The 57671-nt window shown below is 73.0% G+C and carries 46 protein-coding genes, 1 tRNA gene and 2 pseudogenes (2 of these 49 only partly in view); 11 read left to right on the top strand and 38 right to left on the bottom strand.

Annotation, left to right across the window (positions count from 1 at the left end; all coding sequences use genetic code 11):
* The 6 genes from ACIBPC_RS10365 to ACIBPC_RS10340 all read right to left on the bottom strand — a co-directional run.
* Positions 1–222, bottom strand: partial view of a DUF397 domain-containing protein gene (locus ACIBPC_RS10365; RefSeq protein ID WP_362961075.1) — the 5' portion only. Its footprint begins 12 nt before the window's first position; the window shows 222 of its 234 coding nt (coding positions 1–222); its start codon is at positions 220–222; the stop codon falls past the left edge of the window.
* Positions 223–469: 247 nt separating this feature from the next.
* On the bottom strand, positions 470–1339 hold the full coding sequence (locus tag ACIBPC_RS10360; RefSeq protein ID WP_398842681.1) for an anchored repeat-type ABC transporter permease subunit: 870 nt from the start codon (positions 1337–1339) through the stop codon (positions 470–472).
* On the bottom strand, positions 1339–2091 hold the full coding sequence (locus ACIBPC_RS10355; RefSeq protein ID WP_398842678.1) for an anchored repeat-type ABC transporter ATP-binding subunit: 753 nt from the start codon (positions 2089–2091) through the stop codon (positions 1339–1341). Before ACIBPC_RS10355 ends, ACIBPC_RS10360 begins: the two co-directional genes overlap by 1 nt.
* Positions 2088–3029 carry a choice-of-anchor M domain-containing protein gene (locus tag ACIBPC_RS10350; protein ID WP_398842677.1) on the bottom strand — a complete coding sequence of 314 codons (942 nt, stop codon included), beginning with the start codon at positions 3027–3029 and terminating at the stop codon, positions 2088–2090. Before ACIBPC_RS10350 ends, ACIBPC_RS10355 begins: the two co-directional genes overlap by 4 nt.
* A gap of 50 nt (positions 3030–3079) precedes the next feature.
* Positions 3080–4663, bottom strand: a complete 1584-nt coding sequence (locus ACIBPC_RS10345; RefSeq protein ID WP_398842674.1) for an anchored repeat ABC transporter, substrate-binding protein — start codon at positions 4661–4663, stop codon at positions 3080–3082.
* 94 nt (positions 4664–4757) lie between these two features.
* The gene (locus ACIBPC_RS10340; protein WP_398842672.1) at positions 4758–6965 is read right to left on the bottom strand and encodes a choice-of-anchor M domain-containing protein; all 2208 of its coding nucleotides are present in this window, start codon (positions 6963–6965) and stop codon (positions 4758–4760) included.
* Positions 6966–7167: 202 nt separating this feature from the next.
* Between ACIBPC_RS10340 and ACIBPC_RS10335 the strand changes: the two genes are divergently transcribed.
* On the top strand, positions 7168–7812 hold the full coding sequence (locus ACIBPC_RS10335; RefSeq protein ID WP_398842669.1) for a choice-of-anchor M domain-containing protein: 645 nt from the start codon (positions 7168–7170) through the stop codon (positions 7810–7812).
* A 115-nt stretch (positions 7813–7927) separates the two neighbouring features.
* Positions 7928–9457 (top strand): PLP-dependent aminotransferase family protein, encoded by a 1530-nt coding sequence (locus tag ACIBPC_RS10330; protein WP_398842666.1) that lies wholly within the window; start codon positions 7928–7930, stop codon positions 9455–9457.
* Here ACIBPC_RS10330 and ACIBPC_RS10325 read toward each other — a convergent pair.
* The 10 genes from ACIBPC_RS10325 to ACIBPC_RS10280 all read right to left on the bottom strand — a co-directional run bounded on the left by ACIBPC_RS10325 (position 9423) and on the right by ACIBPC_RS10280 (position 19450).
* Positions 9423–10868, bottom strand: a complete 1446-nt coding sequence (locus ACIBPC_RS10325) for a UbiD family decarboxylase domain-containing protein (protein WP_398842664.1) — start codon at positions 10866–10868, stop codon at positions 9423–9425. The genes ACIBPC_RS10330 and ACIBPC_RS10325 overlap by 35 nt on opposite strands.
* On the bottom strand, positions 10865–11230 hold the full coding sequence (locus tag ACIBPC_RS10320) for a chorismate mutase (RefSeq protein ID WP_398842661.1): 366 nt from the start codon (positions 11228–11230) through the stop codon (positions 10865–10867). The genes ACIBPC_RS10325 and ACIBPC_RS10320 overlap by 4 nt, the downstream gene beginning before the upstream one ends.
* Complete coding sequence (locus ACIBPC_RS10315) at positions 11227–11607, bottom strand: cupin domain-containing protein (RefSeq protein WP_398842657.1); 381 nt, start codon at positions 11605–11607, stop codon at positions 11227–11229. Before ACIBPC_RS10315 ends, ACIBPC_RS10320 begins: the two co-directional genes overlap by 4 nt.
* A 141-nt stretch (positions 11608–11748) precedes the next feature.
* Complete coding sequence (locus ACIBPC_RS10310) at positions 11749–12417, bottom strand: flavodoxin family protein (protein WP_362961105.1); 669 nt, start codon at positions 12415–12417, stop codon at positions 11749–11751.
* A gap of 64 nt (positions 12418–12481) precedes the next feature.
* Positions 12482–13786: a TrpB-like pyridoxal phosphate-dependent enzyme gene (locus ACIBPC_RS10305; RefSeq protein ID WP_362961108.1), complete on the bottom strand. Its 1305-nt coding sequence runs from the start codon at positions 13784–13786 to the stop codon at positions 12482–12484.
* A gap of 62 nt (positions 13787–13848) precedes the next feature.
* On the bottom strand, positions 13849–15120 hold the full coding sequence (locus ACIBPC_RS10300) for an MFS transporter (RefSeq protein ID WP_398842654.1): 1272 nt from the start codon (positions 15118–15120) through the stop codon (positions 13849–13851).
* Between the two features lies 1 nt (position 15121).
* A complete protein-coding gene (locus ACIBPC_RS10295; RefSeq protein WP_398842651.1) occupies positions 15122–16339 on the bottom strand; it encodes an ATP-grasp domain-containing protein in 1218 nt (405 codons plus the stop codon).
* 40 nt (positions 16340–16379) lie between these two features.
* The gene (locus ACIBPC_RS10290; RefSeq protein WP_362961115.1) at positions 16380–17126 is read right to left on the bottom strand and encodes a phenylalanine--tRNA ligase beta subunit-related protein; all 747 of its coding nucleotides are present in this window, start codon (positions 17124–17126) and stop codon (positions 16380–16382) included.
* A gap of 198 nt (positions 17127–17324) precedes the next feature.
* Positions 17325–17927, bottom strand: a complete 603-nt coding sequence (locus ACIBPC_RS10285; RefSeq protein ID WP_398842647.1) for an anthranilate synthase component II — start codon at positions 17925–17927, stop codon at positions 17325–17327.
* Positions 17924–19450 (bottom strand): anthranilate synthase component I family protein, encoded by a 1527-nt coding sequence (locus tag ACIBPC_RS10280; RefSeq protein WP_398842644.1) that lies wholly within the window; start codon positions 19448–19450, stop codon positions 17924–17926. The genes ACIBPC_RS10285 and ACIBPC_RS10280 overlap by 4 nt, the downstream gene beginning before the upstream one ends.
* Before the next feature lie 288 nt (positions 19451–19738).
* Between ACIBPC_RS10280 and ACIBPC_RS10275 the strand changes: the two genes are divergently transcribed.
* Positions 19739–21154, top strand: a complete 1416-nt coding sequence (locus tag ACIBPC_RS10275; protein ID WP_398842642.1) for a PLP-dependent aminotransferase family protein — start codon at positions 19739–19741, stop codon at positions 21152–21154.
* A 514-nt stretch (positions 21155–21668) separates the two neighbouring features.
* Here the strand turns inward: ACIBPC_RS10275 and ACIBPC_RS10270 are convergent.
* Positions 21669–21887 carry a hypothetical protein gene (locus ACIBPC_RS10270; protein ID WP_398842639.1) on the bottom strand — a complete coding sequence of 73 codons (219 nt, stop codon included), beginning with the start codon at positions 21885–21887 and terminating at the stop codon, positions 21669–21671.
* A 1213-nt stretch (positions 21888–23100) separates the two neighbouring features.
* Here ACIBPC_RS10270 and ACIBPC_RS10265 point away from each other — a divergent pair.
* From ACIBPC_RS10265 to ACIBPC_RS10250, 4 genes are all read left to right on the top strand, one after another.
* A complete protein-coding gene (locus ACIBPC_RS10265; RefSeq protein WP_398842636.1) occupies positions 23101–23745 on the top strand; it encodes a hypothetical protein in 645 nt (214 codons plus the stop codon).
* A 59-nt stretch (positions 23746–23804) separates the two neighbouring features.
* Positions 23805–25235 carry a transcriptional regulator gene (locus tag ACIBPC_RS10260; protein WP_398842633.1) on the top strand — a complete coding sequence of 477 codons (1431 nt, stop codon included), beginning with the start codon at positions 23805–23807 and terminating at the stop codon, positions 25233–25235.
* Between the two features lie 88 nt (positions 25236–25323).
* Positions 25324–27048, top strand: a complete 1725-nt coding sequence (locus tag ACIBPC_RS10255; protein ID WP_398843038.1) for a DEAD/DEAH box helicase — start codon at positions 25324–25326, stop codon at positions 27046–27048.
* A gap of 242 nt (positions 27049–27290) precedes the next feature.
* Positions 27291–28244, top strand: coding sequence for a NaeI family type II restriction endonuclease (locus ACIBPC_RS10250; RefSeq protein ID WP_398842630.1), 954 nt, complete (start codon positions 27291–27293; stop codon positions 28242–28244).
* Between the two features lie 233 nt (positions 28245–28477).
* Here ACIBPC_RS10250 and ACIBPC_RS10245 read toward each other — a convergent pair whose 3' ends face one another.
* The 12 genes and pseudogenes from ACIBPC_RS10245 to ACIBPC_RS10190 all read right to left on the bottom strand — a co-directional run bounded on the left by ACIBPC_RS10245 (position 28478) and on the right by ACIBPC_RS10190 (position 45165).
* Entirely contained in the window at positions 28478–29770 is a 1293-nt protein-coding gene (locus tag ACIBPC_RS10245) for a DNA cytosine methyltransferase (RefSeq protein ID WP_398842628.1), read from the bottom strand.
* Positions 29771–30714: 944 nt separating this feature from the next.
* Positions 30715–30788 (bottom strand) — tRNA-Thr (locus tag ACIBPC_RS10240).
* A gap of 40 nt (positions 30789–30828) precedes the next feature.
* Entirely contained in the window at positions 30829–31035 is a 207-nt protein-coding gene (locus tag ACIBPC_RS10235; RefSeq protein WP_362964963.1) for a zf-HC2 domain-containing protein, read from the bottom strand.
* Positions 31036–31053: 18 nt separating this feature from the next.
* Positions 31054–32655, bottom strand: a complete 1602-nt coding sequence (locus ACIBPC_RS10230; protein WP_362964965.1) for an alpha/beta hydrolase — start codon at positions 32653–32655, stop codon at positions 31054–31056.
* A 91-nt stretch (positions 32656–32746) separates the two neighbouring features.
* Complete coding sequence (locus ACIBPC_RS10225; protein WP_398842624.1) at positions 32747–33949, bottom strand: DNA polymerase III subunit delta'; 1203 nt, start codon at positions 33947–33949, stop codon at positions 32747–32749.
* Between the two features lie 964 nt (positions 33950–34913).
* On the bottom strand, positions 34914–37859 hold the full coding sequence (gene tmk, locus ACIBPC_RS10220) for a dTMP kinase (RefSeq protein ID WP_398842622.1): 2946 nt from the start codon (positions 37857–37859) through the stop codon (positions 34914–34916).
* 115 nt (positions 37860–37974) lie between these two features.
* Positions 37975–40782, bottom strand: coding sequence for a type I DNA topoisomerase (topA, locus tag ACIBPC_RS10215; RefSeq protein ID WP_398842619.1), 2808 nt, complete (start codon positions 40780–40782; stop codon positions 37975–37977).
* 218 nt (positions 40783–41000) lie between these two features.
* Positions 41001–42524, bottom strand: coding sequence for a methyltransferase (locus ACIBPC_RS10210; RefSeq protein WP_398842617.1), 1524 nt, complete (start codon positions 42522–42524; stop codon positions 41001–41003).
* Between the two features lie 28 nt (positions 42525–42552).
* Positions 42553–43188, bottom strand: a complete 636-nt coding sequence (locus ACIBPC_RS10205; protein ID WP_398842614.1) for a small secreted protein — start codon at positions 43186–43188, stop codon at positions 42553–42555.
* A 289-nt stretch (positions 43189–43477) separates the two neighbouring features.
* Positions 43478–44246: pseudogene (locus ACIBPC_RS10200) on the bottom strand (HNH endonuclease).
* A 76-nt stretch (positions 44247–44322) separates the two neighbouring features.
* Entirely contained in the window at positions 44323–44742 is a 420-nt protein-coding gene (locus ACIBPC_RS10195; protein ID WP_398842612.1) for an ATP-binding protein, read from the bottom strand.
* Between the two features lie 81 nt (positions 44743–44823).
* On the bottom strand, positions 44824–45165 hold the full coding sequence (locus ACIBPC_RS10190) for an STAS domain-containing protein (protein ID WP_052847650.1): 342 nt from the start codon (positions 45163–45165) through the stop codon (positions 44824–44826).
* Between the two features lie 139 nt (positions 45166–45304).
* Here ACIBPC_RS10190 and ACIBPC_RS10185 point away from each other — a divergent pair, with 139 nt between their 5' ends.
* Positions 45305–47674, top strand: coding sequence for a DEAD/DEAH box helicase (locus ACIBPC_RS10185; RefSeq protein WP_398842609.1), 2370 nt, complete (start codon positions 45305–45307; stop codon positions 47672–47674).
* 126 nt (positions 47675–47800) lie between these two features.
* On the opposite strand, the pseudogene ACIBPC_RS10180 reads toward ACIBPC_RS10185, so the two are convergent.
* The 7 genes and pseudogenes from ACIBPC_RS10180 to ssd all read right to left on the bottom strand — a co-directional run.
* Positions 47801–48085 (bottom strand): annotated as a pseudogene (locus ACIBPC_RS10180) (Rv3654c family TadE-like protein); the annotation flags it as partial.
* Positions 48069–48359 carry a TadE family type IV pilus minor pilin gene (locus ACIBPC_RS10175; protein ID WP_398842605.1) on the bottom strand — a complete coding sequence of 97 codons (291 nt, stop codon included), beginning with the start codon at positions 48357–48359 and terminating at the stop codon, positions 48069–48071. The gene ACIBPC_RS10175 and the pseudogene ACIBPC_RS10180, both read right to left, overlap by 17 nt.
* A gap of 34 nt (positions 48360–48393) precedes the next feature.
* A complete protein-coding gene (locus tag ACIBPC_RS10170) occupies positions 48394–48693 on the bottom strand; it encodes a DUF4244 domain-containing protein (RefSeq protein WP_398842603.1) in 300 nt (99 codons plus the stop codon).
* 2 nt (positions 48694–48695) lie between these two features.
* Positions 48696–49313, bottom strand: a complete 618-nt coding sequence (locus ACIBPC_RS10165; RefSeq protein ID WP_398842600.1) for a type II secretion system F family protein — start codon at positions 49311–49313, stop codon at positions 48696–48698.
* Positions 49310–50164, bottom strand: a complete 855-nt coding sequence (locus ACIBPC_RS10160) for a type II secretion system F family protein (RefSeq protein WP_398842597.1) — start codon at positions 50162–50164, stop codon at positions 49310–49312. The genes ACIBPC_RS10165 and ACIBPC_RS10160 overlap by 4 nt, the downstream gene beginning before the upstream one ends.
* Positions 50161–51390 carry a TadA family conjugal transfer-associated ATPase gene (locus ACIBPC_RS10155; protein ID WP_398842595.1) on the bottom strand — a complete coding sequence of 410 codons (1230 nt, stop codon included), beginning with the start codon at positions 51388–51390 and terminating at the stop codon, positions 50161–50163. The genes ACIBPC_RS10160 and ACIBPC_RS10155 overlap by 4 nt, the downstream gene beginning before the upstream one ends.
* A complete protein-coding gene (gene ssd / locus ACIBPC_RS10150) occupies positions 51387–52457 on the bottom strand; it encodes a septum site-determining protein Ssd (RefSeq protein WP_398842592.1) in 1071 nt (356 codons plus the stop codon). The genes ACIBPC_RS10155 and ssd overlap by 4 nt, the downstream gene beginning before the upstream one ends.
* Before the next feature lie 565 nt (positions 52458–53022).
* Here ssd and ACIBPC_RS10145 point away from each other — a divergent pair.
* Complete coding sequence (locus ACIBPC_RS10145) at positions 53023–53844, top strand: HAD family hydrolase (RefSeq protein WP_362965134.1); 822 nt, start codon at positions 53023–53025, stop codon at positions 53842–53844.
* Between the two features lie 28 nt (positions 53845–53872).
* On the opposite strand, the gene ACIBPC_RS10140 is transcribed toward ACIBPC_RS10145, so the two are convergent.
* Positions 53873–54730 (bottom strand): oxidoreductase, encoded by an 858-nt coding sequence (locus ACIBPC_RS10140; protein ID WP_398842590.1) that lies wholly within the window; start codon positions 54728–54730, stop codon positions 53873–53875.
* A gap of 103 nt (positions 54731–54833) precedes the next feature.
* Between ACIBPC_RS10140 and ACIBPC_RS10135 the strand changes: the two genes are divergently transcribed.
* On the top strand, positions 54834–55835 hold the full coding sequence (locus ACIBPC_RS10135; RefSeq protein ID WP_362964997.1) for an ATP-binding protein: 1002 nt from the start codon (positions 54834–54836) through the stop codon (positions 55833–55835).
* Positions 55836–55849: 14 nt separating this feature from the next.
* Here ACIBPC_RS10135 and ACIBPC_RS10130 read toward each other — a convergent pair whose 3' ends face one another.
* Positions 55850–57100 carry a hypothetical protein gene (locus ACIBPC_RS10130; RefSeq protein ID WP_398842587.1) on the bottom strand — a complete coding sequence of 417 codons (1251 nt, stop codon included), beginning with the start codon at positions 57098–57100 and terminating at the stop codon, positions 55850–55852.
* A gap of 227 nt (positions 57101–57327) precedes the next feature.
* Here ACIBPC_RS10130 and ACIBPC_RS10125 point away from each other — a divergent pair, with 227 nt between their 5' ends.
* Positions 57328–57671 carry the start of a bifunctional SulP family inorganic anion transporter/carbonic anhydrase gene (locus ACIBPC_RS10125; protein WP_398842584.1) on the top strand. Its footprint extends 2071 nt past the window's final position, so only the first 344 of its 2415 coding nucleotides appear in the window; the start codon lies at positions 57328–57330; its stop codon lies beyond the right edge, outside the window.

Genomic DNA, 57671 nt, shown 5'->3' with positions numbered 1-57671 from the left:
GAAATCGAATTCACCCGACTTGGCACCGGTGACGAAGGCGGCGACTTCCTCCCGCGTGTAGACGAGGGCGGGGCCGTCGGGAAAACGGGAGTTGCGCACCGCGACCGCGCCGCCGGGAAGTGCCGTGAGTTCCACGCAGTTGCCCTCTCCGATGCTGGCGCTGCTCTTGACCCACTCGGCCCCGGTGATTCCGTCCGCGGGCGTGCCGTTCTCGAACGTCATGGCGATCCGTTCCTTTCGTGTGCGCGTCGAGGGCGTACGGGGATCGTGCCGGCGCTCGCGCGTTCCGGGGTCCCCAGGCCCGAATGCAAGAACATCTGCAATTTCACGGACCCGTCACCGGAGAACATGTCCCGTCCACGCCCCGCTAATGTCCCCCGTACGAGGGGCATTCGGGGCATGCGCCGAACGCCGTGCACCACCGCGCGCACTTCATGCGCCCCGCGCATGCTCTCCCGACGGGCGCCCCTCAGCGCGCCGCGTCCCGCCGCAGCCACAACCGCGCCAGCAGCCCGTGCCGCGGCGCCGCCGTCCAGACGACGAGGAACACCGCCGTCGCCACCAGCACGACCGTGCCCCCCGCCGGGAGGTCGGCGCTCCACGACAGGTAGATCCCGGTGAGCGCCGCGAACCCGCCGATGACCGGCGCGAGCAGCATCATCACGCCGAGCCGGTCCGTGAGCAGCCGCGCCGTCGCGGCGGGCGTGATCAGCAGGGCGAGCACCAGCACGTTCCCGATCGTCTGCACGGAGATCACGACCGCCACCGCGACCATGACGCACAGCGCCAGGTCGAGCCAGAACACCGGCAGCCCCACCCCCTGCGCCGACTCCCGGTCGAGCGCGACGGCGACGAACTCCTTGTGCAGCAGGAACGCCGCCCCCAGCAGCCCGACCGCCGCCAGCGCCACCACGTACAGGTCCCCGTCCGGTATCCCGGTGATCGACCCGAAGAGGAACGCCTGCAACGACCCCGAGTACCCCGGCGCCCGCGAGATGATCACGATCCCCAGCGCGAACGCCCCCACGAACAGCACCCCGATGACGCTGTCCTCCTTCAACCGCCCGCCCTGCGAGAACACCGCCACCGCCACCGCCGTCAGCACCCCCGCCACCGCGCCGCCCAGCACCAGGTTCCCCTGCACGACGAACGCCACCGCGAGCCCGGGGAACACGGCGTGCGACACCGCGTCCCCGATGAACGCCATCCCCCGCAGCACCACATGGCAGCCCACGACCCCGCACACCGCCGAGGACACGAGCGCGACGAACAGCGCCTTCGGCAGGAACGCCAGCGCCGGGTTGAACAGGTCCCCCACGAACTCCGCCGGTGACAGCATCACGCCACCCCCAGCCCGAGCCCCGCCAGCAGCGGACTGCCGGGCCCCACCCCGAACGCGGCCCGCCACGGCGCCGCGTCCCGCAGCAGCTCCTCCGGCGTGCCGTCCGCGACGACCGTCCGGTTCACCAGGCACAGCCGCGTGCAGGTGTGCAGGGCGCCCACCAGGTCGTGCGTCGTCATCAGCACCGCCCTGCCCTCCCCCGCCAGGTCGCTGAACAGCGTGGTCAGCTGCTCCTGCGTCGGCATGTCGAGCCCGGTGAACGGCTCGTCCAGCAGCAGGACCGACGGCTCGGCCGCCAGGGCGCGCGCCACCAGCACGCGCTGCCGCTGCCCGCCCGACAGCTCCCCCACCGGCCGCCGCCGCAGCGCCCCCATGCCGACGCGCGCGAGCGCCGCCTCCACCGCCCGGTGGTCCGCGAGCCCCGGCCGCCGCCCCCAGCCGACGCGCCGCACCCGCCCGTACAGCACCGCGTCCCGCACGCTCACCGGGAAGTCCCAGGCGAACTCGTGCCGTTGCGGCACATAGCCGACCAGGTGCCGTACGCGCGGCACGGGCGCGCCCGCCACCTCCACCCGCCCCGCGGCGGGCCGCACCAGGCCGAGGACGGACCGCAGCAGCGTCGTCTTGCCCGCGCCGTTCGGCCCGACGAGGCCGACGAACTCGCCCGCCGCGACGTCGAGGCCGACGTCGTGCAGCACGGTGCGCCCGCCGAGCCGTACGCGCAGGCCGCTCACCGACAGCGTGGTCACGAGGCGGCCTCCCGTTCGGCGAGCAGCCGGGCGCGCCGCCCGCGCAGCAGGGTGGTCACGGTGGCGGCCAGGAGCAGCAGGGCCGCGCCGCCCGCGCCGAGCAGGACGCCGGGCGAGAGGCCGCCGCCGTCCGTGCCCGTGCCCGTGTCTCCGGCGGTCTCCCGCGAGGGTGACGGGGAGGGTGACGGCGCGGGCGTCTCCTCGGGGGCGGCGGCGAACGCGTCGGCCGGGTCCGTCGCGTCGCCGACCGCGAAGCGCAGCGCGGCGCGGTCCGACACCCGTTCGCCGCCGACGAGTTCGGCCGACACCGACACGTCGAGCAGGTACACGCCCGGCTCGGTGAAGACCCAGTTGGCGTGCGTGTGCGTGTTCACATCGACCCAGATGTCCTGCGTGCCGGACTCGTCGCCGTCCCACAGGACGTCGGGCGCGCCCAGGTCGCCGTTCTGGAGGAAGACGGAGAAGTGGCCCGGGCCTTCGACGCCGTGGAGCGTCAGGGTGACACCCCGGGTGACGCGGTCCATCACCTCGGGGTCCTGCGTGTTCCAGCCGAGCCAGACGACGTCCGGCTGCTGGGTCTGCGGGATGACGTGCACGTCGCTGCCGGGTTCGGCGTCGAGGAAGGCGAAGTCGTCGCGGTCGGGCGCCTGTTGGACGGCGGCGTCGGCGACGCGCACCACGATGTCGTCCGGCGTGCGCCACACGGGCGGGTTCCGCGAGTCGTCGCGGCCGGTGACGCGCCATGTGCCGTCCACGAAGCGGGGGCCGATGTCCACGTGGCCGGTGTCGAGGACGGCCTGCCCCTCGGCGACCTCCTCGTCCGGCGCGAGGGTCTGGTCGAGGTCGTCGTCGGCGCGGGCGGCGTGGGCGGGCAGCAGCGCGCAGGCCACCGCGAGCAGCGCGGCCAACGGCAGCCGTACGGCGGGGCGTTCGGGCATGGCGGAGGTACCTCTCTCGGGATCGAGGATCGGGGAACGGGAGTCGGGGGTCAGCCGAGGCAGTCGCGGAGCGAGCGGGCGTTGGCGCGCATCATCTGGATGTAGCTGTCCACGTGTGCGTCGAACGCGTCGCCGTACAGCGGGCAGACGCGCACGCCCTGCTCCTCCGCGATGCGGACGAGCGTGCTGGAGCGCGCGGCGAGGTTCGGTTCGAGGAAGACGGCGGGCACGCGCAGCCGCGCGATCGTCTCGGAGAGCCTGCGCCGTTCGGCCAGGCTCGGTTCGGTGGCCGGGCCCGGGGTGACGAAGCCGGCGATCGTCAGCCCGTACGCCGCGCCCAGGTAGCCGAACGCGTCGTGTGTGGTGACGAGTTGGCGGTGCGACTCCGGGATCTCCCCGATCGTCGCGGTCATTTCGGCGTCCAGGTCGGCGAGTTCGCCGAGGTAGCGCTCGGCGTTGTCGCGGTACGCGCGGGCGTGCGCCGGATCGACGGCGGTCAGCGTGTCGCGGATGATCTTGACGTACGCCATCGCGTTGCGCGCGTCGTGCCACAGGTGCGGGTCGATCTCGCCGTGCACATGTCGGCCGAGCACGGCCTGCGGCAGCTGGTACACGTCGTCGCCCGCCCGGCCGAGGAACCGGAAGCGCGGGTCGCCCGGCACCTCCGTCAGCGCCCTGCCGGGCACATCCACCACCGTGCGGTCCAGCGCCAGCACCTCGGGCTCCCCGTGGACATGCCCGTCACGCGCCGGTTCGGGGTCGGCCCGCAGCACCAGCCGGCCGTCGCCCTCCGGCGCGTCCAGGTCCACGGTGACGTCCGCGTGCCCCTCGTCCAGCACCTCCGCGCCCGCCATGCCCGGCACCGAGTGCGGGTCCACGCCCACCGCGAACGTGACCGTCCCGCCGCCGAGCGGCACCGGCCGTTCGCGCGGCCCGACGGCCAACTCGGCCTCCAGGTCGAGCCGGTAGACCCCCGGCTCGGTGAACGCCCAGCTCATGTGCGTGTGCGCGTCCGGCGGCAGCGGCGCCGCGTCCCCGGCGTAGCCGTCGCCCGCGTCGAAGCCGTCGCCCGAGTCGAAGAACACGGACGGTTCGCCGAACGTCTCCGTCAGGTAACCCACGAGGTCGCCGGGACCGTCGAGGCCCACCGCCTTCAGCCGCACCTCGGACGTGCGGTCGGCGCCCAGCGCGGCGCCCGTACCGGCCACGCGCAGGCCGAGCCAGACGGTGTCGAGCGCCGCGTTCTCGACCAGCGGGATGATCTCCGCGCCGTAGGCCGCGCCGCGCTCGGCGAGCGCGACGTTGGGCACGCCGTCCGGCAGGTTGGCGTCGATGGCGCGGATGAGGTTCTGCTCCTCCAGCATCAGGTAGTTGGTGAACGCGGCGTCGGCGTAGACGATGTCGCGCACGTCACGCAGCGACGGCTCGTACGTGTGGGGGTCGCCGCCCTCGGGGACGAGCGCGTGCACGTCGGCGTGGCCGCCCGCGACGTTCCGCGCCAGGTCGGCGAGGATGCCGGTGGTCGTGACGACCTCGACGCGGCCGCCGTCGTCCCCGGCGCCCTCCGGCGCGCGGCAGCCGGTGAGCGCCAGGGCGAACGCCGCCCCGAGGGCGAGGGCGCCGCGTGTGCGCATGGGAGTCTCCTCGGTCAACGGGTTCCGTCAAGTGGTCCGGAGCGCACGCCCCGGCGCGGGTGGTCGGTCCGCGCCGGCGCGCACGCCGTCCGGGTTACGCGCGCCCGGCCCGCCGGCGCCGCGCGTACAGCACGCCGCCCGCGCCGGTGACGAGCAGCGCCACGGCGGCCGCGAGCGCGAGCGGCGGCAGGTCGCTGCCGGTCCCGGCGAGGGAGCCCCCGCCCCCGCCCGCGATCTGCTCGTCCGACAGGTCGCACGGCTCGCCGTCCGCCGTCCGGCCGACGGTGCTCGTCTGCTGTGCCACCGCGCCCGACGTCCTGACGTCGGCGCCGTCGGGCAACTCGCCCACCGCGAAGGTGTACTCGGCCGCGCGGCTGGTCAGCGAGCGCCCCGAAGCCGGGTCGGTCGCCACCGCACGGACGGTCAGCGTGTACTCCCCCTCCTCCGTGAACGTCCACTGCGCGTGCGTGTGCGCGGGCGTCTCCTCGCGCAGCGAGCCCGGCAGCTGGTAGCCGCCGCCCTCAAGCAGCGGCGCTGCGCCGCCGAAGGAGGTCGTCGAGTAGAGGTACACGTCGCCGGGACCGTTCACGCCGGTGATCTCGATCGTCACGTCCGTGTAGTCGCTGCCCGCCGTGCCGTTGGTGTCCCAGCCGGGCCACAGCAGGTCCGCGTCCTGGGTGAGCGGCAGCAGCCAGCCGGACGGGGCGCCGGGGTAGGACGCCGGGATGTCCTCGGTGTAGGCGTCCTGCTTGACGTGCAGGAGGACGTCCTCCGGTTCATGCGCGACATGCGAACCGGTCACGTCCTCGGTGAGCTGGAGGTCCAGCTCACCGGCGTCCACCCCGACGGCGAAGGCGTCCACATGGCCGTGGTCCAGCACCACGCGTTCCCCGGCGGGGGCCGAGGTCCCGGGCTCCCCCGACGGTTCCTCGACGGGATAGCAGGCGGGCGCGGGGTCCGGGTCCTGGCCGGAGGGGCCGGGCGGGGTGGGCGGCGCGCCCGGGTCGTCCGGCGTGCCGGGCGGGTCGGTGGGCGGGGTGGGCGTCTGCGGGTCTCCGCCGCCGGGCGGGGGCTCCTCGTCGGCGCGCACGCGTACGGTCACCGCCGCCGACTCCGCGATCCGTTCACCGGCCGTGTCGTACAGCCCGACCACGACCCGGCGCCCGTCCAGCGCCTCGGTGGCCTCGAACGCGTACGCCGTGCCCTCCGCGCCCGCCTCCCACTCGCCGCCCGGGTCGCGGACGGACCAGCGGAGGTCCCCCTCCCCGCCCGGCGGGTCCTGCGCGGCGGTCAACTCGACGGTCTGGCCCGGCCGGTAGCTCTCCACGAGCCCGCCAATCGTGAGCCGTACGGACGGCTGCCCGCCGTCGTCGTCCTCCACGTGGACCGTCACCGGCTGGGACTCGGCGGCCACCTCGCCGTCGCCGTCGAGCAGTACGGCCCTGACCTGCTCCCCGTCCGTACGCGCGGTCCCCCGGTACGCGGCGCCGTCCTCGTCGCCGCTCTCCGTCCACGGGTCGGACGCGGACGCGCGGGTGTACCAGCGGTAGTCGTCCAGGTCCGTCGCGCCGTCCGGCACGGCGGTCAGTTCGACGGGGTCGCCCGGCCGGTAGCTGTCGGCGAGGCCGGTCACCGACAGGCCCACCGGCTCGGCGGGCGCGTCCCCGACCTCGAAGTGGTAGGTCTCCTCGCCGCTCGTGAGAACGGCGCCCGTCGCCGGGTCGGTCGCGCGGGCGCGTACGGTCAGCCGGTAGTCACCCGCCTCGGGGAACACCCACTGCGCGTGGGTGTGCGTGGGCCGCGACTCCCGTATCCGGCCGGGCAGTTCGTATCCGCCGCCGACGAGGAGGGACTGGGGCTCGCCGAAGACGGACAGCGTGTGGAGGCTGACCGTGCCCGGACCCTCGACGTCGGTGATGTCGAGGGTCACGTCCGTGTACCCGCTCGCCGCCGTGGCGTTGGTGTCCCAGCCCGGCCATATGAGGGCGGGGTCCTGCGTGAGCGGCAGGACGTACGCGGCCGGTGCCCCCGGATAGCCCGCGGGTATCTCGCCCCAGGCCTGTTCCTTGACCTTGAGCACGACGTCCTCCGGATCGTGGCGCACGCCCCGGCCGGTCACATCCTCGGTCAGGTCGAGCAGCAACTCGTCCCCGGAGACGGACACATGGAACGCGTCGATGTGCCCGTGGTCGAGGACGAGCGGCTCGGCCGCGCGGGCGGCGCCCACACCGCCGGCCGCCAGCAGGGCGGTCAGCGTGCCCGCGACGGCTGCGCGCCATCGCGAGCGCTTTCCGTGGTTCATGACGGTGGATCTCCCCTCAGCCGCACAGGCTCGCGCCCCGCAGGCTATATGAAACGACAATCATTATCGACACCTTGGCCGACTCCGGCGCACGCCGACCCACGAGGTGACGTCCGACAGTTGAATATGATTGTCGTTTTATCTAAGGTGAGCCACGCGTTTCCAGCGCACCACCCGCTCTCCCGTCGAACCGGAGGTCTCCATGTCCACCCGTCTGACCCGCGCCGTCCTGTGCTCCGGCGCCGCAACTGCCGCGCTCACGCTGGCAGTCGGCACCGCGTCCGCCGCCCCCGTCGTCCTCTCCGAGGGCCACGTCGATGTGATCGATGTCTCCTACGAGGACGGCGAACTGGCCCTCGGCCTGCACGACGAGACGACCGGCACCGGCGTCGAACGCGACCCCGCCGACGTCACCCTGCGGGTCAAGCCCGAAGCGGAGCTGGCGGTCCCGTCCAACCCGGCGTACGCCTTCCTCGGCTCGCCCGGCGACCCCGTCTGGGTCCTCCCGCAGACCAACAACCCCGACCTGCTGTTCGCCGGCTGGGCCGCGCACGAGGTGCCGTCCGGCGCGTTCGAGGACGACGAGGTCACCGTCGCCCTGACCGCCGTCAGCGGCCCGGGGGACGTCAGCGCGTACGACGTCGTGTCCGGCCTGCCGGTCGTCAACTACGACAGCGGCGACGGCCTGCCCGACGCCTTCACCACCACGGCGGGCGACCACCACCACACCAACTGGGCGTTCGAGGCGGAGGGCGACTACACCCTCACCTTCCAGGCGAGCGCCGAACTCCCCGGCGGCACCGTCGTGACGTCGGAGCCGACCGCGTACCACTTCACCGTCGGCTGAGCGGACTCCCTGGCCGGGCACGGCGCTTCCCCCGCGCCCGGCCAGGGTCGCCCGCCCGTGTCAGTGGCCCGTGCCACACTCGACGGGGACGGAGGAACGGGAACCGGGGGCGGCCATGGGGTCGGTGGAACTGCTCATCGTGCTCGACCGCGACGGCGGCACACCGCTCCAGCAGCAGGTGTGCGACCAGGTCGTCGCCCTCGTCCGCGCCGGACAGCTGCGGCCGGGCGACACCATGCCGCCCTCCCGCGACCTCGCCCACCAGCTCGACGTGTCCCGTACGGTCGTCACCCGCGCGTACGAACTCCTCGCCGCCCGGGGCGTCCTGACCGCCAGGCGCGGCTCGGGCACCACCGTCGCCGGTACGCCCGCCGCCCCCGTCCCCCCGCCCCGCCGCGCCCCCGCCGCCCTCGCCCCCCAGCCGCCCGTCCCCACCGACGGCGCCAACTCCCTCTGGCAGCCCTGGGAACCGCCCCCCGTCCGCGAGCCAGGCGTGGGCATCGACTTCCGCCACGGCACCCCCGCCCTGGCCGACTTCCCCGTCGCCCGCTGGCGCCAGTCCCTGCACGCCGCCTACGCCCGCGCCGACGCCGCCGCCCTCGGCTACGGACCGGCCGAGGGCTCCCCCGCCCTCCGCGCCGAGATCGCCGCGCTGCTGCGCCACAGCCGCGCCCTCGACGCGTCCCCCGACCGCGTCATGGTCACCGGCGGCGCCACCCAGGCGCTCGACATCCTCACCCGGATACTCGTCCGGCAGGGCGACGTCGTCGTCATCGAGGACCCCAGCCACACCGTGCTGCGCCAGGTGTTCGGCTGCTCGGAGGGCGCGGTGGTGCCCGTGCCGGTGGACGAGGAAGGGCTGCGCGTCGCCGACATCGACGCCCACGTGCGGGCGCGCGGCCTCGACCCGGCGCGCGTACGGCTGGTGTACGTCACGCCGTCGCACCAGTTCCCGACCGGCTCGATCATGTCCGAGGCACGCCGCCGCCACCTGCTCTCCTGGGCGTACGAGCGCGGCGCGACCGTCCTGGAGGACGACTACCACAACGAGTTCACGTTCACCGCCGAGCGGCTCCCCGCCCTGGCCGCCGAGCGGCACCGCGACACGGTGGTGTACGTCGGCAGCTTCAGCAAGACGCTCTTCCCCGCGCTGCGCATCGGCTACGCGGTGACGCCGCCGCGCCTCGTCCAGCCGTTCCTGGGCATCAAGTGGATCACCGACCGGCTGACGCCGACCGTCGCGCAGGAGGCGCTCGCCGACTTCATCCGCACCGGCGCGTACGCCCGGCACATCAGCCGGATGACGCGCCTGTACCGGCAGCGCAGGAGCCGCCTCCTCGGCGCGCTGTACGAGCACTTCGGCGCCGGGGTCCGCGTCTCCGGGGAGGCGGCGGGCCTGCACGTCCTCGTCACCCTCACCGGGCTCGACCCCCGCCTGGAGGACACCGTGGTCCGCCTGGCGGCCGGGCGCGGGGTGCGGATCTACCCCGCGTCCGGCTACTTCGTCCAGGAACCGCCGGACCATCCGGCGTACCTCATGGGCTACGCCACGCTGCCCGCCCCCCGCATCACCGAGGGCGTCGCGCTGCTCGCCGACGCGGTGCGCGAGGCTACGGGACGGGGGCGGCGGCCTCCGGCGCCGTGAACGCGGGCCTGCGGAACCGGTCGCGGTGCGCGTACGGCACGGTGCAGTCGAAGTGCGCCTTCGCCGTACGCCCGTCCGCCGAGACCGTGTCCGAGTACGCCGTGGACTGCGTCGGGTCGAGCGGGAAGCCAAGACGGTCGGGCAGGACGGCGATGTCCCGGTCCGCCTGGAGCCGGGTGACCACCGCCCACCACAGGTCGGCGTCCGACTCGACGTCCACGTCCTCGTCCACCGACACGACCAGCTTCACCATCCTGAACTGCTCCAGGACGGCCTCGCCCGCCGCGCGCACCACCGCGTCCTCCCCGGCCGACCGCTTCGCGCGCCACTGCACCACCAGCATCAACTGGCCGCCGCCCGCCGTGTGGCAGTGCACCCCGGCCACCGGCGCGCCACGCCCGCGCAGCACGTCGAGGACCGCCGCCTCCATCCCGAAGCCGAGCAGCACCGACTGCTCGTGCCCGGGACCCGAGACGGTCTGGAACATCGCGCCCTCGCGAGCCGTCACGCCCGTGACCCGCACGGTCGGCAGCCCCGGGTGGGCACGGCCCTGGTAGCCGAGGAACTCGGGCGTCGCCGCCGGGCCCTCCGGATTCTCCGGCACGGGCCCCGGCAGCAGCTCGCCCTCCAGGACGTACTCGGCGTGCGCGATGTACTCCGCGTCCACCGTGCGGCAAATGGACAGTTCGACGGGCGCGCCGCCCAGCGCCCCCGCGACGGCCAGCTCGTCCGTCTTCTCCGGCACGAGCGACGTCGGGCAGCACGACGACAGCAGTATCGCCGGGGCCAGCCCGATGTGGACCGCGACGGGCAGCGGGCGGCCGAGACGCTGCGCCGCCAGGTGCGCCGCCTCCAGGTCGCGGCCCGGCACCATCCAGATGGACAGCAGGTCGGGGCCCTGCACGCACATCCGGTGCACGGACAGGTTCCGCACGCCCGTCTCCGGGTTGGTCGCCAGGACCGCGCCGAGGGTGAGGTACGGGCCGGCGTCCTCGTCGGTCAGCACCGGCACCGGCAGCGCGGTCAGGTCCGGCGGCAGCGCGACCCGTTCCGGCACCCGCTCCTCCCGTATCCGCACGGGCGGTACGGGCGCGGCGACCGCGTCCAGCAGCCGGGCGGGCAGCTCGGCCGGGGTCGTGCCGAGCAGGGCGGCGGCGCGGCGGCGCGTCCCGTACAGGCCGATCAGGACGGCGCGCGCCTCCGCGTCCGGCGCGCCGGGCGCGACCCGTTCAAAGAGGACGGCTGGCCCGGGGCCGGTCGGCGGCGGGGCCGGGGTCCCGGCCCACTTCGCGTACCGGTGGGAGACGCCGAAGCGCGCCGGGACCTCCTCCCGCACCCGCACCAGCTCGCCGGGCAGCGGGTCGAGCCCGGCGAGCGCGGTGCGCAGGTCGGCGAGGCGGGGCGGCGTCACGTCGCCCCGTCCCCGGCCCCGGTCGTGCTCCCGGCGGCGGCGCGCCGTTCGTGGAGCCGTTCCATCTGCATCGCGGTCAGCTCCGCGATGAGGGCGCGGTAGGCGGCCTCGGCGATCCCCGGCGGCATGCCGTGCTCCTCGGCCAGCGCCCGTACGCGCGCGACGACCTGCTCGACGCGGCCGGGCGAGCGGACGGTCCGCTCGTCGCGCTTGTGCTCGGTCAGCTCGCGGACGACGGCGGTGCGTTCGGCGAGGAGGGCGACGATGCGGCGGTCGAGCGCGTCGATGGTGACGCGCAGCTCGGCGACGCGCTCGGCGACCGGCTCGACGGTGGACTCGGTGACAGGGTCGGCGGCGCTCACGGGGCGGGCACCTCGTCGATCACGTAGACGACGGTCGGCTCGGCGTCGGAGCCCTGGGAGCGGTGCCGCTCGTCGCCCGGGATGATGAAGCCCATGCCGGGGCGGCAGGGCACCGAGCGGTTGTCGAAGTGGATGGTGAACGTGCCCTGGAGCACGTACCCCTGGTGGCCGCGCTCGCACCACTCCTCCTCGTTGAACCCGGCGGGCAGCTCCATCAGGCGGATGCGCAGGCCGCCGGTGTAGGCGAGCTTCACGCGGCCGTCGGCGCCGGGCTTGTGCCACTTCTCCCAGGGGATGGAGTCGAAGTCGATGCCGACGAGTGCCGGGACCGCCGCTTCGGCGGCCTCTGCGGAACCGGAGGTGGGCGTGGTGGTCATGGGTGGTGTCTCCTCACTGGACGGTGGGGCTGGTGAACGGTACGGGGTGGCACGGCGGGCGCGCGGTCGCGTACGGCCGCGCGCGTACGCCGGGCCGGGGAGGTGAGCGGATGTGGGGGGACTGTCCGGGAAGGTGCCTGCTCAGGACGCCGAACGGTGGCGCTGGACGCGCTCGTTGCGGTCGTCCAGGGGCAGCACCTCCCCTTCGCCCGAAGCGGCGCTGCGCAGCAGCAGCGTCATGTCGACCATGCGGTGGATCATGCGTTCCAGCGCGTCCAGGCCCTCGGTGTCGTGGAGTCCCGGCGTGCCCGTCGCGTTGCGCAGCAGGGCGGGGAAGCCGCTGCCCACCAGGATCATCCTGTTGAGCAGCAGGTTGTCCACGAGCTGGTGGTGCACCGAGCCGTCGCTGTAGCGGCGCCCGGTGACGATGATGCCGCCGACCTTGTTGGCCAGCGGCCGGTCGAAGCGCAGGAAGCCGACGCCCGCCCGTTCGACGAAGATCTGCATCAGATGCGCCAGGCCGAAGCCGTGCACCGGCACCGCGTACACGATGCCGTCGGCCTGCTTCATCTGCTCGACGATGGCCGGCATGTCGTCCCTGACCTCGCAGGGCAGCGTCCGGCTGTTGCAGTCGCCGCACGGGCTGCACGGCGAGATCCGGTGGTCACGCAGGTGGATCTGCCGGAAGACGCCGCCGCGCTCCCGGACGAGGGTGCCCGCGTGGTCGAGGGCGAGATCGGTGTTCCCTCCGGGGCGTTCCGACCCGGAGATGCCGAGGATGACGGGCTGTGCTCCTTGTACGACGTGCATGAAGGTCCCCCAAGAGTCACGGGCCGGGCGGGCCGGTCCTGTGCATCCTTCGCTCCCCGCCGGGTCAGTCCGTGAGCTTCCCGGCGAAGTAGTCGATGTACGCCTGCATGTCGAAGTGGCCGTGTCCGGAGAGCGAGAAGAGGATCGTCCGCTCCTCGCCCGCCTCGCGGGCGGCGAGCGCCTCGTCGATGGCGGCGCGCACGGCGTGCGTGGACTCGGGCGCCGGGACGATGCCCTCGTTGCGCGCGAACGTGACCCCGGCCTCGAAGCACGCCGTCTGCGGCACCGCGCGGGCCTCCAGGTAGTCGAGGTCCTTGAGCGCGCTGATGATCGGCGCCATGCCGTGGTAGCGCAGGCCGCCCGCGTGGATGCTCGGCGGCACGAAGTCGTGGCCGAGGGTGTGCATCTTGGTCAGCGGCGTCATGCCCGCCGTGTCGCCGAAGTCGTAGTCGAAGCGCCCCTCGGTGAGGCTCGGGCAGGAGGCGGGCTCGACGGCGACGGCGCGCACCGCCCTGCCGCCGCGCAGCTGCTCGCCGAGGAACGGGAGGGCGAGGCCGCCGAAGTTGGAGCCGCCGCCCGCCGCGCCGATCACGACGTCCGGGTAGTCCTCGGCCAGCTCCATCTGGAGCAGCGCCTCCTGGCCGATGATCGTCTGGTGCATCAGCACGTGGTTGAGGACCGAGCCGAGCGCGTACTTGGCGGCGCCGTTGCTGGCGAGCGCCGCCTCCACCGCCTCGGAGATGGCCAGGCCCAGGCTGCCGGGCGAGTCGGGGTCGGCGGCGAGCGCGGCGCGGCCCGCCTCGGTCGTCTCGCTCGGGCTCGCCGTGACGCTCGCGCCGAACGTCTCCATCAGCCCGCGCCGGTACGGCTTCTGCTGGTAGCTGACCTTCACCATGTAGACCTCGCAGACGAGGCCGAAGTACTGGCAGGCGAGGGAGAGCGAGCTGCCCCACTGCCCGGCGCCGGTCTCGGTGGTGAGCCGCTCCACACCGGCCTGCTTGTTGTAGTACGCCTGGGGGATCGCCGTGTTGGGCTTGTGGCTGCCCGCCGGGCTGACGCCCTCGTTCTTGAAGTAGATGCGGGCGGGCGTGTCGAGCGCCTGCTCGAGGCGGCGGGCGCGGACGAGCGGGCTGGGCCGCCACTGCCGGTACACGTCGAGGACGGCGCCGGGGATGTCCACGGTGCGCGCCGTGGTGAACTCCTGCTCGATCAGCGTGTCGGGGAAGAGCGGCGCCAGGTCGGCGGCCGTGACCGGCTCGCGGGTGCCGGGGTGGAGCATCGGGTCCAGCGGCTTGGGCAGGTCCGCCACCACGTTGTACCAGGTGGTGGGCATTCGGTCCTCGGACAGCAGGAACTTCGTCTGCGGCATGGCAACTTCCTGTCGATCGGGTGGAACCGGTGCTGTGCGGCGGGCGGTCCGACCGGGGACGGTCAGCCGCCCGGCCCCCGCGCGTCCGCCGTCCTGGCCTGGCCGGTGGGTGGCGCGGGGGTGTCTGCGGGGTGCGGTGCGGCGGCGGCGAGCGGGGCGGGGCGCGTCCGCAGCAGCGCGTAGGCCGCCATGCCGGCGAGCGGCGCGGCGAGCAGGATGAGGAAGACGGGTTCGCGGCCCTCGGCGGTCCACACGACGCCGAGGCCGACCGGGACGACGAGCCTGGCCACGCCGAGCACGAAGCCGTTGAGCGCCATGAAGCTTCCGACGCGCCGCTGGTCCACGTGGTCGGCGATGTAGGTGGGGACGACGACGGAGACGATGATCTCGCCGAGCGTCCACACCGCCGTGGCGGCGAGGATCGCCGTCAGCGAGAAGCCGAAGGCGATCACGGCCAGGCCGAGGCTCCACAGCAGGCCGGCGACCAGCAGCAGCGGCTTCGTGCCGTAGCCCCTGATGTGCTTCTCCATGACCAGGCCGAGGCTGACGACCACGACGCTGTTGATCGTGTAGACGGCGCCGACGAAGCCCGCCGACTCGTGCAGTTCGGTCGTGATGGCCAGCGGCAGCGCGTACTCCAGGCCGATCAGCGGCACGACGTAGAAGAACGAGACGAGGACCAGCAGCAGCACGTGCCCGTGGCCCAGCGGCCCGGCGCGCCGCCGCTCGCGCGCGCCGTCCGCGCGCGCCGGCCGGTCCCGCGGCACCCACACGGCGATCAGCGCGGCGCAGACGAGGCCCGCCAGGATGTTCCCGGCGAACATGACGCCGTACGAGTACGCCGCCGCGACGCCGCCGAGCAGCGGTCCGACGCCCATCCCGAGGTTGTTCCCGACGTAGCTGAGCGTGTAGGCGAACGGGCGCTGCTCCGGCGTCGTCAGGTCGGCGACCAGCGTGTTCGACGCCGGGCTGAACGCGCCCATGCCGACCAGCGCGACGAACAGCAGCGCGCCGTACGTCCACGGCGGGCCGTCGAGCACGGCGAGGCCGAGGTAGCCGCCCGCGTTCAGCAGCAGCGCGGCCAGCAGCGCCGTCCGCCTGCCGCGCAGGTCGCACAGCGGGCCGCTGAGCAGGCTGCCGACGAGCAGCCCGGTGCTGCCGACCGAGATCAGCAGGCCCGCCTCGCCCGCGCTGAGCCCCTCGCCGCGCACCAGGTACACGGCGAGCAGCGGGAAGACGAACATGCCCGCGCGGTTGACGAAGGAGGCGACGAACAGCACGCGCAGCGCGAGCGGCAGCTCGCCGAACCGTGTCCAGAACCGGGTCCAGGCCATGTCACACCCGCTCGGTGCGGACGTGGAACGCGTCGCGGACGGTCTTGAAGCGCGCGCGGACGTCCTCGAAGTCCTCGCCCTCGCACACGTACCAGCCGAGCACGTCGTTGGAGCGCGTCGGCGGGGCGAGCACGTCGCCGACGCCCTTCCACACGTCGGCGGCCAGCACGCCCTCCAGCGCGGTCAGTTCGCCCGCGCCGGTGATGCCGGTGATGCGGCCGACGGCGGGCGAGCCGAGGTACTCGGTACCGATCTCCGGGCCGAGGCGGGCGGCGGGCCGGTGGCCGGGGTCGAGTTCGAGGCGGCACCACTCGCCCGCCAGGTTGATGCCGCGCCCCGCCTCGATGGCCGGGACGATCGAGCCGCCGCCCGCGCGGGCGCCCGCCTCGCCGAACACGACCGCGCCGTCGTCCTGGAGGAAGAACTCGGCGTGCACCACCCCGGTCCGCAGCCCGAAGCCGCGCAGCACCACCGCGTTCAGCTCCAGGATGCGGCGCTCGCCCGGCGTCAGGCCGTACTTGCGGGAGATCGTCCCGCCCGGCTCGTCGCGGTACTCCAGGACGGAGTACGTGTAGCGCGACAGCTGCTCGAAGACCGGCTCGCCGCCCTGGAAGAGCGAGTCCACGTGGTACTCCGCGCCGCGCACGAACTCCTCGACGCGGTACTCGTGCCGGTCGTCCCCCATCAGCGCCCACACGCGGTCGAGATCCGCGCGGTCGTCCACCCGGTACGTGTCGCCGCAGGCCCAGCCCGCGTACGGCTTGACGACGATGGGGTAGCCCACCGCGTCCGCGAACTCGGCGACCGCGCCCACCGTGTCGGGGCGGCGGGAGCGGGCGACGCGGACGCCCAGTTCCTCGGCCCTGCGGTGCATCACGTTCTTGTCGCGGAAGTTGAGCGCCTGGTCGGGGACGAGACCGGGGATGCCGTGGTCGCGGCGGCTGTGCGCGGCGGGCAGCACGTCGCCCTCGAACAGCGGGAAGATCCGCTCGACGGCGTGCTCGGTGACGATCCGGTCCACCGCGGCCCGGACGGCGGCCGTGCTGTCGAGGTCGGCGTGGTAGCACGGCAGCCCCTCGGCCTCCGGCGCCTCCTCGCCCTCGGGCAGCAGCACGACGGTGCGGACGCCGAGCCCGGCGGCGGCCCCGGCCACGGCGCGGAACTGGGCGGTGTAGCGTCCCGCGGCGGGCCGGTGGACGACCAGGATGGAACGGTCCATGGGGCAACTCCTCGGTGGGGTCGTGGGGGACGGGCGCGGCTCAGCCGAACAGGACGGCGGACGGCGCCGACCGGTCGAGGACGAGCGGCGGCTCCGCCTTCACGCCGAGCCCGTCCAGCGCGTCCGCGAGCGCGCCCAGCGCCCGTTCGACGTCCGCGCGGCCCTGCGCGTGCGCCGACTCGGCGGTGAGCAGCAGCCGGTGGCGCCCCACATCGGTCCGCACCACGTCGCCCTGCCGCCAGTTCCAGCGCCGCGAGTGGGCGCGGCCGGAGGAGTCGGCGTAGACGATCTCGCCGGGGTCGGGGCGCTCCGGCCGGTCCGGCGCGCCGAGCGGCAGGAACGTCTCGGTGCCGTCGGCGGGCCTGACGGACAGCTCGCCGGCGATGTCCCCGACATCGCAGGAGGCCACCGGCAGGCGGTGGTCGAGCGACGTGGCGTTGCACAGGTCCACCAGCGCGTTGATCCGCGGCAGCCGCTCGCCCTTGGCCACCCGGCGCAGGACGGACTCGGCCGCGCAGGGGAAGCGGTTGGGGTTGACCCCGGTGATGCGGTAGGCGTCGCGCCAGGCGGCGATGGTGGGCAGCGCCGAGACGTCCGCCTTGCCGAGGCGTTCGGCGTGCAGGCGGTCCTCGGCGGCCGTGAGCAGGGCGTCGGTGGCCGGTGCCTCCCGCGCGACGTCGGCGGTGGGCACGGCGATCAGCCCGAGCACGTAGCCGGGGACGCGCGCCGTCAGCCGTGCGTCGACGGTGACGGCGAGGCTGCGGTCGCCGGGGCGGGTGCTGTCCATGAGCGCGGTGGTCCTTCGGTGAGTCGGTGCGGGTGACGGGTGGGGCGTTGTGGTCGGCGTGGGGCGTTGCGGCGTTGTGACTGACAGTAAGCAGTCGGCGGCATGCCGGATGTGGCCAATTCCCAGGAATTCCATCAGGCCACTTGCGCGCCCGCCGGGCGCGGCGCACCCGTCACGCCGCGTCCCCGGCGCACGCCGTCAGCCCCGCCCGGCCGCCGGCACGGCCCCCGCCTCCGCCCCGGCACCCGCCAGGAAGTTGGCGAACAGCCTGCTGCCGTCCTCCGTCATCACGCTCTCCGGATGGAACTGCACGCCCTCCACGGCGAGCGTCCGGTGCCGCACGCCCATCACATAGCCGTCGTCCCGCGACGTCGCCGTCACCGCCAGCTCGGCCGGCGGATCGGTCACGATCAGTGAGTGGTAGCGCGTCACCGTCAACGGGCGCGCGGCGCCCGCGAACACGCCCCGCCCGTCGTGCTCGACCGGGCTCGTCTTCCCGTGCATCAGGTTCCGCGCGACGGCGATCCGCGCCCCGTACGCCAGGCCGATCGCCTGGTGCCCCAGGCAGACGCCCAGCAGCGGCACGCGCCCGGCGAACGCGTGGACCAGCTCGACGTGCCCCGAGTCCGCCGGGTGCCCCGGCCCCGGCCCGAGGACCACGGCGTCCGGCGCCGAGTCCACCAACTGCTCCACCGTGCGCGTCCGCGACCGCACGACGTCCGTCTCCGCCCCGAGTGTGAGCAGATATTGATCGATGATGTGGCTGAAACTGTCGTACGCGTCGACGAGCAGGACCCTCACCCGAGCAGCTCCTCACCGGTCAGCGCCCAGTACGTGGCGCTCATCTTGGCCAGCGTCTCCCGCCATTCGGCGACGGGGTCCGAATCCGCGACCACCCCGGCCGACGCCTGGGTGCTGTACCGCTCCCCGTCGTGCACGACCGTGCGGATGCACAGCGCGAGCACCGCGTACCCGCGCATGTCGACCAGCCCCAGCGCCCCCGCGTAGATGCCGCGCGGCTGGTCCTCGACGTCGTTGATGATCTCCATGGCCCGCAGCTTCGGCGCGCCTGTCATGGTCCCGGCGGGGAACGTCGCGCGGATCGCCCCCCACACGTCCGTGCCCTCCCGCAGCCGCCCGGAGACCGTCGAGACGAGGTGGTGGACGTACGCGAAGGGCTCGACGTCCATCATCGTGTCCACCGACAGCGTCCCCGGCACGCACACGCGCCCGATGTCGTTGCGGCACAGGTCCACCAGCATCACGTGCTCGGCCTGCTCCTTCGCGCTCTCACGCAGCAGCTCCACCCGGCGCCGGTCCTCCGCCGGATCGGCGGCGCGCCGCGCGGTGCCCGCGATGGGGCGCATCGACAGCGTGCCGTCCTCGACGCGCACGAACAGCTCGGGACTCGCGCCGATCACCGTCCGCCCGGCCCAGGGGACGAGGTACATGTACGGCGACGGGTTGCGGTGCCGCAGCCGCCGGTAGACCTGGGCGGGCGTCAGGTCGCTCTCGACGTCGATGCGGTGCCCGATCTGGATCTGGTAGCTGTCGCCCACGCCGATGTGCCCCAGGCACCGCTTGGCGCGCGCGACGAACGTCTCCTCGTCCACCGTGTCGCGCACCGACCGCGGCGCCGGGGCCGGCGGGACCGCCGCGCCGCCGCCGTCCGTCCCGGCCGCCACGCGGTCCACGACCGAGAGCAGCGGCTCCTGCCCTTCCAGGTCGCCGAACAGCGGTCCGTCGGCGCGCAGATGGCGCACGCCGCCGCGCCGCAGGTCGTACCAGACGGTGTCGCGGAAGAGCGTCAGCGTGCAGCGCGGCGTCTCGGGTCCCGGCGGCGGCGGGGGCAGTTCCTCCATGGCCCAGGCCGCCTCGTACGACAGCGTCGTGAGGAAGCCGAAGGCGAACGAGTCGGCGGGCAGCGCGGTGCGCACGTCGAACGCGGCCTGCGCCGCCCGGACGAACGGCCACATCCCGTCGGCCCCCGCGAGGCGCCACACGGCGACCTGCCCCGCCCGGACGACCGGCTCCCCCACGGCGGCCGTCAGCGCGCCGACCAGCGCCTCGCCGAGGGCGCCGGGCGCGGACAGCTCCACGCGGTCGGCCCACACGCGCAGTTCGGCGAGGCGGCCGCAGCCGACGGCGGTCCAGTACCGGTCGCGGTCGGGGCCGTCGAGGCTCTCGAAGAGGTAGGTGTCGCCCTGTTCCCGCGTCGCGGCGAGGGCTTCGTACAGGCGCGGCGCGTCGACGTGCGGTAAGGGCTCGGCGACCACGCGCACCGGCACCCGGCCGGAGCGTACGGCGGCCTGCCACGCGGTCATGGATCGGACGGTCTCCCCGGCGCTGGCGCCAGGCGGATACGCCTTCGACTGCAACGACATGACGAATGCCTTTCTGATCCGCCAGGACCGTCAGGGCTTCGGGGACGCCGCCGCCACACCCGCGACGCGCGTAGAAAGCACACACACCGGGACCACTCCGTCCCGGCTCCCCCGTCCAACCCCCGGCCACTGACGCGATGTACCAGCGGCGTAACTGCGCGCGAGGTGATTTCATCAAATGTGACACTGTACGGGCCATACCACTTCGCTGCTCATGGAGAAGACCACTTGCCGTGGCACCTGGTGCTCACCGTCGACCGCGGCGCGCGCCTGCCGCTCACCGTCCAGGTGCGCAACGGGCTCCGCGCCCTGATCGAGGACACGACCCTGTGGCCCGGCACCCGCCTGCCGTCCACCCGCCAGCTCGCCGCCGACCTCGGCGTCTCCCGCAGCGTGGTGGTCGAGGCGTACGAGCAGCTGTCCGCCGAAGGCTACCTGGAGACGCGGGCCGGCTCCGGCACCACCGTCTCGGCCCGCGCCGCCTCGCACGACACCTCCTCCACCCTCGTCACCGACGACCCCGAGCCGCTGCCCGAGGCGGTGTGCGACCTGCGCACCGGCACGTCCAACGTCGTCGACTTCCCCCGCCAGGAGTGGATCCGCTGCGTCACCGCCGTGGTCAACGGGGCGGGCCGCCAAGAGCTCGGCTACTCGCCCCCGGCGGGCGTGCCGCTGACCCGGCGCGTGCTGACCGGCTACCTCGGGCGCGTGCGCGGCGTGCGCGTGCGCCCCGAAGACCTCATGATGACGGCCGGGTTCGCGCAGGGCCTCGCCCTGATCTGCGCGGTCCTGCTCGACCGCGGCCACACCGCGCTCGGCGTGGAGGACCCGGGACACCCGGGCGAGCGCGAGTTCATCACCAGCGCGGGCCTGCGGCCGGTCGGCATCCCGGTGGACGAGGACGGCCTGCGCGTGGACCTGCTGGAGGACAGCGGCGTGCGGGCCGTACTCGTCACGCCTGGCAACCAGTTCCCCACCGGCGTACGCCTCGCGCCCGACCGGCGCGAACGCCTCGTCGCGTGGGCGCGCGCGGTGGACGGCTATGTCATCGAGGACGACTTCGACAGCTCGTTCCTCCACCGCGCCGACCGGCTCCCGTCGTTACAGAGTCTGGCGCCCGACCGGGTGGTGTACGCCGGGAGCGCGAGCAAGGCACTCGCGCCCGCCCTCCGCCTCGGCTGGCTGGCCGCCCCCTCCGAACTGATGGCGTCGGTCGAAGGGGTCCGCGCCGGCTGGGACATAGGCTGCTCGGGCCTCGAACAGCTCGCCTTCACCCGCTTCGTGGACACCGGCGGCTTCGACCGGCACCAACGCGCACTGCGCGCCGAATTCCACCGCCGCCGCCAGGTCCTGCGCCAACACGCCGCCACCCACCTCCCCGGCAGCCGCCTCCTGGGCAGGAACAGCGGCCTCCAGGGCTACCTGGAACTCCCCCCGGACACCGACGAGACCACCCTGGTCCGCACAGCACGCCGCCACCACATCCTGGTCCGAGGCGGTCAGTTCTACACCCTGACCACAACACCCAAACGCCCCCCGGCACTGGTGATCAGCTACGCGACAACACCCCCACAAACCCTGACCCGAGCCCTGACCACCCTCACCACCGCCTACACAGAAACAATCTCCCGCCCTAAGGAGTAACGCCGGTGACAGACGACTGGTGCGTACACGTCGGTTGGAGCCGCCCAGTGGCAGACGCCCTAAGGCTCCGCCGGGAGAAGTCGGTGACCTTCGGACCGAGAAGGCGGGACCACGACCGCGCAGGACGGGCCGGCCACAGAGGAGTAGGTGCCCGCGGGGCGTAGCGGGGACAGGTCACAGAAGCCGTCAGGGAACTCGGAGACTGCCTACCGCAATTTCCGTCGGCACCGGCACGGCGCACGCCTGCAGGACGTCATCCGCGCACTGGCCGACGAACGGGTGCAGGCGTGACGCACATGGGCGACAAAGACTGGTTGGGCGAGTCATCGACTACGTAGAGCCCCAGATCAAGCGCGCCAGAAGTTGTCGGCACATGTTTCCGCGAAGTGTTTCCACAGGCCGTCGGTGGGCGGCATCCATCAATGCCTCATTGGATGCCGCCCACTCAGCGCTCATGTGACGCGCACCCTGCCAGCCCTGCGCGGTCGGCGGAAGACCTGCAGAGCTGACCAGCTCAGCGGAAGAGGAAACGCGTCACGATGGCTTGGACGAGGCCGAGGCCGCCGGCATAGGCGGCGCCCTTCAGGGCTTGAACCACAAGCGTCCAGCGCAAGACCCGGAGACGCCTCCGGATCTTGCACCGCTCGGCACCCCTTGCGGCAGGAGGGCGTTTGCGCAGGCAGGCAGCCTTGATCTTCCTGCCGCCTTCGGCCAGGCAGGCCGTACAATTCATGACTGGAGACTCCTTGTTGTCTTCGATTCGCAGCGGGGTGTTTCCCGCAGGGGAGGCTGGACGCGGTTTGCGGCCTTCTGTCCGGCCTTCCCTGCTCCGCCCGTGCGGTGGCGCACGGCAGGCAGCGCCGAATACCCGATCACGGCGGTTCGGTAATTCGACCCCCACAGAGTACCCTTTCTGGCTCTCCGGAAATGCAACAGACTTCGGCTCCGCTAACCCCAGGAGCACTCAAGGACGACTAGGGCGACCTTGACGGTATCCAGTCCTGCGGATTCCGCCGACCGCAGAACGACCTCCACCTCGTCATTCATCCGACTGCGCCTCAGCGCCGCCACTAGAAGGCCGATCTCCTCCTCACACAGACTCGCCCCAAGACTCCGCAGGGAATTGGTCCGCGCCGCCGGGGGAAGCGCGGCCAGGTAAACCAGAGAGTGGGATTCCACCTCATCGGCAAGCACGCTGTTGCGCCGGTCCCCCCCGCCGACCGCATCGTCGACGCTGTTGCGCCGGTCCCCTTCCATGCGCTCGCCACCACAACCGCCCACCCCCACGCGGCTCCTGCAGGAGGTGCCCCGCGCCTCCTGCAGGAGCCGCTCCGCGCGGGCAAGATCCTCACCCAGGCGGCCAGTAGCGTCGACCTGCGTGGACCGCGTCAGGCGCCTCAGGGCGGGCATGACTTCCAGCCGAGGCAGCCTCCTCCCGTGCATCCAGTGCGAGAGCAAAGACGGAGAGACGCCGAGGGCCTGCGCTCTCTCGGCCATAGTCGCCCCGGGGAGAACCCGGGGCAGCACTTCCTGGAAAGCGAACGCGAAAGCCTTCACCTCCCGTGTGACCCCAGCCACACAGGAGCGTTTGATCGATCCGAGTGACGGCATGAAGAAGCCTCTCGCTCGCCGGACACCAGCAGGGTTGCGTGATCATCGGAAGCCTATCCCCTCACCGCGGCACCGGAGGGCCGTCCGACGTTTTTACACAAACGTATTTATGAAGCATCCAAATTTTACCCATAAATCCACCCTTAAGGGGCAAATCGATCTTTACGCTCCCCCGAGAAGGTATTAACCAGGAACTACTGGAACGCGCGATGCCGTCTGTGCTATCAATGGTCTGGGAATCACGGCCTTGAGATACCATCTTCAGGGCTCACCGGAAAACTCGATGGAGCGGAGGCACTGTGACGCCGTCGTGGCGCGATGACAGCCTCGGAACGATGAAACGGGTCGCCCTCTGGCTGGTCTCAGAGGTCGGCGAGGGGCAACCCTTCACGAAGGAGGCACTGCGCGAAGCCTTCCCCGGGGTGTCCCAGGTCGACCGGCGCATGCGGGACCTCCGCGACTTCGGGTGGCGTATCGACACCAATCGGGAGGACGCAGCCCTCGACCCGCACGAGCAGCGATTCGTGAAGCGCGGCGACCCGGTCTGGGAGCCGGGCCGTGCCACCCGGAAGTCCGGTACGACAGCCATCGGCGCGGGGCGCCGGCGCGAGGTGCTCCAGCAGGACGGTTACATGTGCCGTTCCTGCGGAATCGTTCCTGGCGAGAGTTATGCCGACACCCACGAAGCAGCGCAGCTGGACATCGCGCGGCGAGAGGTACTGAAACCCGACGGGTCCAAGACCACCGAGCTGGTCACCGAGTGCAAGCGATGCCGCATCGGCGGGAGAGAGCTGGTTGCGGACCTCGGCTGGGTCCTTCAGGAAGCCGCCGCACTCAGCTCCATCGAACGCGAGGTACTGTCCGGCTGGGTGGAAGCCGACGCGCGCCAGTTCAGTCGACTGGAGCAGCTTTGGAGCGACTACCGGTCCCTGCCTGAGGAGTCGCGCGCCCATCTGCGCAAGGAGCTCGGCCTCGGCTGATCTCCGGCAGGGGCGCGGGAGGTCCAGAGAAGAAGAGCAGAAGAGCGAGGACAGCGGACATGGCGAAGGATTACGGGCTGCCGCCCAGGGCTGAGGAGAACCGGGCTATCGTTCGCGCTCGGCTTGCCGAAATCACGGTCGGCGGTGGCACCCGCGAGGCGTTCACCGTCGAGTGGCGGGGCAAACTTGAGCACCTCGAAGTAATCGAGATGCAGGTTGGAGACCTGTACTACAACCCCGCGACCCATCGGATCCGAGCGCAGGCCGGCCATGACCCCAAGCGGTCCGAGGCTCTTCACGCGCATCCCTGGGATGCGGACAGCCAGACGTATCTGGGGCGTCTGCTGCAAGTCGTCCCCCACGACCCTGCGAGGACAGACCCTGAGTTCAACGAGCTGTCCGCAAGTCTCAAGGAGTTCGGGCAGACGGATCCCGGTCTTATCACCCATGAGGGCGTTCTCGTCAACGGCAACACACGGCGCGCCGCGCTTCTCGAACTCCACGGGCCGACCCATCCCATGCGTGTGGCTGTGCTGCCGCCGTCCTGCGACTGGCGGGACATCACCGCCATCGAGCTCTCGCTGCAGCTGCGCAAGGAGCATCGGCGGGACTACTCGTACATCAACCGGCTGCTCGCCGTGGAGGAGCTGGTGGACCAAGGCACCCCGCTCGCCGCGATCGCCACCACGTTCCGTACCACCATGGCCCGCGTCCGCCAGGACCAGTGGGTGCTCTCCATCATTCGCCAGCTGGTCAGGCGTAGTGAGACTCTCGGAGTGCGGCTGTCGCTGGTCGCATTCGAAGAGCAGGCAGAGAAGTTTCGCGAGCTGCAGCGAGCCTACGAGAAGAAGTACAGCGCCAACCCCGAGCAAGCGGACCTTCTGGTGGAGAACCGCTTGGCCGCCATGCTCCTGGGCTTCGCCAAAACGGACGTGCGCTTCATCGATGAAGAGTTCCGTGATGTGTACCTGTCGAAGGCGCTCCCGGAGAGCATGTCGGCTGAGCCCGAACGGGCCGAAGGAGCGGTTTCGATCCCAGGCCTGGGCCGATCCGTGCAAGGTCCGAGCCCGGCTGTCGCCGCGGCCAGAGCCCTGACGGACGCTGCGCTCCACGCCCGGGCGGTCACGCAGCCGAGCAGTGCGGCGTCGGCGGAGGCGATCGCCGCCGCGCAAGAACAGTTCAACCGCCTGCGCCGCGCGATGGACGAAGCAATCACCGACGCCGGCCGCGACGCCCGTATCGCCAAGCGGAAGCAGGCCGCACCCGCCCGCCTCGCCGATGCGAACCGCAGCATCGAGCAGTGCGTCACAGACCTCGTCCTTTCCCGGGCCCAGCGAAGCCTTGACGAGGAAGCTTTCGACGATGCCGTCGTCGAGCTCAGAAAGAAGCTGGAGAGGCTCGCGGTCGTCGCGCAGAAGACAGTCGGCGAGCCCGGCGACGGCCTGGCGTGGCTCCTGAATGCCACGGGGAAGGCGCACTTGAGTGGTTGACCAGGCCAGTCTGGTGATCGGCTTCGACACCACACGCACCCAAGCGGCTTTGCGGACTGTTCCAGAGTGCCGTGGTGCTTTGGGGCAGATGATCGCCAACTTCCCCGATGGCCGAATGACCGACCGCCTGTCTGCCGCTGTGCCCATAGACAGCTTTGTAGCAAGCATCAGCTCTCTAGCTGAGTGGCCGCAGCCCAAAAGCGTGGTCTGGGAGGAGGACTTCCGCGTTCTCGTCGGTGAGATGCTCGACGCCGCGGAGACAGCGGACCGGCTGCTGAAGGGAACGCCGGGTGAGGAGAGCACCGCTCCGGAAGACATCCCAGCTCTGCTCGGCGATGCGTGGAAGGGGCCTCTCACTCCGTTCCAGCGTCGGGATATCGCCCGACTGCTCTCGGTCGGCCATGGCGCCAACTTCAGTGTGCCCGGCGCCGGCAAGACCCGCGTCTCTCTGGCGGTCTTTTCGGCCTTGCGCCAGCAGCGCCAGGTAGACCGCATCCTGGTGGTCAGCCCGAAATCGGCTTACGAGGCTTGGCAGTCGGAGTCGCGGGAGTGCTTCTCCACGCCCCTGAACGTTGAGGTGCTCGGCAAGTCCGCGCCCCCCGCTGCAGATATCCTCCTGGTCAACTACGAGCGGTTGGACCGTGCCCTAGCCAGCCTGTCGCAGTGGCTGAAGGCTGCCCCGGCCATGCTCATCCTGGACGAAGCCCACCGCATGAAACTCGGAGGAGCGGGGGTTTACGGCGCGGCCTGCATGGCGCTGGGGCCGCTCAGCCGAGTACGCCTGATTCTCAGCGGCACGCCGGCTCCCAACGGGGCGAAAGACTTGGAGAACCTGCTTTCGTTCGTCTGGCCCGGCCACGGGCGCCGCGTAGTCACTCAGGCAGTGGACGGCGGAGACCTGGCTCATGCCAGCCAAGTGCTGCGTCCCCTCTACACACGGACGACCAAGGCAGAGCTGGGACTTCCTCCAGTCAATCTGCGTGTCCACTCGCTTACCATGCCCCCCTTGCACCGCGAGATCTACGACGCCCTGGTGGGCAAGTCCTCTCCTCGCGCAGCAGCCGACCGGAGTGACTTCGAAGCGCTCGGCAAAGCGGTCCTGCGCCTGCTGATGGCCGCAACCAGCCCCGCACTCCTCGTCGGTGGTTCCACCCGGTTTGAACCGCTGCACTTTCGCGTCCCGCCCTTGGAAGTACCGGAAGGGGACTCGCTGGCGGCCCTTCTGCGCAGGCTCCCCGACTACGAACTGCCGCCGAAGTACCAAGAGACGCTGTCCATCGTCTCTGCCAATGCGGCAGTCGGCCGGAAGACACTGGTGTGGACGAGCTTCGTCCGAAGCATCACGTCACTGCAGACGCTGCTCGCGCCATTCCAGCCAGCAGCGGTGCACGGAGGGACTCTTGACCGTGAGGAGGAACTGCGCCGATTCCGGGGGGACCCGGAATGCGGCGTCCTGATCTCCAACCCGGCGACCCTCGGCGAGGGGATAAGTCTCCACCAGGTCTGCCACGACGCCGTGTACGTCGACCGCGACTTCCAAGCGGGCCGGTTCCTCCAGAGCCTGGACCGCATCCACCGCCTTGGCCTCGCGCAAGAGACGGAGACGCGCATCACCGTCCTTACTGCGGCAGGCAGCGTCGACGACGTCGTCTCCCTGCGCCTTGCCGAGAAGTTGGAGTTCATGGGCAGCATCCTCGACGATCCCGAGGTGCGGCAGCTCGCCGACCCGGAGGACGAGGCGCCGATGGCGGCAGGGATGAACTCAGCTGACGTGCAGGCTCTTCTTGAGCATCTCAGCGGGCGGCGGCCATAGCGGCCGTGTACGAGCCGCGTCCACCATCACCGCCTGTCAGTGCGTGCCTTCAGGAAGCCGTTGGGTGGCGCATCTGCGTCCTGCCCGCCTTCTTCGTCGGAAGCAAGAAGTCGCCTCCCTGCGTCGAATCCGACCCCGACCAGGAGACCGAGAGGGAGTACGGCTTCCCCGCTCCTAGCAGCCTGCCGACTGCCTCCCACCGCTGGCTTACCCAGCACACCCTCTCCGGATAGAGTCCCGTCGTGGACGGCGAAACGATAAGCGGCCAGGCACCCCTGTGGCCGGTCAGCGAAGGTGACGACCCTGCTTTGGAAGCGGTGGCCGAGACCATTCTCCGTATGGATCCGGACGGTACCCGGTTCGCCAGGGCGATCCGCCGCAGCATGGACATGCTGCTCGACGGCCAGCACACTGGCCGTTTCCGCTGGGACCAGCTCTTCAAGACTGAGAAGGCTCATCTGGGAACACTCATCGAAATCAATGCCCAGCGAGAGTTTGGTTTTGAGGACGGCACCAGCATGGACTACTCCATCGCCGGGGCAGACGTCGACTGCAAGTACTCCCAGATGCTCGGCGGGTGGATGATTCCGCCCGAAGCCCATGGGCACATACTTCTCGTTGTCTGGGCCAGCGATGAGCAGTCCCAGTGGTCGGCGGGCCTCGTACGGGCACTACCGGAACGGCTCAACAACGGCGGCAACCGGGACGCCAAAAAGACCCTTAACGCGGTCGGCCGCAGTTCGATCCGATGGCTGTTCCGCGACGCACCCCTCCAGGAAAACATGCTGCTGCGTCTCTCCGGGGCAGACATCGAGGCCATCTTCTCGCAGACGAGCGGCCAGCGCCGTGTGGACGAACTCTTCCTCCGGGCCCAAGGGCGCCGGATCAGCCGCAACGTCGTCGCTACGGTAGCTATGCAGGAGGACTACATGAAGCGCGTCCGCTACAACGGCGGATCGCGCTCCAGGCTCCAGCCTCACGGGATAGTGGTCCTGGGGCACTACTCCCGTCACGGGCGCATCGCCGAAGTCCTCGGGCTGCCGGTGCCGGGGCCTGGCGAATCGGTGAGTGCCCGCCTAGTCCCCGCAGGACCGGAGCATGAGGGGAAGCCGACCGTAGAGCTGGACGGGCGGGGCTGGGTCCTGGCCGAGGCCGGAGACGCCGAAGCAGCGGTACCAAAACTGCCTGAGGTATGAGCGTGCGGGAAGCGCAGTAGCCCGCCCGTGAGCCAAGAGGCCCGCCCGAGGGTTCGCGGGCCTTCTCCGCCGCGAACCGGCACAGGATGCTGGGCCAACCAAACCGTGCCGCAGCGTTGGGGCCGCTCCTTCACTCCCTCGTCCAGGGAGCGGGCTACGCGGCGGGGGCGTCAAGCCGTTGCCGAGATGCGATGCAGGTCAGCCGCCACTCAATTCTCGTCTCTGCCATCGATTCAGCTGATCTTCGCCTGGTTCAGCGAGAACAATTCGTGCCTCTGGTGGTCCTCTTGGCCGACGAAGGCCTTGAACTCACCGAGGCTGTAGGCATAGGTCCCGCCGGATCGCTTCTGTCTGCGGATCTCGAAGTCCCTTTCCAAGTGGGCGATGTGCCGCTCGACTTCGGGCTCGGTAAGGCGCTTCCCCGACTTCTCCAAACGCCCAATGATTTGGGTGATACCGATGAATCTTTGCTTTTCAGCTTCAGCTCGGAGCAGCTTATACACGGGATCATGGATTGTTTCCGTGTCCTCAACTAGATCCACCGGCGCGCCCTCCCTCTTCAGCGCGCGGGCGATAGCGCCTCCGATCGCCTCCGCCACAGGAGGCGGGAAAGCATTACCGACTTGGCGGTACCGACTGGTCTTCTTTCCCTCAAAAATCCACTCATCTTCCGGTTTCCACCCCTGAATGCGGGCAACCATCTCAACCGTGAGTTTTGGTCCCGGTTTCCCCGCGTCAGGCACCCAGTGCTCATCGGGCGCCTCGTTCGCCACACCGTGCGCATCGACCCCGAGTTTCGCCCAGGCCGCCTTGGCGCGGGTAGGCCCCAGGTCAGCCCCTCCATGCTTCTTGGAGCCGCCGACGATAGTCGGGGCGATGTCATCCGCGCCCTCAGCCCACGCTTCCGCACCCTTCCACCCTCTAGCGGCCATCAGGTCATAAAGGGTCTCACCGACTGTGGTGCGCTTGTCCGGCGAGGGTTCGGGCCAAGTGAAATAGCGAGCATATTCACGTTGAACGGCGACGAGGACAAACCTTGGACGCAATTGGGGCACCCCGAAGTCCGCAGCATGGAAAAGTTCCCACTGCGCCACGTAACCGGCGTCTTGCAACGTGTCCAGGACGTTCTGACGGTAGGCGGCAAAGCGGTTGGAGCTGAGCCCTCGGACATTCTCCAGCAGAAGAGCTTTCGGCTTCACCCGTACTGCCAGCCGCACCGCCCAAGCGAACAGGTCGCGCTCGTCGGTTGCGCCGAGCTGCTTGCCCGCGATGGTAAAGGGAGGGCACGGAACGCCGCCTGCGATCAGGTCCAGGGTCCGCTCGCCACGGAAATCCTCCGGGTTCCAGACCTCGGGGTCAGCCACATCGCCTTGACGGACATCGCAGGTCGGCATGTTCCTCTTCAGGGTGGCTACAGCGTTCGGGTCGAGCTCAACAGCGATCACGTGCTTGAACCCAGCGCGCTCCAACCCCAGAGCCTGCCCGCCGGCCCCCGCGCAGATCTCGGCAACCTGCAGCTTGCCCATTCATCCTCCATACGTGCGCACCACCCGCCGCGCTCGGCAGTGCTCGTGGCAGGCCGAACTCGAACATGCTATCGAGTCCATCCCTGCGAACATCCCAGCAGGATATGGACGAGTCCACCGGGTCAGCGCAGGGGCAGCCCAGCTCACCGCGAACGCGGTCAGCAAGGTGGCCCATGTTAGTTCGCTCGGACCAGCCCTTGAGGTTGTCCACAAGCACTGCACGGCCAGGTGCGGTGCGCGTGTCATTCTGCGGCCACTTCGGCTTGCGCTGGCCGGTTGGCTCCTGACGAGCGTGGGCCGTCGCAGCGCGACAGCGCATCGAGCGTAGCGTCACGCAACCGCACAGCGGGCGCATCCCGCCTCCCCTGCCAGCGGCCGACAGCGAGCCGACGGGGCGCGGTTCTCGGGGCCTTGAGGCATCGTTGACGGCGTCCTAGCCCCCACCAGTGGCGACCGACCAGCCCTCCGAACCGCCGGAGCACAACCCCCTACGCCCACGCTTTCGGCGGAGATTCCTGGCGACGTGCGGGGCGAACTGTGCGAAAGAGGCGCGGAACGAGGATGCGAATCTCACACCTCTCCTCCTCAAAACGAGAGCCAGGTATCGCGGCCCGCCTTGGTCCAGTTCAGGTAAGTGCCGAGCAGTTCACCCTATGAGCCGTCGGGCGGTGGCCGAGGCGTCGCGCGGGAGCCGGCCAGTGGACGAACTAGCTCGCCCGACGTTCCGGCGACAACGACATTCCGGCGGCCCCCTCTGGATACCCATCTCGATACCAGCACAGGCAGGACGAGTTACGACCCGACGGTGGCCAGTCGCAGAAGCCGAGTCCGGTAGCCCCCTCCGCTCACGCAAGCGATCTCACGGCACCCCGGCCGCGCGGTCCGGCATTCCCGGAGCAGCAGAAAGCCCCAGGTCACCGACTGTGTAGCCTGGGGCTTCTCGGAGCCGCCTAAGGGAATCGAACCCTTGACCTACGCATTACGAGTGCGTCGCTCTGGCCGACTGAGCTAAGGCGGCGGGCGCTGGTCGCCCGCGTGGGGGTGCAGCGCTGGTTAGTCTACACAGGTTCGGGGGGTGCACCTGAACGGCGGCGGCGGAGCAGGTCGTCCGTCGCCTCGCGCAGGGTGCGGACGCGCTTCGACCAGCGGCGGCAGTCCTCGCAGGTGGCCAGGTGCGTGTCCAGCTCCTGGTCGGTGACTTCGCGGGGAGAGAGGTCACCCTCGGTGCGCACCGATATGGCGGTGCGGTAGCGGATGCACGGCATGAACCCATCATTCCAGGGTCAGGAACAGGTCGTGCCCTCCTCCGGAACGGTTCCTTCCACCAGGTACGCGTTGACCGCGTCGTCCACGCAGGTGCTGTTGCCGCCGTACGCGCCGTGGCCGTCGCCGTCGTACGTCAGGAGCGTCGCGGACTCCAGCTGCTCGGCCAGGCCCTCGGCCCATTCGTACGGGGTGGCGGGGTCGCGCAGGGTGCCGACGACCAGGATGTCGGCGGCCCCGGAGGCCGCGATGCTGACCGGGTGCCCCGACGGCTCCACCGGCCAGGCGCCGCACACCAGCGTGGCCCACGCGAAGTCGCGGCCGAAGGTCGGGGACGCCTCCTCGTAGGAGGTGAGGGAGGCGCGGACGTCGTCCTGCGTCTCGTTGCCCGCCGGGCTGTCGAGGCAGCTGATGGCGGGGAAGGCGTACGAGCTGGTGTCGTACGAGCCGTCCGGGCCGCGCTCGTTGTAGCTGTCGGCGAGGGCGAGGAGGCCGGAGCCGTCGCCGTCCTCGATGGCCTGGGCGAGGGAGTTGCGCAGGTCGCCCCACATGAAGACGGCGTAGAGCGCGCTGGAGACGCCGGTCGTGGCGAGCGACTCGGTGAGCGGGCGCTCCGGGTCGCCGCTCGGCAGCGGCTCGGCGTCCACCTGGGCGAAGAAGTCGAGCATGGCCTCGGACGCCCCGTCCACGCCGCTGTCGCCGAGCGGGCAGTCGTCGTACGTCAGGCAGTCCTCGGCGAACGAGCGGAACGCCGTCTCGAAACCGCCCGCCTGCTCCCGGTCGGTGTCGAGGGTGGGCAGGCGCGGGTCCACCGCGGCGTCGAGCACAAGGTGCCCCGCGCGCTGCGGGAAAAGGCCGGCGTAGACGGCGCCGAGCTTGGTGCCGTACGAGAAGCCGAGGTAGTGCAGCTGCTCGTCGCCGAACGCGGCGCGCACGATGTCCATGTCGCGGGCGGTCTCGATGGTGGAGATGTGCTCCAGGAGGTCGCCCGAGTTCTCGGCGCACGCCGCGGTGAACTCCTCCATGGCCGCGACCAGCGCGTCCCCCTCCTCGTCCGAGTCGGGCGTGCGGTCGACCAGGGTGTAGTCGTCCATCGCCTCGCCGGTCAGGCACTCGACGGGCTCGCTGCCGCCCGTGCCGCGCGGGTCGATGGCGGCGAGGTCGTAGCGGTCCAGCGTCTCGGACGGGAACGCGGCGTCCCCCCAGCTCTGCACGAAGTCGACGGCGGACGCGCCGGGGCCGCCCGGGTTCATCAGCAGCGTGCCGATCCGCCCGTCCTGCTCGGACGTCTCCAGCCGGGTCACGCGCAGCTCGATGTCCTGCCCCGCGCCGGCGGCGTCGTAGTCGAGCGGGACGGTCACCGTGGCGCACTCGAAGCCGGAACCGCCGCAGGGGCTCCAGGACAGCTCCTGGTCGTAGTACGGCCTGAGGTCGTCGGGGATCGCCTCGGGCAGCGGTTCCAGGGGTGGCGCGTCCGCCGCCGCCCCGTCCGTCGACTCGCCGCCGCCCGCCGGGGTGCGCTCCGGGGCGCGCTCGTCCGGGCGGTCGTCCGACGAACAGCCCGCCGCGAGGAGCGCCGTGGCGGCGGCCAGCGCGGTCAGGGCCTGACGGGTTTTGCGCATGTTTCCCCCGTATAGCTGCGTGTGTGCCTCGACGTGGAGCGTAGCCCGTACGCCCTGCCCGGCACATACCGCCCGCCGCGCGGGGCGCGTCTCAGCGCAGCGCCATGGTCATCGCCTCCACGGCGAGGAGCGGCGCGACGTTGCGGTCCAGCGCGCGGCGGCAGTCCAGGATCGCCTCCATGCGGCGCAGGGTCCGCGCGGGCCCGCCGGCGGCCGCGACCCGCTCGACGGCCGCGGCGCTCTCCCCGCCCGCGAGCCCGGCCGTCGAGCCCAACTGGCGGGCCAGCACGTCCCGGTAGAACGCCGAGAGGTCCGTGAGGGCGAGGTCGAGGGCGTCGCGCTGGGCGCGGGTGGCGCGGCGCTTCTGCCGCTCCTCCAGGTCCTTCATGACGCCCGCCGTGCCCCGGGGCATGCGCTTGCCGTCGGTGGCGCCGAGGGCGGCGCGCAGCTCCTCGGTCTCCTTCTCGTCCAGTTCCTCGGCGAGCTGCTTGGCGTCCTCGGCAGCGGTGTCCACGAGTTCCTGCGCCGCGCGCAGGCAGCCGCCGACGTCGGTGAGGCGCTCGGGGAGCCGCAGCACGGCGAGCCGCCGCGTACGCGCCCGCTCGTCCGTGGCGAGCCGCCGGGCGCGCGCCAGGTGCCCCTGGGTGGCCTGGGCGGCGGCGCGGGCCACGTCCGGCTCGATGCCGTCGCGCCGTATGAGCGCGTCGGCGACAGCGGCGACGGGCGGGGTGCGCAGCGACAGCTGGCGGCAGCGCGAGCGGATGGTCGGCAGCACATCCTCGATGGAGGGCGCGCACAGCAGCCAGACCGTGCGGGGCGCGGGCTCCTCGACGGCCTTCAGCAGCACGTTGCCCGCACCTTCGGTGAGGCGGTCCGCGTCTTCGAGGACGATGACCTGCCACCGGCCGCCCGCCGGGGACAGCTGGGCGCGGCGGACGAGGTCGCGCGTCTCCTTGACGCCGATGGTGAGCAGGTCGGTGCGGATGACCTCGACATCGGCGTGCGTCCCGATGAGCGCCGTGTGGCAGCCGTCGCAGAAACCGCAGCCCGGCTGCCCGCCGAGGGCGCGGTCCGGACTGACGCACTGGAGCGCGGCGGCGAACGCCCGCGCCGCCTCGGCGCGGCCCGACCCGGGCGGGCCGGTGAACAGCCACGCGTGCGTCATCGCCGAACCGGACAGCTCCGGCTCCTCGCCGCGCCCGGCCGCGGTGACATAGGCGTCGGCATCCCGGGCGGCGGCGCCCAGCTGTGCCGTCACCCGGTCCTGGCCGACCAGGTCGTCCCAGACCGTCATCGTTCACTCCGTCCCGGCGGGCGGCGGATGCCGTCCGTCGGAGCCCATTCTGCGGCACCGGACTGACAACGCCCGTCCGGCCCGGGGACGTGGCCCGGTGGTCCGCCGCTTTCCGCCTTCGCGTTCGAAGGGGTACGCGCCCGGCGGGCCGTCCCCGGCGAGGAGCCGGCGCCCCGTTCGGCGGGGTGTGAGCGGCGAACGGCCGGTGACGGTCGTCGTCCTGGAGGACACAGTTGAGGGGACCGCGCCCGGACGGGAGGAAAACCGCCCGGAGCCACGCGTCCGGCGTCCGGACAGAACCGTCGTGGGCGTCCGGACACGGATCCGCTCCGCCACGCCGGACGAGGTGCCGCCCCGCGCCGCGGCGCTGACCGCGCGCGTCACGGCGGACCGGAGGACGGGCACAGTCGCCGGAACGGCCTCCGTCACCGGCCCGAGCCCCGATGGCCAAGGCGTCCGCCGCCCAGGCCACCGCAGCGGCGCCGACGGGCCCGCCGCCCCGGCGACTGGCCGCGATCCGGCAGCGGAACAGAACGCACCCCGCGAGGTCGGAGCGGCAGGAGGCACCGAGTCCTGTCGCCGGGCGCGCGGTCTCGCGCTCCCGGCGCTCGCGGTTCACGCCGCGACCGCGCTCGACCCTGCCCTGACCTGCGACCCGCCCGCCGCTCGGACGGCGGTCGCTCAACGGCCCGGTGCGTGACGACCGTTGCCGTGGGCCGGTGACGCCGGAAGCGGGCATCGCGGGTTTCTCCTCGGTCAGTGGTTCGTCCGCCCGCGGTTTGGCCGGCGCGAGGAACCGGCGCCGTGCCGGTCCTGGGATGACGGGCACCGGGCTGGAGGAGGACCTGCGGCAAGTCCGAGGCCGTCGCGTCGTCGCGCCGGTCGGAGTGGCCCGTGCCGGAACGGCGGCGGCCGGGGCGGGGGTGTCCCCGTCCCGGCCGCCTGGCCTCGCCGTCGCGGTGGCTCAGCGCCGCCCGCGACCGCCCTTGCCGTCCTCGTCGTCCGGCTCGTCGTCGTAACTCCCACGGGGGCCGAGGAGTTCGTCGGCCAGCGTCGGCACGTCGTCCAGCGGTGTCTCCTCCGCCCACTGCGGGCGGCGGCGCGCCCCCGCCGCACCGTCCTCGTCCACGCGCGGCAGCGGCCTGGTGTCACCCGCGCCGTCCGCACGCGGGATGACCGCCGTCTCGTCGCTGTCCTGGCCACCCGGCTCGACAGGACGCGGGATCTGCTGGGTCTCGGCGGTCGAGCGCGGGATCTGCTGCGTCTCGTCTGCCGAACGCGGGATCTGCTGCGTCTCCGCGTCGTCCGCCGCCGCCAGGCGGGCCTGCTCGGCGCGCAGCAGCGCCTCCTCCGCCTTCCGCTGCTTCTCGCGGCGCCGCTCCTCGGCCTGCGCGCGCAGCCGGGCCTCCTCCTCGGCCTCGCGGCGGCGCCGTTCCTCCTCCTCGCGGCGCAGCCGCTCCTCCGCCTCGGCGCGGCGGCGCTCTTCCTCGGCCCGCCGACGCGCCTCCTCGGCACGGAGCCTGGCCTCCTCGGCGAGGCGCGCCTCCTCGGCCAGCCGGCGTTCCTCCGCCTCGCGGCGGAGCCGCTCCTCCTCGGCGGCGCGCAGGCGGGCCAGTTCCTCCTGGCGCTCGCGCTCCCTGCGCGCCTCCTCCTCCGCACGCTGCCGCTCCTCCTCGGCACGGCGGCGCGCCTCCTCCTCGGCGCGGCGGCGTGCCTCCTCGCGCGCCCTGACCTCCGCCTCGGACAGCGGCAGCACCTGGTCGAGACGGTGCCGCGCGGCGGTCGTGACGGACTCGGGGTCCTGCCCGGCGTCCACGACGAGGTAACGGGCCGGGTCGGACGCCGCCAGCGCCAGGAACCCGGCGCGCACCCGCTGGTGGAACTCGGCCGACTCCGACTCAAGGCGGTCCGGCGCCTCGGTGAACCGCTCGCGCGCCGTCTCGGGCGACACGTCCAGCAGCACCGTCAGGTGCGGCACCAGACCGCCGGTCGCCCAGCGGGAGATGCGGGCGACCTCGGTCGGCGACAGGTCGCGGCCCGCGCCCTGGTAGGCGACGGACGAGTCGACGTAGCGGTCGCTGATGACGACGGCGCCGCGCTCCAGGGCGGGGCGGATGACGGAGTCGACGTGCTCCGCGCGGTCGGCGGCGTACAGCAGGGCCTCGGCCCGGTGCGACAGGCCGCCGGACGAGACGTCGAGCAGGATCGTCCGCAGCCGCTGCCCGATCGGCGTGGCGCCCGGCTCGCGGGTGACGACGACCTCGTGGCCCTTGGCGCGGATCCAGTCGGCCAGCGCCTCGGTCTGGGTGGACTTGCCCGCGCCGTCGCCGCCCTCGACGGCGATGAAGAAGCCGGTGGGCGCGGGCGCGCCGACCGGGTCGGCGCCCCCGGCGGGCGTGCGGACGGCCTCGGCCAGGTCGCGGCGCAGCGACCGGCCGCGCCGGTCGTCGGCGCGGCCGAGCACGACGGCGGCGACGGGCAGCAGCAGCACGCCGACGATCATCAGCGTGAACGCGGCGCCGCCGTGCTCCAGCGTGAAGCGGCCGCGCTCGACCCGGTGCGGGCCGATCAGCGCGGCGGCCAGCGGCGCGAGGACGGCGCACAGCGCGACGACCACACGGACGACGGCGTGCAGGTGCTGCGTGAGCCGGGGCCTGCGGAAGTCCTCGGTCTCCTGGTCGAGCAGGACATGGCCCGTGTTCGCGGCGACACCGGCGGCGAGGCCGGTCGCGGCGGCGGTGAACAGGATGGTGGCCGGGTCGGAGATCAGGCCGACGCCGAAGACGCCGAGGCCGGTCAGGGCCAGCGCGAGGGCGAACAGCCGCCGCCGCGACAGCGTCGGCAGCGTCAGCGGCGCGAGCCGCACCCCGGCGGCGACGCCCCCGGTGAGCCCGAGGACCAGCAGGCCGAACGCGACCGGCCCGCCGCCCAGGTCGGCGACGCGCAGGACACCGACGCCGACGGCCGCGGCGACCGCCCCGGCGACGGCGGCGCAGCCGAGCACCAGGACGCCGATCGCGCCCGTACGGCCCTTGTCCGGGGCGGTCCCGGCGGCGGGGCGGCGCAGGCCTTCGAGGGGGGAGACGGGACCGCGCGGCGCCGTGCCCGGCAGCCGCAGGCCGTAGAGGACGGAGATCCCCGCGGCGAAGAACCCGGCGGCGACGTACGAGGCCAGCGCGGCCTGGTGCGTGCCGAACCAGTCGAGTCCGGTCGCCAGCAGGTTGCTGACCAGCGCGGCGCCGACGAGGGCCAGCGCCGCGAACGGCAGCGCCAGGAAGCCGCCGCGCAACCACAGGCGGCGCAGCGCCTCGTGATGGTCGGGCAGCGGGCGGACGGCGGCGCCCTCGGGCGGCGGGGGCGGCAGGAGCGCCGGGGCGACGCTGTCGCGCGCGGCGGTCCACACCCGTTCGGCCACGCCGGTCAGGAAGACGGTGACCAGCAGGTAGACGTACGCGCTGGTGGGGGTCCAGTCGATCCACAGGGGGGCCACGATCAGCAGCGCGGCCCGTACGCCGTCCGCGCCGATCATGGTCCAGCGGCGGTCGAGCGGCCCGGCGGGCGCGAGGAGTCTGGCCAGCGGGCCGAGGAGCAGGACGCCGGACAGCAGCGTGGCCGCCAGGCGGACGGCCAGCGTCAGGGTCACGGCGAGGGCGACGCCCCGGTACTCGCCGCCGAACAGCGGATCTCCGCCATCCTCCGGCAGGTACAACGCCGCCTGCACGGTGAGCAGGAGGAGCACCAGCACCGACAGGGCGTCGCCGATACCGCCGGTGAACTGCGCCTCCCACAGCCGCCGCAGCGCCGGGACCTGCAGGAGCGTCCGGCGCGCGCGTTCACGGGAATCCGCGGCGAGTGCCTCGTCCGTGGCGCGCCAGGTGGGGTCAACCTCTGGTTGCTCTGCTCGCGTCATTCGGCCAGCGTAACGTTCGGCACGGACAACGGTCCCACCCGCCCGAACATGCGCCCGGACGCGCCGGTCGGACCGACGGCCCGGGCGGCAGCGCGGCCGGGCCGCCGGCGGCGCGTCAGGCGGAACCGGCGTCCGGCGCGGCCTGCTTGGCCGCCGCCTTCTTCGCGGGCGCCTTCTTGGCCGCGGTCTTCTTGGCCGTGGTCTTCTTGGCGGCGGCCGTCTTCTTGGCCGGTGCCTTCTTGGCCGCGGTCTTCTTCACCGGGCCCTTGGCGCGCTTCTCGGCGAGCAGTTCGTACCCGCGCTCCGGTGTGATGGTCTCCGGGTCGTCGTCGCGGCGCAGCGTCGCGTTCGTCTCTCCATCGGTCACGTACGGTCCGAAACGGCCGTCCTTGACCACGACCGGCCGCTCCGTGACCGGGTCCGTGCCCAATTCCTTCAACGGCGGCTTCGCGGCGGCCCGCCCGCGCTGCTTCGGCTGCGCGTAGACGGCCTGCGCCTCCGCCAGCGTGATGGAGAAGAGCTGCTCCTCGCTCTGGAGGGACCGCGAGTCCGTGCCCTTCTTGAGGTACGGCCCGTACCGCCCGTTCTGCGCCGTGATCTCCTGCCCCGACTCGGGGTCCACGCCGACCACGCGCGGCAGCGCCAGCAGCCGCAGCGCGTCGTCGAGGGTCACCGTGTCCAGCGCCATCGACTTGAACAGCGAGGCGGTGCGCGGCTTCACGGCGTTCTTGCCCGTCTTGGGCGTGCCCTCGGGCAGGACCTCCGTGACGTAAGGACCGTACCGCCCGTCGCGTGCCACGATCGGGTGACCGGTGTCCGGGTCGGTGCCCAGCTCGAAGTCGCCGCTCGGCCGCGCCAGCAGCTCCTTGGCGAGATCGACGCTCAGCTCGTCCGGCGGCAGGTCCTCGGGGACGTCCGCACGCTTGCCCGGCTCGCCGCTCGCCGGGTCCTCCGGCGGCGCCTCGACGTACGGCCCGTACCGCCCGACGCGCAGCACGATGCCGTCGCCGACCGGGAACGACGAGATCTCCCGCGCGTCGATCGCACCGAGGTCCTCGACCAGCTCCTTGAGCCCACCGAGGTGGTCGCCGTCGCCGTTCCCCGCGTCGGCCGCGACGCCCACGCCGGGGCCCTCGCCCTCACCGAAGTAGAAGCGGCGCAGCCACGGCACGGCCTCGGCGTCGCCGGTGGCGATGCGGTCGAGGTCGTCCTCCATCCGCGCCGTGAAGTCGTAGTCCACGAGGCGGCCGAAGTGCCGCTCCAGCAGGTTGACGACGGCGAAGGAGAGGAACGAGGGGACGAGCGCCGTCCCCTTCTTGAAGACGTAGTGCCGGTCCAGGATGGTGCCGAGGATCGTCGCGTAGGTGGAAGGGCGGCCGATCTCCCGTTCCTCCAGCTCCTTGACGAGCGTCGCCTCCGTGTAGCGGGCCGGGGGCTTGGTGGCGTGGCCGTCCGCCTCGATGCCGCGGGCGGTGAGCGCGTCGCCCTCGGTGACCTGCGGGAGGCGGCGTTCGCGGTCGTCGGAGTCGGCGCCCGGGTCGTCGACGCTCTCGACGTACGCCTTCAGGAAGCCGTGGAACGTGATGACCTTGCCCGTCGCGCTGAACTCGCAGTCACGCCCGTCCGCGCTGGTCCCCGCCACGCGCACGGCGACCGACTGGCCGACCGCGTCCTTCATCTGCGAGGCGACGGTGCGCTTCCAGATCAGCTCGTACAGCCGGTACTGATCGCCCGTCAGGCCTGTCTCGGCGGGGGTGCGGAAGCGGTCGCCGGAGGGGCGGATCGCCTCGTGGGCCTCCTGCGCGTTCTTGACCTTGCTGGCGTAGACGCGCGGGCGGTCCGGCAGGTAGTCGGCGCCGTACAGCTGCTCGACCTGGGCGCGGGCGGCGTTGACGGCGGTGTCGGACAGCGTCGTCGAGTCGGTCCGCATGTAGGTGATGAAGCCGTTCTCGTACAGCCGCTGCGCGACCTGCATGGTCGCCTTCGCGCCCATGCCGAGCTTCCGCGAGCCCTCCTGCTGGAGCGTCGTGGTACGGAAGGGCGCGTACGGGGAGCGGCGGTACGGCTTGGCCTCGACCGAGCGGACGGCGAACGACGTGTCGGCGAGCGCGACGGCGAGGGCGCGCGCGTTCTCCTCGCTGAGCGCCTCGACCTGGCCCGGGTTGCGCAGCCGCCCGTCGGGGCCGAAGTCGCGGCCCTGCGCGACACGCCGTCCGGCGACCGCGCTGAGGCGCGCCTCGAACGTACCGTCGCCGGGGACCGTCGCGAACGTCCCGGTGAGATCCCAGTACTCCGCCGAGCGGAACGCGATGCGCTCCCGCTCCCGCTCGACCACCAGACGCGTCGCGACGGACTGCACGCGGCCGGCGGACAGCCGCGGCATGACCTTCTTCCACAGGACCGGCGAGACCTCGTAGCCGTAGAGGCGGTCGAGGATGCGGCGGGTCTCCTGGGCGTCGACGAGGAGCTGGTTCAGCTCGCGGGGGTTGGCGACGGCCTGGCGGATCGCGTCACGGGTGATCTCGTGGAAGACCATCCGGCGGACCGGGACCTTGGGCTTCAGGACCTCCTTGAGGTGCCAGGCGATCGCCTCGCCCTCGCGGTCCTCGTCCGTCGCGAGGTAGAGCTCGTCGGAGTCGGCGAGCAGCTCCTTCAGCTTCCTGACCTGGTCGCGCTTGTCGCTGTTGACGACGTAGAGCGGTTCGAAGTCGTCGTCCACGTTGACGCCGAGGCGGGCCCACGGCTCGCTCTTGTACTTGGCCGGCACCTCCGCGGCGCCGCTCGGCAGGTCGCGGATGTGCCCGACGCTGGCCTCGACCACATAGCCGGGGCCGAGGTAGCCCTTGATCGTCTTCGCCTTGGCGGGCGACTCGACGATGACAAGTCGGCGTCCGCCGTTCGCGGTTTCGCTGGTCGGGGACAACTTCTGCTCTTCTCTCCAGCCTCGGGGGCGCTTAAGGACATGCGGAGTGTGACGGTACATCCCTGCTGCGTGCCACAAGGGAAAACTCCGCAACGCATCTCGAACGGTAACCCGAGATCCGCCATTCCCGCCGCCCGGCCGCACCCCGTGGCTTGTCCGTGTCCCGTCACGCGTACGTGACGCCGGGTACGCGCCCGGCCCGGCGGCGGCCCGCGCCGTCAGCCGCGCGGCAGCAGAAAGCCCTGCTCGACGAGGGGGCGCAGCCACCGCGGCGCCTGCTCACGGAGCGTGTCCCCGCGCTCGCCGAGAATCTGCGCGATCGCGTCGAGGATCGCACCGGCGGGCAGCGTCCCGTCGCACCCGCCCGCGAACCCGGCGCCGACGGTGTCCATGGCCGTGGCCCGCCGCATCCCGCGCCGCTGCCGCAGGACGACGTGCTCCGGGTCCTCCGCGCCGGGCTCGCCCAGCTGCTCCTGGACGACACCGGGGGCCGACTCGTAACGGGTGCGCAGCAGCGCGGCGTCGTCGGCGCGGCGGAGGAAGTCCTGGCGGCCGAAGTGTGCCCGGATCGTCTCGCCGAGCGGCTGTTCGACGGTGTGCGGCCAGTCCTCGACGGTGAGGGAGGGGTGGTCGGTGCCGCTGCGGCGCAGCGTGATCCAGCCGAATCCGACCGCCCGCGTGCGGCGCGCGGCGAACTCGTCGAGCCACGCCCCGTACGCCGCCTCGTACGCGGCCCGGTCCCCCTGGTGCGCCCCGGCGTCGCGCAGCCACAGCTCGGTGTACTCGGTGACGTCCTGCTGCTCGCGCTGCACGATCCACGCGTCGCAGCCCGCGGGCACCCAGGCGGCGACGCGTTCGCGCCAGTCCTCCCCCTCGACGTGCTGCCAGTTCGCGAGGAGCTGGCACCAGCCGCCGTCCGCGAGGTGGTCGGCGGCGCGCCGGACGAGCGTGCGGCACAGCTCGTCGCCGCCGAGGCCGCCCTCCCGGTAGGTCAGCGCGGCGCCGGGCGCGGGGGGCGCGATGACGAACGGGGGGTTCGAGACGATCAGGTCGTAGCCGTCCTCGCCGGTGACCGGCTCGTACAGCGACCCTTGCCGCAGGTCGGCGGGGCGTGCGCCGGAGAGCGTGAGGGTGAGGGCGGCGATGCGCAGCGCGCGGGGGTTCACGTCGGTCGCGGTGACGCTCTCGGCGTGGCCCGAGGCGTGGAGCGCCTGGACGCCGGAACCGGTGCCGAGGTCGAGGACCCGCCGCGCGGGCCCCCGTACGGTCAGCTGCGCCAGCGTCGTCGACGCGCCGCCGACGCCGAGGACCACGTCCCGCGCCCGGCCCCCGGCGCCCGCCGCGCGGCCCACGGCGCAGCCCGCGTCGGAGACGATCCACCAGTCCTGCCCGTCGTCGCCCGCGTACGGGCGGACGTCCACGGTCGCCCTGACCTCGCCGCCGTCGCGCGTCAGCCAGCCGTCGGCCAGCGCCGCCGCGAGGGGGAGCGCGGCCCGCGCGGCGGCCTCGGGGACCGGGCGCTGGAGCAGGAAGAGGCGTACGAGCGTGGCGGCCGGCCCCGCGTCGCCCTCGGTGGCGCGCAGCGCGGGGACGGTCTCGCCGCGGGCGAGGGCGGCGTACGCGGGCGCGCCGAGCAGGTCGAGCAGACCGTCCGGGGTGAACGGGGCGGCCAGCAGGGCGTCGCGCAGCGGCGCGACGGCGGGGCCAGGCACGGGGAGGGCGGGGGTGACGGGGGTACTCACGCCTCCATTGTGGCGACGGGGACGCGGGTCACTCGTCGGCGGCGTCCCCGGCGGGCTCCTCCTCCGACGCGGCGTCACCCGCGTCGTCGCCCGAGCCGTCGTCGGCACCGTCGCCCGTGGGCGTGCTGCGGCAGCCTTCTTGACGGGCCATCGCCTCGCCGAGGTCACCGGTCTGCAGCTCGTGCAGCGCCTGGTCACCGCTCTGCCCCAGCTCCTCCAGCTGCCCGGCGACGTCGCGCAGCCCCTGGGAGAACTCGGCCTGCTCGGACGTGTCGAGACCGTCCACCGTCTCCTTGAGGTCCCCGTACGAACCGGACAGGTCGCGCAGCTCGGACACCGCGTCCTCCCGGAGCCTGGCGCCGTCGTCCACCGGCGGGTCGCCCGCGCCGTCCACGGCGTCGGCGAGCGCGGCGTACGCGTCCGAGATCTCCTGGAACGCGGCCGAGTCCGTCTCCTGCACCTCGGCGGGCGACCGGTCGCCCTCGGTCGCGGCGGCGATGGCGCCGCTGGCCTCCTGGATCTTCTCGACCTGCGGCCTGATGTCGCCGCAGACGTCCTTGGCCCAGGCGTCCAGTTCCTCCCGGTTGTCGTCGCCGCCACAGGCGGACAGCGTGAAGACCAGCGCGGCGCAGCATGTCAGTGCTGTCGCGAGCCTCTTGTGCACGGTTCCTCGTCCCTTTCCTGCCGCCGGGGCCCGTCTGGCGGAAGCCCGTCCGGCGTGCGGCGCTCCCCGGCCCGGTCTGTGTCGGACGGGTCCCAGGGCGGGAACTTACACGCCGTGCTTCCCTCGTCCGAGTGACGGCCGGTGGCGACACCGCGTGTCACAGCCATTTGAACCAGCGTGCCCGACGCCGGTGAACGGGCCGAACGCGCCGGTGACGACCCGTTTCCCACCGCGCCGCGCGCCACGCCCACCGCCTGACGTGGCGGATGTCACGCCGCGTCAGGCGGCGTCAGGCGGCGCCCTTGAACACCTGGGCGCCGTGCCACGCGATGTGCGCCGCCGCCGGAGGCCCGATCCCCGGCAGCTCGTCCACGCCACGCCCGGCGGCGCTGCCCGTCGGCCGTCGGGCCGAGCACGCCGAGGTCGAGAAGAGCGTGGTGCAGCGCGCACGGCGCCAGGGCGTTCGGCAGCTCGTCCGGGCCTTCCTGGCTGTGCCGGCGGATGTGGGCGGCCTCCAGGCCGACGGGGTTGCGGCCGAGACGGCCGTCGAAGCCGCAGACGGCGCAGGCGTAGGCGTACGCGCGCAGCACCTCCTCGGCGAAGTCCGGCCTGCGCTGCCGCCGCCTGGGGGTGCGGCCGGTGAGCTGCCGACGGTGAGGTCGAGCCCCGCCGCCTCGCACAGCGGGCCCTCCAAAGCCGGGGTGCGGCGCCTGATGAAACGAGTGCTGATCAAGGAGAATGCGGGAGGCGGCGACGAGGGTGCCGCGTTCGGCGAGGAGCCGCTCGCCGCTGTCGGGCACGTCCTGCAGGTCCCACGAGTCGCGTTCCAGGTGGACGAAGGGCATCGCCGCCCGCTGCCGCGCGGCGCCGGGGCTGCGCACCGGCGGCCCGAAGTCGTTGATCAGGCGGCTGACGGGCTCCTCGGCATCGTCGTGGCGGACGGCCGTGCTGCCGTGGGCCTCGAAGCGGCCGAGCAGCCAGAGCAGCAGCAGGGGTCTGTGCGGGGCGCGCCGCCCGCGCACCTGCGCCTGGCGGAGCGCGACGAACCGGGCCAGCAGGTCGTCACGCGCACAGCCTGGCGGAGCGCCGCCACGCCGTGCGGGGCGGGTGGCCGTGCGCCGGACGGCCGGGGCCTCAGACCACGGACGCGGTGGCGACGGGCCAGCTCATGCGGATGCGCCCGCCGTGCGCGTCGGAGACCACCTCGACGTCGTCGACGAGCCCGCTGATCACGGCCAGCCCCAGCTCGTCGGTGTCCTCCGCCACCTCGGCGGCCGACTGGTCGCGCGGCGCGGGGACGGTGGTGGGCGCGTCGTCACCGACCTCGATGGAGAACGCCTTCTCCCCCTCGGTCAGCTCCACGCGGACCGGTGTGGTGAGGCCGTGGACGGCGTGCAGGCCCACGGCGCGGCTGCACGCCTCACCGACGGCGAGCCGCAGCTCGTCGAGCACCGACTCCTCGACCCCGGCGCGGCGTGCGACGGCGGCGGCGACGAGCCGGGCGGTGCGCACGTGCTCAGGGGACGCGCTGAATCGGAGTTCGACGGTGGCCATGCCATCCCCCTTGATCGTGCGGACACGCCGCCCCGGCACCGGTACCCGGGGCGGTTCACGTGATGTTCCTGCGGCGGACGGCTAGTCGGTGGCCGCGATGGCCTCGTCCACGGACTCGTGGATCGGGAACACCTTGGTCAGACCCGTGATGCGGAAGATCTTCAGGATGCGCTCCTGATTGCAGACCAGCCGCAGTGAGCCCTCCTGGGCACGGACACGCTTGAGACCGCCGACCAGGACACCCAGCCCGGTGGAGTCAAGGAAGTCGACCCGCTCCATGTCCACCACCAGGTGGTGGTTGCCGTCGTTGACGAGCTCCACCAGCTGTTCGCGCAGCTTGGGCGCGGTGTATACGTCGATCTCGCCGCCTACCTCGACGACCGTTCGGTCGCCTACGGTTCGGGTCGAAAGGGACAGGTCCACGGATGATCCTCCAGCACCTTGCTAACGAGCGGTCGCCCCCCATGGATCGGCAGCCGCCAGGGCATTCAACCACTTACCCGGTGTCCGGGACGACGTCTTACGGCCATTGTCCGTCGGACCAGTGACAGACTCGAAGCCGATGTCCTATGAAGCCGACGCCCGAGAGCACCCGTCACCGCGGGCTGTGCTGGAACGCCTGGGCGCCCGGCAGGACCGGGCTGCGCGCCTCACCCACGCCGAGCACGTGCCCGCCAGAGCGGGTTCGCATGCCGATTGGCCGCAGGAAATACGTCACGAGGTGATCACCGCCATACGGGCCGCCGGAATCGGCCGTCCGTGGGCGCACCAGGCCCGCGCGATCGGCCACGCGGTGCGCGGCGAGTCGGTGATCGTCGCGACCGGCACGGCGTCGGGCAAGTCGCTCGGCTACCAGGCCCCCGTCCTCAGCGCCCTCCTCGACGGGGACGCCGCGCCCGCGCGGCGGGGCGCGACCGCCCTGTACCTGGCGCCGACGAAGGCGCTCGCCGCCGACCAGCTGCGCGCGATACGCGGTCTCGCCGCCCCGCTGGGCACGGCCGTCCGGCCCGTCGCGTACGACGGCGACACGCCGTCCGAGGTCCGCGCCTGGGCCCGCGACCACGCGAACCTGCTGCTCACCAACCCCGACATGCTCCACCGCGGGCTGCTCCCCGGCCACCGGCGGTGGGCCCCGTTCTTCCGCGCCCTGCGCTATGTGGTGATCGACGAGTGCCACGTCTACCGGGGTGTCTTCGGGTCGCACGTGGCGCAGGTCCTGCGCCGCCTGCGGCGGATCTGCGCCCACTACGGGTCCGAACCGGTCTTCCTGCTGGCCTCCGCGACCACGGCCGAGCCGGGCGCGTCGGCGACACGGCTCACCGGCGTGCCGGTCGCCGAGGTGACCGATGACACATCGCCACGCGGCGAACTCGTCTTCGCCCTGTGGGAGCCGCCCCTGACCGAGGCGCGCGGCGAGGGCGGCGCGCCCGTCCGCCGCACGGCCACCGCCGAGACGGCCGAGCTGCTCACCGACCTGACCGCCCACGGCGTACGGACGCTGGCGTTCGTACGGTCCCGGCGCGGCGCGGAGCTGGTGGCCCTGATCGCCCAGGAACGACTGGCCGAGACCGGCCGGTCGCTCGCCGGGCGGATCGCCGCCTACCGGGGCGGCTATCTCCCGGAGGAGCGCCGCGCCCTGGAGCGGGCCCTGCACAGCGGCGAGCTGCTGGGGCTGGCCGCGACCACCGCGCTGGAGCTGGGCGTGGACGTCGCCGGGCTGGACGCGGTGCTGCTGGCGGGCTATCCCGGGACCCGGGCGTCCCTGTGGCAGCAGGCGGGGCGGGCGGGACGCCGCAGTCAGGGCGCCCTGGCCGTGCTGGTGGCCAGGGACGACCCGCTGGACACCTACCTGGTGCACCACCCGGACGCCCTGTTCCGCCGACCGGTCGAATCGACGGTGCTCGACCCCGCGAACCCGTACGTCCTCGCGCCGCACCTGTGCTCGGCCGCCGCCGAACTGCCGCTGTCGAATGTCGACTTCGCGGCGGGTGCGGGTCTGTTCGACCCGGTGGCCGCCGAGCTGCCGCCCAAACTGGCCGAACGCGGCCTGCTCCGCCGCCGTGGCACCCAGTGGTACTGGACGCGCCGCGAGCGGCCCGCCGACCTCGTGGACATCAGGGGCGGGGGCGGCGACCCCGTCCGGGTGGTCGAGGCGGACACCGGCAGGCTCCTCGGCACGGTGGACGCCTCGGCCGCGCACGGGACGGTGCACGACGGCGCCGTCCACCTGCACCAGGGGCGCAGCTATGTGGTCAGGGAGCTGGACCTCGCGGACTCGGTCGCCCTCGTCGAGGAGGCCAACCCCCCGTGGACCACGTCCGCCCGCGAGGTGACGGACCTGTCGGTCCTGACCACCGACACCGAGACCCCGTGGGGCGACGCCCGGCTGTGCTACGGCTCGGTCGAGGTCACCCACCAGGTCGTGTCGTACCTGCGGCGCAGGCTGCTGAGCGGCGAGGTCCTCGGGGAGACGCGGCTCGACCTGCCGCCCCGCACGCTGCGCACCCGCGCGGTCTGGTGGACCATGACCGAGGACCAGCTGGACGCCGCCCGGATCCCCCCGGCGATCCTGCCGGGTGCCCTGCACGCGGCGGAGCACGCGGCGATCGGCATGCTGCCGCTGTTCGCCACCTGCGACCGGTGGGACATCGGCGGTGTCTCGACCGCCCTGCACCCGGACACCCTGCTGCCGACGGTCTTCGTCCACGACGGCCATCCGGGCGGGGCGGGCTTCGCCGAGCGGGCGTTCCACACGGCCAGGGAATGGCTGACCGCCACCCGTGACGCGATCGCCGCCTGCGAGTGCGAGTCCGGCTGCCCGTCCTGCATCCAGTCCCCCAAGTGCGGCAACGGGAACGACCCGCTCCACAAGTCCGGCGCCGTACGGCTGCTGACCGAACTCCTCCGCCACCCCGGCGACACTCCCGCCTGACCACGCCGACGCCTTGTCCGGCAAACCGGCCCACGGGCGCGGGGCGGGCATGTCCGCCCCGTCCGACGGCCCGGCCCTGGCACGCGCCCGCGTACGGTACGGCCCCGCCGCCGCCTCGGCGGTGAGGTCGGCGATCTCCCCCGCCACGTGGCAGCGCACCAGCTCTGCGCCCTGCGCCCCAGCGACACGCCGGGCCAGCTCGCATGCCGCCTCCCCGCCCGCCAGGGCCAGGTCGGCGGCGGCGAGCGCCGCGAGATCGGCGGCCGCGGCCGCCCGCTGCCGGGCGGCCGTCACCTGCCCCAGGGCGAGGACGGCGGCGAACACAAGGCACAGCGCCGCGGCGCAGGTCACCGCCCAGACGCTCGCGGAGCCCCGGTCGGCCGCCGCGCCCCGGTCATCCCGGTTCGGCATGGGCCACCGCCTCACCGGTCACGCCGAGGGCGAGCGCACCGGGCCCGAGCGTCTCCGCCCGCACCACGACCCGGTACAGCTCCCCGTCCCGCCGGACGTCGATCCGGGCACCGCCGGGCGCGACGGCGGCGGCCACGGCCGTCACGTCCGCCTCCGTCTCCCCCCGCGCGGCGGCCCGTGCCCCGGCGCGGGCGGCGTCGCCGCACTGCAGCCGGACCGCGACGGCGCCGAGCCCCCACAGCATCGCCCCGAGCAGCAGGACCAGGGCGGGCACGACGATCGCGCTCTCGGCCGTGACGTACCCCCGGTCACAGCTGCGCGTCGAGCGCCTGCTCGACCAGCCCCAGCAAGGCATCGCTCACCGCCCCCGACGTGAGGACCTGGTAGAGCACGGTCCCGAGAGCGGCCGCGGCGATGGTGCCCACGGCGTACTCGGCGGTGCTCATGCCGTCGTCGCGGCAGGCGGCGGCACGCCGCCGGGCGGCCCAGGCACGGCAGGGCCGCGCCTCACGCCGCCGCACGGCCCGGGGCCGCTCACGGACGGGTCGCCGGGTGCAGGGGGCGCCGTCGTCCGGGGCACCCGCGGTCAGGACATGTACGGAACGCATGCTCACAGCAACTCCTTCGTCAGCCCGATCACCACGGGCACGACACCGATCAACAGGAAGGCGGGGAGGAAGCAGAGCCCCAGCGGGCCGGTGACGGCGACCGCCGCGCGGCGTGCGCTGCCCTGGGCGGCCCGCCGCCGCCTGGCCCGGCTCTCGGCGGCCTCGGCCGTCACGGCCGCCGCCACGGGCGCGCCGCTTGTCTCGGCCAGCTCCAGACGGCGGGCGAGCCCCGCGGCGCCGGGGAGCGTGCCGAACGAGCCCCATACGGCGGCCGGGTCGCCGCCGAGCCGCAGCTCGGCCCCAACCCGCCGCAACCGGTCGCCGACCGGCCCGCCCAGCGCGGCTCCGACCGCGCCGGCCGCCGCTGCCGGGGCCGCACCGGCCGCGAGGCACGCGGCCAGCAGACCGGCCGCCAGCGGCAGCGCCGGGTCCGTCCGGGGCCGCGCCGGGCGCAACCGCCGTCGCAGCGCCGCCACCCGGGCCCTGGCGAGCGGTCGCCCGCACAGGCCCGCGAGCCGGTCACGCCGCCACCGGTCCCCCCGCTCGCGCACCAGCACCCACGCGAGCACCGGCAGCGACAGGGCGAGCGCGGCGGCAGCCGTGGCCTGCGGGGCGTTCACGACGCGGACCGTTCGGCGCGGCGGACGATCGCGGCCACCCAGAACACGCCCGCCCACTCCAGGGCAGCGCCCAGCAGCAGGCAGACCAGCCCCGGCGTGGTGTGCAGCAGGACCTCAAGGGGCCGCACGCCCATCGCGGCGCCGAGCAGCAGTCCGAAGACGGGCAGCCCGGCCAGGAGGAACGTGGTCGCCCTCGGTCCGGCGAGCTGGGAGCGCAGTTCCTCGCGCTGGGCCTGCTCCGCGCGCAGGACCTCGGCGACCCGTTCCAGCCCGGTGGCCAGCGAAGCCCCGCCGTCGACCGCCACCTCCCAGCAGGCGGCGACGCCGCGCAGCCCCTCCGCCCCCGGCTGCCCGGCGGCCCGGCCGAGCGCGGCGGGGATGTCTCCCCCGTACCGCGCCGCGGCGCGCAGGGCCGCCCCCCGCTCGCCGAGGCCCTCCGGCGGTACGGCGGCCAGTGCCTGGACGGGCGTCCGTCCCGCCCTCACCTCCCCCGCCAGGGAGGCGCAGAAGGCCACGACCTCCTTGCGCCGCCGCTCCGCCGCGCGCCCGTCCCGGACATGCCGCCGGCGGCGGACGGCGAGCGGTGCCAGCGCCGCGCCGAGGAGCAGCGGCAACGGCGAGCTTCCCCAGGCAGCGAGGAGCAGCCCGGCCGCCAGGGCGCCGAGCGCGACCCGCCGGTCCCGCGCGTCCATCGGGCCGAACGGCCGCCACCGCCATCGCGTCCGCACCGGGCCCGCGTCACCCACCGGCCGGAGCAGCAGCCTGCTGCGGCGCGGTAGGCCGTCGGCGAGGAGCCATGCCCCGGCGCCCACGCAGAGCGCGGCCGTGAAGTGCGGCAGCTGGCCGGTCACAGGGCCTCACCGGCCCGGGAGCAGAGCCGGTCGAGTCGCGCCCAGCCGGACTCGCGAACGAATCCCCCGGGACTCCAGCGCGCGGCCGGTACCGTCCGCACCAGCCCGTCCCCGTCCCGTTCCAGCACGTGGACCTCGGCGATCCTGCGCTGTCCCGAGACGCGGTCGCGGGTCAGGTGCAGGACGACGGAGAGCGCCGCGGCCAGCTGGCTGTGCAGCGCGGCCCTCGGCAGTCCCGCCGCGCTGCCCAGCGCTTCGAGCCTGGCCGGGACATCGGCGGCGGCGTTGGCGTGCAGGGTGCCGCAGCCGCCTTCGTGGCCGGTGTTCAGCGCGCCGAGCAGGTCGAGCACCTCGGGGCCGCGGCACTCGCCGACGACCAGCCGGTCGGGCCGCATCCGCAGCGCCTGCCTGACGAGGTCCCGCAGCGTGACCCGCCCCGCGCCCTCCTGGTTGGCGGGGCGCGTCTCCAGGCGTACGACGTGCGGGTGGTCGGGCCGCAGTTCGGCCGAGTCCTCGACCAGGACGACACGCTCGCCGGGTCCCGCCAGCCCGAGGAGGGCGGCGAGCAGGGTGCTCTTGCCGGTGCCGGTGCCCCCGGTGACGAGGAACGACAGCCGGGCGGCCATCAGCGTCCTGAGCAGATGGCCGCCGCCCGGGGGCACGGTGCCCGCCGCGGTCAGCTCCTCCAGGGTGAACGCGCGGGGCCGCACCACGCGCAGCGACAGGCACGGCGAGCCGAGCACGACCGGTGGCAGCACGGCGTGCATGCGCGTCCCGTCGGCGAGCCGGATGTCGGCCCAGGGCCTGGCGTCGTCGAGCCGCCGGCCGGCCGCGGCGGCGAGCCGCTGGGCCAGCCGCCGGATGGCCGTGGCGTCCGGGAAGCGCACCGGGGCGCGCTCCAGCCCGTGGCCCCGGTCGACCCAGATGTCGTCGGGTCCGTTCACCAGGACGTCGGTGACGTCGGGCTCGGCGAGCAGGGTTTGGAGCGGTCCCGCGCCGACCAGTTCGGAGCGCAGGGCCCGGACGACGGACAGGACGGCGCTGTCGCCCAGCAGACGCCCCTGGGCGCGGAGGGCGGCGGCGACCCTGCCGGGTGTCGGTTCGTCGCCTCCGGCGGCGAGCCGCAGCCGGACGCCGTCCAGCAGTTCGCGCAGTTCGGCGGGGTCGAGGGAGCCGACACCACCGGCGGTGGCAGTGGCGACGGGGGCGGGGATCGCGGTGCTCATGCCGGCACCTCCGCGTCCGTCGCGGTGTGGGACAGCAGGGTCTCGCAGAAGCGGGCCAGCACGCCCCGGGGGTACGCGCCCGGCGGATCGCCCCGTTCGGCCGCCGCCGTCAGGCCGGGCTCGTCGGGGAGTTCACCGGCGAGCGGCAGTCCGAGCAGCTCGCCCAGTTCGTCGGCGGTCAGCCCGCGCGCGGCGGGCGGCCTGGCCACGACCCGCAGGTCGCGGACGCGGCTCCCCGCAGTGGCCACCACCCGCCGCGCGGCGACGAGCGCCCGCAGCTCCCCCGGGACGACGAGCAGCCCGAGGTCGAGATGGGCCAGTGCCACGGCGACCGCCTCGTCCACGGCCCTCGGCAGGTCGAGGACGACGAGCCCGCCGCCGCGCCGCGCGGCGGCCAGCACCGAGCGCATCGCCTCGCCGGGCAGCGGCGTCGCGTCCGCCCGGTCCCAGCTGAGGAGGCGCACGCCGTGGGCGCGGGGCAGGGACTCGTCGAGCGCCCGCCCGGACAGGCGTCCGCTCGCCGAGACGAGCGCGGGCCAGCGGGGGCCCGTCGCCGTCTCGCTGCCGAGGAGGACGTCGAGCCCGCCGCCGAGGGAGTCGCAGTCCAGCAGGGTCGTGCGGGTGCCCCGCCGGGCCGCCGTGACGGCCAGGGCGCAGGCGAGCGTGGAGGCGCCGGCCCCGCCTCTGCCGCCGAGCACGCCGACGGTGAGCGCGGGACGGCCGGGATCGGTCACCTCGGCCAGCCGCTCGACCAGCCACGGCTCGTCGCCCGGCAGGTGCACGACCTGCTCGGCGCCGAGGGTCAGGCCGCGCTCCCACACGGTGTGGTCGTCGAGGTCCCGGCCGACGAGGACGACGCCGGGCCGCCTGCCGGGCCACCGGGCGGGATCGGTGCGGGCCAGGGCCCGGTCGTCCCCGAGCAGCACGAGCGGGGCGCGCTGCCACGGGCCGGGCGGCGGGGTGGTGTCACGCACCACGTCCGGCTCGGCGCCGACCGCCGCGCACAGCCTCAGCAGCCGGTCGAGCAACTGCTCGTCACCGGTGAAAATCAGAATGGAATCGGCCATGCCGCTCGTCCCTTCAACCCGTTCACACCGTTCAACACGGGTAAACCGTTCGTCCGTTTGCCACATCGACTTCGCCCTGCGCATCCGGCCGGTCGCCGAACGCATCGGAAGTCACGGCAATACGGTGCCGTCGCGAACGGCGTTTCAGGGGCGGCGGCCGAAATCTGTGGACAACTCACAGCCTGTGGAAAACTCCGTCACCCGATTCGGTGACGTCTGGGCACGAAAAGCCGCACACCCGTCATGGGTCGCTACGGTGAGTGAGTGTTCAGGGGAAAGGGCCGGAAGGCCCGGGACGAAGAGGCCGCGCCGAACGCGCGCCGGGCCAGGGTCCGTTGGCGGCCGCCGGGAAGGGAAAACGCCCCCGGACATGCGACGACCCCCGCCGGGGGGGAGAGCGGGGGTCGTCTTCCTCGGCCGACTCGGGGGGGGAGGAGCCGGACCGGGTTAGCACGGTCGCGAACGATCCGTGACTTCCATGGTGTACCCGAGAGCCTTCTCAGGCAAACCCAACACCACCAGCGTACGCCGAATGGCGGCCCTTTATGCTCGGCACGTGGAAATCATGCCCCGGCCTCGCACCGCCGCGTTCTTCGATCTCGACAAGACCGTCATCGCGAAGTCGAGCACGTTCACCTTCAGCCGACACTTCTACCAGGGCGGCCTCATCAACAGGCGCGCCGTCCTGCGCACCGCGTACACCCAGTTCGTCTACCTGCTCGGCGGCGCGGACCACGAGCAGATGGAACGCATGCGGGAGTACCTTTCCGCGCTCTGCCGGGGGTGGAACGTGGAGCAGGTCAGGGAGATCGTCGCCGAGACGCTGCACGCGGTGATCGACCCGATCATCTACGACGAGGCGGCCTCCCTCATCGAGCGGCACCACGCGGCGGGCCGGGACGTCGTGATCGTCAGCTCGTCGGGCGCCGAACTCGTGGAGCCCATCGGCGAGCTGCTGGGGGCCGACCGCGTCGTCGCGACCCGCCTCGTGGTCGAGGACGGCTGCTTCACGGGCGAGGTCGAGTACTACGCCTACGGCCCGACAAAGGCCGAGGCCATCACCGAGCTGGCCGCCTCCGAGGGCTACGACCTCGACCGCTGCTACGCGTACAGCGACTCCATCACCGACATCCCGATGCTGGAGTCCGTCGGCCACCCGCACGCCGTCAACCCGGACCGCGCGCTCCGCCGCGAGGCGCTGGCCCGCGAGTGGCCGGTGCTCACGTTCGAGCGGCCGGTGCGGCTGCGCAAGCGCGTCCCCGGGCTGTCGCCGCGCCCCGCGATCGTGGCGGGCGCGGCCGTGGCCGCCGCCGCGTGCGCGGCGGGCGTCGTCTGGTACGCCGGGCGGCGCAGGGCGGCACGCCGCGCGGCGGCCGGCGCCTCCTGAACGAGGACCGCCCGAACGCCAGGACGGGTCAGGCGCCCCGCTGGAGCGCCTCGCACACCGCCACGGACTCCCGGGCGCCCAGCTCCACCGCGCGCCCGCAGTGCGTGATCCAGGCCGCGACCCCCTCGGGGGTCCCGGTCGCGTAACCGGCGAGCGCGGTGAGATACGCGTCGCGCCCCGCCTCGGCGTGCCCGACCTCGGCGGGCGTCACGGACTTGGGGTCGAGCCCCGACGACACGAGGACGATCCGCTGCGCGGCCCGCGCCACCAGCCCGTTGTGCGAGGTGAACGGCCGCAGCGCGAGCAGTTCCCCGTGGACCACGGCGGCCTGGACGAGCGCCGGCGCCCGGCTCCCGGCGACGACGAGGGCGCTCAGCGCGTCGAGCCTGGCCGCCATCGCGTCGGCGCCCGGCAGCGCCACACCTCGCGCGGCGAGTCCGTCGAGCGCGGGCTCGTCCACCGCCTCGCCCGCCAGGCGGGGCCTTCCCACGGCAGGAACGTCGGGGCCACCGCCGTTCACTCCGCCCGCCGCCAACAGGTGCAGCCTGGCCAGCACCCGGGACGGCGACGCACGCCAGACGGAGAGCAGCTGCCCCGCCTCCGCGCTCAGCCGCAGGGCGGCCCCGACCGTCCTGGCCTCCGCGTCCGCGCCGAAGTCGCTGCGCCTGCGGACCTCCTCGAGCGCCCAGTCGGCGCCGTCCAGCGCCGCGGACGCGCGGGCGCCGCGCAGGGCGGCCTCGGCGGCCACCTCGGAGCTGCGGCGGCGCATCACCCGGTGCCCGTGCACGCCGTCGACGGCCGCGCGGACGGCCGCGACAGCGTCGGGGACGCCCGGCAGGTCGCCGAGGGGCGCGAGGGGGTCGGTCGTCGAAAGGTCGCCGTTCATAGCACCGAGCCTAGGCCCGGTCCAGCGGGCAGCACTCACACGTTCGAGTGCACTTGCCGACCGCTGTCCGAAGGAACCGTCCGGCATGGCTAGGCTAATGAACATGAAGATCGCTTTCGTTGGCAAGGGCGGCAGCGGGAAGACCACGCTGTCCTCGCTGTTCATCCGCTACCTGGCCGCCAGGGGCACGCCGGTGACCGCTGTCGACGCGGACATCAACCAGCACCTCGGCGCGGCGCTCGGCCTGGGCGACGACGAGGCCGCCGCGGTACCGCCGCTCGGGGGGCACCTGCCGTTCATCAAGGACTACCTGCGCGGCAGCAACCCCCGTATCCTCTCCGCCGATTCCATGATCAAGACGACGCCGCCGGGCGAGGGCTCCCGGCTGCTGCGGCTCGCGGGGGACAACCCGGTGTTCGCCCGGTGCGCCAGGACGGTCCCGCTGGAGGGCACCGGCGGCTCGGCCCGGCTGCTGGCGACGGGCCCCTTCACCGAGGACGACCTCGGCGTGGCCTGCTACCACTCGAAGACGGGCGCCGTCGAGCTGTGCCTGAACCACCTGATCGACGGACGCGACGAGTACGTCGTGGTGGACATGACGGCGGGCAGCGACTCGTTCGCCTCGGGGATGTTCACCCGCTTCGACATGACCTTCCTGGTCGCCGAGCCCACCCGCAAGGGGGTCTCGGTCTACCGCCAGTACCGCGAGTACGCGCGGGACTTCGGCGTCGCGCTCCGCGTCGTGGGGAACAAGGTGCAGGGCCCGGACGACGTGGAGTTCCTGCGTGAGCAGGTCGGGGACGACCTGCTCGTCACCTGCGGGCACTCGGACTGGGTGCGCGCGCTGGAGCGGGGCGCGCCCCGCCCGTTCACCGCTCTCGAGGCGGAGAACCTGCGGGCGCTCGACACGCTCTTCGAGGCCGCGGACGCGGCGCACGAGCGGCGCGACTGGGGCCGCTACACCCAGCAGATGGTGCACTTCCACCTCAAGAACGCCGCGGGCTGGGGCAACGAGCGCACCGGCGTCGACCTCGCCGCCCAGATCGACCCCGGCTTCGTCCTCAGCGAGTCGGCGGACGTGGGCTGGAGCCCACAGCCCGCCTGACCCGCCGGGACGCGTCAGCCCGCGAGGAACGCCTCCCATCCCGCCGCCGGACGCTCGCCGACGCCCAGGGTCCGCAGCTTCTCCAGCACCGCCGGGTCCTGGGCGTCCAGCCAGTCCACGAGCTGGCGGAACGAGACGCAGCGCACGCCGTCGCGCGGGCAGACGTCCTTGATGACGTCCTCGACCGCGTCCATGTAGACGCCGCCGTTCCAGTTCTCGAAGTGGTTGCCGATGATGAGCGGCGCCCGGTTGCCCTCGTAGGCGCGGTCGAACGCCTCCATCAGCCCGGCGCGCATCTCCTCGCCCCAGGCGGCGTGCCGCGAGGAATCACCGCTCTGGGCGCCGGACTGGTTGAACATGAAGTTGTAGTCCATCGACAGCGTCTCGAAGCTGTGGCCGGGCACGGGCACGGACTGGAGCGGGACGTCCCACAGCCCCTCGCGGCGGCTGGGCCAGACCTGGAGCCCGTTGCCGCTGGAGTCGTAGCGGAAGCCGGCCTCCGCAGCGGCCGTCAGCAGGTTGTCCTGCCCTTCGAGGCAGGGGGCGCGGCCGCCGATCAGCTCGTCCGCGTAGTCGAACGGCAGGGGGTCGAGGTCGGTGCGGCCCGTGGTGGTCCGCCAGTTCTGGACCATCCACATGGCCTGCTCGATCTCGCTGCGCCAGTCGTCCACGCTCCAGCCGGCGACGCCTTCGGGGCCGCAGAAGTGCCCGTTGAAGTGGGTGCCGATCTCGTTGCCCTCACGCCACGCGGCCGCGACCTGCTCGACGGTGTCGGCGACGTGCTGGTCGTTCAGGTAGCCGATGTCGGAGGCGCCGGGCGACCTGCCGGGCGGGTGGTAGCGGTCGCGCTCCGCCTCGGGGAGGAGGTAGAGGCCCGACAGGAAGAACGTCATGTCGGCGCCGTACTCCTCGCCGAGTTCGCGGAAGCGGGCGAACAGGCCGCTGCCGTCCTCGCCCGCGCCGTCCCAGGAGAAGACGACGAACTGCGGCGGCTCCTCACCGGGCGCGAGCGGCTCGGCCTCCGCGGCGCCCGGCTGGGGGCCGGTGTCCGCCGTCGAGCCGTCGCCGATCGGGCGGGCGGCGGGTGTCTCCGACGCGTCGGGCGTCCCCGGGCCGTTCTCGCCCGTGCCCTGGCCGCCCGGCGCGTCCTGGCCGCCGCGCGTCGCGTCCGTCGCGTCCCCGCCGCCGGAGCCGCAGCCCGCCGCCACCAGGGCCAGCGCGGCGATCGCCGCGCCCGAAGCCACCAGCCTCCTGTGTGTGACCATCCCAGGTCCTCTCGCCGCCGATGCGGCGCCCGGGGCCGGGTTCGCCGCACCGCCAACTTCCCTCGTGAGGCATAAGAGATGTTTGTACGACAAGCGTATTCACTGATTAATTAACTCGTTTAGGTTAATTAAGGCCTGAATGGAGACTTCGGGGTAGAGGAGGGCTTTACGCGGCATTACTCTTCATTTACCGACGCTTGAGCGCGCACATACCATCACCCTCCGTAATGATCTTTGCCCATGATCCGCCGACCCCGCCCGGACCACCCGCACCGGCCGGCCCGGCCCGACCAGTCAGCCCTCCACCGGACGGAGACGGAAGAATGTCCGCCTGCGCCCCCCGCCGAGCCGACGTGTCCGCGTCGGTCTCGGTCTTTCTCATCGCCCTGCCCTTCGCCCTCGGCATCGCCCTGGCGACCGGCGCGCCCCTCCAGGCCGGTCTGGTCGCGGCGGCGGTCGGCGGCCTCGTCGCCGGGACACTCGGCGGCTCCCCCCTCCAGGTCAGCGGCCCGGCAGCCGGGCTCACGGTCATCACGGCCGAGCTGATCCACCAGTACGGCTGGCGCACCAC

The sequence above is a fragment of the Streptomyces sp. NPDC049879 genome, from assembly GCF_044461265.1.
Taxonomy (GTDB): Bacteria; Actinomycetota; Actinomycetes; order Streptomycetales; family Streptomycetaceae; genus Streptomyces.
This window is presented reverse-complemented; position numbering and strand designations above follow the sequence as displayed.

Excerpts from the sequence above, each read along its gene's own strand:
- ACIBPC_RS10360 (WP_398842681.1), bottom strand. The coding sequence starts at position 1,339 with ATGCTGTCACCGGCGGAGTTCGTGGGGGACCTGTTCAACCCGGCGCTG.
- ACIBPC_RS10350 (WP_398842677.1), bottom strand. The coding sequence starts at position 3,029 with ATGCCCGAACGCCCCGCCGTACGGCTGCCGTTGGCCGCGCTGCTCGCG.
- ACIBPC_RS10345 (WP_398842674.1), bottom strand. The coding sequence starts at position 4,663 with ATGCGCACACGCGGCGCCCTCGCCCTCGGGGCGGCGTTCGCCCTGGCG.
- ACIBPC_RS10340 (WP_398842672.1), bottom strand. The coding sequence starts at position 6,965 with ATGAACCACGGAAAGCGCTCGCGATGGCGCGCAGCCGTCGCGGGCACG.
- ACIBPC_RS10335 (WP_398842669.1), top strand. The coding sequence starts at position 7,168 with ATGTCCACCCGTCTGACCCGCGCCGTCCTGTGCTCCGGCGCCGCAACT.
- ACIBPC_RS10330 (WP_398842666.1), top strand. The coding sequence starts at position 7,928 with ATGGGGTCGGTGGAACTGCTCATCGTGCTCGACCGCGACGGCGGCACA.
- ACIBPC_RS10315 (WP_398842657.1), bottom strand. The coding sequence starts at position 11,607 with ATGACCACCACGCCCACCTCCGGTTCCGCAGAGGCCGCCGAAGCGGCG.
- ACIBPC_RS10310 (WP_362961105.1), bottom strand. The coding sequence starts at position 12,417 with ATGCACGTCGTACAAGGAGCACAGCCCGTCATCCTCGGCATCTCCGGG.
- ACIBPC_RS10305 (WP_362961108.1), bottom strand. The coding sequence starts at position 13,786 with ATGCCGCAGACGAAGTTCCTGCTGTCCGAGGACCGAATGCCCACCACC.
- ACIBPC_RS10300 (WP_398842654.1), bottom strand. The coding sequence starts at position 15,120 with ATGGCCTGGACCCGGTTCTGGACACGGTTCGGCGAGCTGCCGCTCGCG.
- ACIBPC_RS10295 (WP_398842651.1), bottom strand. The coding sequence starts at position 16,339 with ATGGACCGTTCCATCCTGGTCGTCCACCGGCCCGCCGCGGGACGCTAC.
- ACIBPC_RS10290 (WP_362961115.1), bottom strand. The coding sequence starts at position 17,126 with ATGGACAGCACCCGCCCCGGCGACCGCAGCCTCGCCGTCACCGTCGAC.
- ACIBPC_RS10280 (WP_398842644.1), bottom strand. The coding sequence starts at position 19,450 with ATGACCGCGTGGCAGGCCGCCGTACGCTCCGGCCGGGTGCCGGTGCGC.
- ACIBPC_RS10270 (WP_398842639.1), bottom strand. The coding sequence starts at position 21,887 with ATGAATTGTACGGCCTGCCTGGCCGAAGGCGGCAGGAAGATCAAGGCT.
- ACIBPC_RS10265 (WP_398842636.1), top strand. The coding sequence starts at position 23,101 with ATGAAACGGGTCGCCCTCTGGCTGGTCTCAGAGGTCGGCGAGGGGCAA.
- ACIBPC_RS10260 (WP_398842633.1), top strand. The coding sequence starts at position 23,805 with ATGGCGAAGGATTACGGGCTGCCGCCCAGGGCTGAGGAGAACCGGGCT.
- ACIBPC_RS10255 (WP_398843038.1), top strand. The coding sequence starts at position 25,324 with ATGATCGCCAACTTCCCCGATGGCCGAATGACCGACCGCCTGTCTGCC.
- ACIBPC_RS10245 (WP_398842628.1), bottom strand. The coding sequence starts at position 29,770 with ATGGGCAAGCTGCAGGTTGCCGAGATCTGCGCGGGGGCCGGCGGGCAG.
- ACIBPC_RS10235 (WP_362964963.1), bottom strand. The coding sequence starts at position 31,035 with ATGCCGTGCATCCGCTACCGCACCGCCATATCGGTGCGCACCGAGGGT.
- ACIBPC_RS10230 (WP_362964965.1), bottom strand. The coding sequence starts at position 32,655 with ATGCGCAAAACCCGTCAGGCCCTGACCGCGCTGGCCGCCGCCACGGCG.
- ACIBPC_RS10225 (WP_398842624.1), bottom strand. The coding sequence starts at position 33,949 with ATGACGGTCTGGGACGACCTGGTCGGCCAGGACCGGGTGACGGCACAG.
- tmk (WP_398842622.1), bottom strand. The coding sequence starts at position 37,859 with ATGACGCGAGCAGAGCAACCAGAGGTTGACCCCACCTGGCGCGCCACG.
- ACIBPC_RS10195 (WP_398842612.1), bottom strand. The coding sequence starts at position 44,742 with ATGGCCACCGTCGAACTCCGATTCAGCGCGTCCCCTGAGCACGTGCGC.
- ACIBPC_RS10185 (WP_398842609.1), top strand. The coding sequence starts at position 45,305 with ATGTCCTATGAAGCCGACGCCCGAGAGCACCCGTCACCGCGGGCTGTG.
- ACIBPC_RS10170 (WP_398842603.1), bottom strand. The coding sequence starts at position 48,693 with ATGCGTTCCGTACATGTCCTGACCGCGGGTGCCCCGGACGACGGCGCC.
- ACIBPC_RS10155 (WP_398842595.1), bottom strand. The coding sequence starts at position 51,390 with ATGAGCACCGCGATCCCCGCCCCCGTCGCCACTGCCACCGCCGGTGGT.
- ssd (WP_398842592.1), bottom strand. The coding sequence starts at position 52,457 with ATGGCCGATTCCATTCTGATTTTCACCGGTGACGAGCAGTTGCTCGAC.
- ACIBPC_RS10145 (WP_362965134.1), top strand. The coding sequence starts at position 53,023 with ATGCCCCGGCCTCGCACCGCCGCGTTCTTCGATCTCGACAAGACCGTC.
- ACIBPC_RS10140 (WP_398842590.1), bottom strand. The coding sequence starts at position 54,730 with ATGAACGGCGACCTTTCGACGACCGACCCCCTCGCGCCCCTCGGCGAC.
- ACIBPC_RS10135 (WP_362964997.1), top strand. The coding sequence starts at position 54,834 with ATGAAGATCGCTTTCGTTGGCAAGGGCGGCAGCGGGAAGACCACGCTG.
- ACIBPC_RS10130 (WP_398842587.1), bottom strand. The coding sequence starts at position 57,100 with ATGGTCACACACAGGAGGCTGGTGGCTTCGGGCGCGGCGATCGCCGCG.